At 73.0% G+C, this 57,671-nt stretch carries 43 protein-coding genes and 2 pseudogenes (2 of these 45 cut by a window edge); 13 read left to right on the forward strand and 32 right to left on the reverse strand.

Annotation, left to right across the window (positions count from 1 at the left end; genetic code table 11):
• A protein-coding gene (gene xynC / locus ACQCO7_RS43420) for a glucuronoarabinoxylan endo-1,4-beta-xylanase XynC (RefSeq protein WP_464077019.1) crosses the window boundary here: on the forward strand, positions 1-7 show its 3' portion. The gene continues 1,262 nt to the left of window position 1, outside the view; the window shows 7 of its 1,269 coding nt (coding positions 1,263-1,269); its start codon lies beyond the left edge, outside the window; the stop codon is at positions 5-7.
• A 23-nt stretch (positions 8-30) separates the two neighbouring features.
• Here xynC and ACQCO7_RS43425 read toward each other — a convergent pair.
• Positions 31-96, reverse strand: a pseudogene (locus ACQCO7_RS43425) (BBE domain-containing protein); the annotation flags it as partial.
• A gap of 452 nt (positions 97-548) precedes the next feature.
• On the opposite strand from ACQCO7_RS43425, the gene ACQCO7_RS43430 reads away from it, so the two are divergent.
• The 3 genes from ACQCO7_RS43430 (at position 549) to ACQCO7_RS43440 (ending at position 5,082) form a co-directional block, all read left to right on the forward strand.
• Complete coding sequence (locus ACQCO7_RS43430) at positions 549-2,363, forward strand: CASTOR/POLLUX-related putative ion channel (RefSeq protein ID WP_464077020.1); 1,815 nt, start codon at positions 549-551, stop codon at positions 2,361-2,363.
• 165 nt (positions 2,364-2,528) lie between these two features.
• Positions 2,529-3,866 carry a DEAD/DEAH box helicase gene (locus ACQCO7_RS43435; protein WP_464077021.1) on the forward strand — a complete coding sequence of 446 codons (1,338 nt, stop codon included), beginning with the start codon at positions 2,529-2,531 and terminating at the stop codon, positions 3,864-3,866.
• A 157-nt stretch (positions 3,867-4,023) separates the two neighbouring features.
• Positions 4,024-5,082 carry an ArsR/SmtB family transcription factor gene (locus tag ACQCO7_RS43440; RefSeq protein WP_464077022.1) on the forward strand — a complete coding sequence of 353 codons (1,059 nt, stop codon included), beginning with the start codon at positions 4,024-4,026 and terminating at the stop codon, positions 5,080-5,082.
• On the opposite strand, the gene ACQCO7_RS43445 is transcribed toward ACQCO7_RS43440, so the two are convergent.
• Entirely contained in the window at positions 5,069-5,554 is a 486-nt protein-coding gene (locus ACQCO7_RS43445; RefSeq protein ID WP_464077023.1) for a hypothetical protein, read from the reverse strand. The two genes, ACQCO7_RS43440 and ACQCO7_RS43445, sit on opposite strands and share 14 nt — an antisense overlap.
• A gap of 267 nt (positions 5,555-5,821) precedes the next feature.
• Between ACQCO7_RS43445 and ACQCO7_RS43450 the strand changes: the two genes are divergently transcribed.
• Positions 5,822-6,946: a PQQ-dependent sugar dehydrogenase gene (locus ACQCO7_RS43450; protein ID WP_464077024.1), complete on the forward strand. Its 1,125-nt coding sequence runs from the start codon at positions 5,822-5,824 to the stop codon at positions 6,944-6,946.
• Positions 6,947-7,225: 279 nt separating this feature from the next.
• On the opposite strand, the gene ACQCO7_RS43455 is transcribed toward ACQCO7_RS43450, so the two are convergent.
• The gene (locus ACQCO7_RS43455; protein ID WP_464077025.1) at positions 7,226-8,467 is read right to left on the reverse strand and encodes an MFS transporter; all 1,242 of its coding nucleotides are present in this window, start codon (positions 8,465-8,467) and stop codon (positions 7,226-7,228) included.
• A gap of 122 nt (positions 8,468-8,589) precedes the next feature.
• On the opposite strand from ACQCO7_RS43455, the gene ACQCO7_RS43460 reads away from it, so the two are divergent.
• On the forward strand, positions 8,590-9,204 hold the full coding sequence (locus ACQCO7_RS43460; RefSeq protein WP_464077026.1) for a TetR/AcrR family transcriptional regulator: 615 nt from the start codon (positions 8,590-8,592) through the stop codon (positions 9,202-9,204).
• A gap of 28 nt (positions 9,205-9,232) precedes the next feature.
• Here the strand turns inward: ACQCO7_RS43460 and ACQCO7_RS43465 are convergent, their stop codons facing one another.
• The 3 genes and pseudogenes from ACQCO7_RS43465 to ACQCO7_RS43475 all read right to left on the reverse strand — a co-directional run bounded on the left by ACQCO7_RS43465 (position 9,233) and on the right by ACQCO7_RS43475 (position 11,115).
• A complete protein-coding gene (locus ACQCO7_RS43465; RefSeq protein ID WP_464077027.1) occupies positions 9,233-9,520 on the reverse strand; it encodes a helix-turn-helix domain-containing protein in 288 nt (95 codons plus the stop codon).
• 129 nt (positions 9,521-9,649) lie between these two features.
• Positions 9,650-9,997: pseudogene (locus ACQCO7_RS43470) on the reverse strand (MBL fold metallo-hydrolase); the annotation flags it as partial.
• Positions 9,998-10,059: 62 nt separating this feature from the next.
• Complete coding sequence (locus tag ACQCO7_RS43475; RefSeq protein WP_464077028.1) at positions 10,060-11,115, reverse strand: endonuclease/exonuclease/phosphatase family protein; 1,056 nt, start codon at positions 11,113-11,115, stop codon at positions 10,060-10,062.
• A gap of 86 nt (positions 11,116-11,201) precedes the next feature.
• Between ACQCO7_RS43475 and ACQCO7_RS43480 the strand changes: the two genes are divergently transcribed.
• Complete coding sequence (locus ACQCO7_RS43480) at positions 11,202-11,873, forward strand: response regulator transcription factor (RefSeq protein ID WP_464077029.1); 672 nt, start codon at positions 11,202-11,204, stop codon at positions 11,871-11,873.
• A gap of 131 nt (positions 11,874-12,004) precedes the next feature.
• On the opposite strand, the gene ACQCO7_RS43485 is transcribed toward ACQCO7_RS43480, so the two are convergent.
• Positions 12,005-13,852 (reverse strand): amidohydrolase, encoded by a 1,848-nt coding sequence (locus ACQCO7_RS43485; protein ID WP_464077030.1) that lies wholly within the window; start codon positions 13,850-13,852, stop codon positions 12,005-12,007.
• A gap of 84 nt (positions 13,853-13,936) precedes the next feature.
• Here ACQCO7_RS43485 and ACQCO7_RS43490 point away from each other — a divergent pair, with 84 nt between their 5' ends.
• From ACQCO7_RS43490 to ACQCO7_RS43500, 3 genes are all read left to right on the forward strand, one after another.
• The gene (locus tag ACQCO7_RS43490; protein ID WP_464077031.1) at positions 13,937-14,977 is read left to right on the forward strand and encodes a LacI family DNA-binding transcriptional regulator; all 1,041 of its coding nucleotides are present in this window, start codon (positions 13,937-13,939) and stop codon (positions 14,975-14,977) included.
• A gap of 198 nt (positions 14,978-15,175) precedes the next feature.
• Positions 15,176-16,060, forward strand: a complete 885-nt coding sequence (locus ACQCO7_RS43495; RefSeq protein WP_464077032.1) for an aldo/keto reductase — start codon at positions 15,176-15,178, stop codon at positions 16,058-16,060.
• 358 nt (positions 16,061-16,418) lie between these two features.
• The gene (locus tag ACQCO7_RS43500) at positions 16,419-17,051 is read left to right on the forward strand and encodes a phosphatase PAP2 family protein (RefSeq protein ID WP_464077033.1); all 633 of its coding nucleotides are present in this window, start codon (positions 16,419-16,421) and stop codon (positions 17,049-17,051) included.
• Between the two features lie 153 nt (positions 17,052-17,204).
• Here ACQCO7_RS43500 and ACQCO7_RS43505 read toward each other — a convergent pair whose 3' ends face one another.
• The 21 genes from ACQCO7_RS43505 to ACQCO7_RS43605 are packed head-to-tail and all read right to left on the reverse strand — an operon-like array spanning position 17,205 to position 44,167.
• Positions 17,205-18,512, reverse strand: coding sequence for a glutamate-1-semialdehyde 2,1-aminomutase (locus ACQCO7_RS43505; protein ID WP_464077034.1), 1,308 nt, complete (start codon positions 18,510-18,512; stop codon positions 17,205-17,207).
• The gene (locus ACQCO7_RS43510; protein ID WP_464077035.1) at positions 18,509-19,060 is read right to left on the reverse strand and encodes a dTDP-4-dehydrorhamnose 3,5-epimerase family protein; all 552 of its coding nucleotides are present in this window, start codon (positions 19,058-19,060) and stop codon (positions 18,509-18,511) included. The genes ACQCO7_RS43505 and ACQCO7_RS43510 overlap by 4 nt, the downstream gene beginning before the upstream one ends.
• On the reverse strand, positions 19,057-20,247 hold the full coding sequence (locus ACQCO7_RS43515) for a polysaccharide pyruvyl transferase family protein (protein WP_464077036.1): 1,191 nt from the start codon (positions 20,245-20,247) through the stop codon (positions 19,057-19,059). The genes ACQCO7_RS43510 and ACQCO7_RS43515 overlap by 4 nt, the downstream gene beginning before the upstream one ends.
• Positions 20,244-21,191, reverse strand: a complete 948-nt coding sequence (locus ACQCO7_RS43520; RefSeq protein ID WP_464077037.1) for a glycosyltransferase family 2 protein — start codon at positions 21,189-21,191, stop codon at positions 20,244-20,246. Before ACQCO7_RS43520 ends, ACQCO7_RS43515 begins: the two co-directional genes overlap by 4 nt.
• Positions 21,188-22,441 carry a hypothetical protein gene (locus ACQCO7_RS43525; RefSeq protein WP_464077038.1) on the reverse strand — a complete coding sequence of 418 codons (1,254 nt, stop codon included), beginning with the start codon at positions 22,439-22,441 and terminating at the stop codon, positions 21,188-21,190. Before ACQCO7_RS43525 ends, ACQCO7_RS43520 begins: the two co-directional genes overlap by 4 nt.
• On the reverse strand, positions 22,438-23,715 hold the full coding sequence (locus ACQCO7_RS43530) for a DUF4910 domain-containing protein (RefSeq protein WP_464077039.1): 1,278 nt from the start codon (positions 23,713-23,715) through the stop codon (positions 22,438-22,440). Before ACQCO7_RS43530 ends, ACQCO7_RS43525 begins: the two co-directional genes overlap by 4 nt.
• Positions 23,703-24,728: an NAD-dependent epimerase/dehydratase family protein gene (locus tag ACQCO7_RS43535; RefSeq protein ID WP_464077040.1), complete on the reverse strand. Its 1,026-nt coding sequence runs from the start codon at positions 24,726-24,728 to the stop codon at positions 23,703-23,705. The genes ACQCO7_RS43530 and ACQCO7_RS43535 overlap by 13 nt, the downstream gene beginning before the upstream one ends.
• Before the next feature lie 2 nt (positions 24,729-24,730).
• Positions 24,731-25,378, reverse strand: a complete 648-nt coding sequence (locus ACQCO7_RS43540; RefSeq protein ID WP_464077041.1) for a PIG-L deacetylase family protein — start codon at positions 25,376-25,378, stop codon at positions 24,731-24,733.
• The gene (locus ACQCO7_RS43545) at positions 25,375-26,151 is read right to left on the reverse strand and encodes a glycosyltransferase family protein (RefSeq protein ID WP_464077042.1); all 777 of its coding nucleotides are present in this window, start codon (positions 26,149-26,151) and stop codon (positions 25,375-25,377) included. Before ACQCO7_RS43545 ends, ACQCO7_RS43540 begins: the two co-directional genes overlap by 4 nt.
• Entirely contained in the window at positions 26,148-27,383 is a 1,236-nt protein-coding gene (locus ACQCO7_RS43550; protein WP_464077043.1) for a methyltransferase domain-containing protein, read from the reverse strand. Before ACQCO7_RS43550 ends, ACQCO7_RS43545 begins: the two co-directional genes overlap by 4 nt.
• Complete coding sequence (locus tag ACQCO7_RS43555) at positions 27,384-28,583, reverse strand: glycosyltransferase (protein WP_464077044.1); 1,200 nt, start codon at positions 28,581-28,583, stop codon at positions 27,384-27,386.
• A gap of 2 nt (positions 28,584-28,585) precedes the next feature.
• The gene (locus ACQCO7_RS43560; protein ID WP_464077045.1) at positions 28,586-29,776 is read right to left on the reverse strand and encodes an O-antigen ligase family protein; all 1,191 of its coding nucleotides are present in this window, start codon (positions 29,774-29,776) and stop codon (positions 28,586-28,588) included.
• 1 nt (position 29,777) lies between these two features.
• Complete coding sequence (locus tag ACQCO7_RS43565) at positions 29,778-31,286, reverse strand: right-handed parallel beta-helix repeat-containing protein (protein ID WP_464077046.1); 1,509 nt, start codon at positions 31,284-31,286, stop codon at positions 29,778-29,780.
• A gap of 17 nt (positions 31,287-31,303) precedes the next feature.
• Positions 31,304-33,244: an alginate lyase family protein gene (locus ACQCO7_RS43570; protein WP_464077047.1), complete on the reverse strand. Its 1,941-nt coding sequence runs from the start codon at positions 33,242-33,244 to the stop codon at positions 31,304-31,306.
• Entirely contained in the window at positions 33,241-35,436 is a 2,196-nt protein-coding gene (locus ACQCO7_RS43575; protein WP_464077048.1) for a bi-domain-containing oxidoreductase, read from the reverse strand. Before ACQCO7_RS43575 ends, ACQCO7_RS43570 begins: the two co-directional genes overlap by 4 nt.
• A gap of 18 nt (positions 35,437-35,454) precedes the next feature.
• The gene (asnB, locus tag ACQCO7_RS43580; RefSeq protein ID WP_464077049.1) at positions 35,455-37,368 is read right to left on the reverse strand and encodes an asparagine synthase (glutamine-hydrolyzing); all 1,914 of its coding nucleotides are present in this window, start codon (positions 37,366-37,368) and stop codon (positions 35,455-35,457) included.
• 3 nt (positions 37,369-37,371) lie between these two features.
• On the reverse strand, positions 37,372-38,847 hold the full coding sequence (locus ACQCO7_RS43585) for a Wzz/FepE/Etk N-terminal domain-containing protein (RefSeq protein ID WP_464077050.1): 1,476 nt from the start codon (positions 38,845-38,847) through the stop codon (positions 37,372-37,374).
• Positions 38,844-40,163 (reverse strand): polysaccharide biosynthesis protein, encoded by a 1,320-nt coding sequence (locus tag ACQCO7_RS43590; protein ID WP_464077051.1) that lies wholly within the window; start codon positions 40,161-40,163, stop codon positions 38,844-38,846. The genes ACQCO7_RS43585 and ACQCO7_RS43590 overlap by 4 nt, the downstream gene beginning before the upstream one ends.
• Complete coding sequence (locus tag ACQCO7_RS43595; protein WP_464077052.1) at positions 40,160-41,365, reverse strand: glycosyltransferase family 4 protein; 1,206 nt, start codon at positions 41,363-41,365, stop codon at positions 40,160-40,162. The genes ACQCO7_RS43590 and ACQCO7_RS43595 overlap by 4 nt, the downstream gene beginning before the upstream one ends.
• A 1-nt stretch (position 41,366) precedes the next feature.
• Positions 41,367-42,677: a nucleotide sugar dehydrogenase gene (locus tag ACQCO7_RS43600; protein ID WP_464077053.1), complete on the reverse strand. Its 1,311-nt coding sequence runs from the start codon at positions 42,675-42,677 to the stop codon at positions 41,367-41,369.
• 20 nt (positions 42,678-42,697) lie between these two features.
• Complete coding sequence (locus ACQCO7_RS43605) at positions 42,698-44,167, reverse strand: sugar transferase (protein WP_464077054.1); 1,470 nt, start codon at positions 44,165-44,167, stop codon at positions 42,698-42,700.
• A gap of 1,218 nt (positions 44,168-45,385) precedes the next feature.
• Between ACQCO7_RS43605 and ACQCO7_RS43610 the strand changes: the two genes are divergently transcribed.
• Positions 45,386-47,278 (forward strand): protein-arginine deiminase domain-containing protein, encoded by a 1,893-nt coding sequence (locus ACQCO7_RS43610; protein WP_464077055.1) that lies wholly within the window; start codon positions 45,386-45,388, stop codon positions 47,276-47,278.
• 21 nt (positions 47,279-47,299) lie between these two features.
• Here the strand turns inward: ACQCO7_RS43610 and ACQCO7_RS43615 are convergent, their stop codons facing one another.
• From ACQCO7_RS43615 to ACQCO7_RS43625, 3 genes are read right to left on the reverse strand one after another with little or no spacing between them, the layout of a single operon-like run.
• Positions 47,300-48,073 carry an SDR family NAD(P)-dependent oxidoreductase gene (locus tag ACQCO7_RS43615; protein WP_464077056.1) on the reverse strand — a complete coding sequence of 258 codons (774 nt, stop codon included), beginning with the start codon at positions 48,071-48,073 and terminating at the stop codon, positions 47,300-47,302.
• Positions 48,074-48,082: 9 nt separating this feature from the next.
• Positions 48,083-53,458 (reverse strand): SDR family oxidoreductase, encoded by a 5,376-nt coding sequence (locus ACQCO7_RS43620; protein WP_464077057.1) that lies wholly within the window; start codon positions 53,456-53,458, stop codon positions 48,083-48,085.
• The gene (locus ACQCO7_RS43625; protein WP_464077058.1) at positions 53,455-54,894 is read right to left on the reverse strand and encodes an acyltransferase domain-containing protein; all 1,440 of its coding nucleotides are present in this window, start codon (positions 54,892-54,894) and stop codon (positions 53,455-53,457) included. The genes ACQCO7_RS43620 and ACQCO7_RS43625 overlap by 4 nt, the downstream gene beginning before the upstream one ends.
• Positions 54,895-55,165: 271 nt before the next feature.
• Here ACQCO7_RS43625 and ACQCO7_RS43630 point away from each other — a divergent pair, with 271 nt between their 5' ends.
• Positions 55,166-56,143, forward strand: a complete 978-nt coding sequence (locus ACQCO7_RS43630; RefSeq protein ID WP_464077059.1) for an NAD-dependent epimerase/dehydratase family protein — start codon at positions 55,166-55,168, stop codon at positions 56,141-56,143.
• Here ACQCO7_RS43630 and ACQCO7_RS43635 read toward each other — a convergent pair.
• The gene (locus tag ACQCO7_RS43635) at positions 56,129-56,869 is read right to left on the reverse strand and encodes an AraC family transcriptional regulator (RefSeq protein WP_464077060.1); all 741 of its coding nucleotides are present in this window, start codon (positions 56,867-56,869) and stop codon (positions 56,129-56,131) included. The genes ACQCO7_RS43630 and ACQCO7_RS43635 overlap by 15 nt on opposite strands.
• A 54-nt stretch (positions 56,870-56,923) precedes the next feature.
• Here ACQCO7_RS43635 and ACQCO7_RS43640 point away from each other — a divergent pair, with 54 nt between their 5' ends.
• Positions 56,924-57,671 carry the 5' portion of an MFS transporter gene (locus ACQCO7_RS43640; RefSeq protein WP_464077061.1) on the forward strand. It continues 464 nt past the right edge of the window, so only the first 748 of its 1,212 coding nucleotides appear in the window; the start codon lies at positions 56,924-56,926; its stop codon lies off the right edge, out of view.

The following is a 57,671-nucleotide window of genomic DNA, read 5'->3' on the forward strand; positions in this document are numbered from 1 at the left end:
GCGCTGAACCGGGTCCCCGGCCGGGTCGTAGCGGCGCTTGACGGCAACCAGACGGTCGTAGTCGGGGCCGTAGTAGGCGCGCCGCAAGTCGCGCAGGTCCGGGTCGGGGACGAGCGACTTGGAGGCGTACGCGTCCTTCCCGCGGCGGGGCGCACCGACGCGTAGCGCTGGTTGTCGGGGGTCGCGAGGGCCGCGTACCGGGCGTCGCCCGGGCGGTGGAGTGCGGCGCCCGGGCCGCCGCTGTCCCGCCGCCCAGCCCGATCATGCCTCCGGCGGCCACGGTGACCAGTACGCGTCGTCGGTCCATCTCCACTCCCTGCTCCCGGCCGGCAGCGCCGAGCGGTCCGGGCCCACGATGCGGCGGCGGTTCGTCCGGACGGGGCGGGCGCGACGGCCCGTCCGCCGGGGCCGCACGAAAGAGTGAAGGTCCCGGTGGAACGGCGTGTCGCGGGCAGGGGGCCGGGCACGCTTCGACTTCCGGAGACCGGCACGGCGATCAGGGAGCGGACGTGGAGCGGCGACAGGAACGAACTCCGTTACCCCACCGGATGCGTTACCTGTTCGACAGGACCCTCGCCCGCAGCACCGCCACCCTGCTCGGCTGGCTCGCCCTGAGCTGCCTCGCGGTCGTCGTCCCCGCCAGCGCCCTGCTGGTGTGGACCGACCCCGACGCCCCGCACTCCCTGTCCGGCCGGCTCCTCCAGGTGGGGCGCACCAGCGCGGAGACCCTGCGGCTCGGCGCCGCGACCGGGGCGCCGCTGCGGATGCTGCTGTCCGTGCTGCTCGGGCTGATCGCCCTGCTGGTCGTGTCGACGGTCATCGGCGTCGTCACCACCGGCCTCGGCGACCAGCTCACGGAGCTGAGGCGAGGCCGCTCCCGGGTCCTGGAGCAGGACCACACCGTGGTCCTCGGCTGGTCCGACCAGATCTTTACCCTGGTCACCGAGCTGATCGCGGCCCGCCCCGCCGGCGTCCGGCACGTCGTCACCGTCCTCGCGGACCGGGACCCGGCCGCCATGGAGAGGGCCCTCACCGGCGCCGTGGGGCAGAGAGCCGGTGTCCGCCTTGAATGCCGGTCCGGATCACCGGCCGACCCCGACGCCCTCGCCCTCGTCATGCCGGGCACCGCGCGGACGGTGACCGTGCTGCCCGCCGAGGACGCCGACGGCGACCTCACCGTCGTACGGACCCTGCTGGCCCTGCGTACCCTGCTCCCCGCCGGACGCGGGCCGCGTGTCGTGGCCGCCGTGCACGACGGGCGGCACCTGCCCGCCGCGCGGCTCGCCGCCGGGCCGCGCGGGACGGTGCTGGAGACCGACCTCACCACCGCGCGGCTGCTCCTCCAGTCCGCCAGGCGGCCCGGGATGCCGGCGGTGCTGCGGGACCTCCTGGACTTCGCCGGGGCCGAGTTCCACGTCAGCGACGCCCCGGAGGCGACGGGGCTGTCCTTCGAGGACGTGGCGCTGCGGCTGGAGACGTCCTGCGCCGTGGGGGTGCTGCGGGCGGACGGCGGACTGCTGCTCACACCGGCGCCGGAGACCGTGCTCGGGCCGGGGGACCGGCTCGTGACCGTCGCCCACGACGACAGCCCCGTACCCCTCGCCGACCACCGCGCCGACATCGACGCCTCGGCCGTCGTCCCGCCCCGGCCCTGGGCCGACCCGCCCGTACGGCTGCTGCTCCTCGGCTGGAACCGCCGCGCCCCGCTGCTGATGGACATCCTGCGCCGGACCGGCACGCATGTCGACGTCGTCGCGGACCGAGCGCCGCTGAGCGTCGTCCACCGAACCGCCGATCCCGCCGCGCCCGAGACGTACGACGACCTCGACCTTGGCGCGTACGACCGTGTCATCGCCCTCGGCGCGGACGAACGGTCCGACGACCGGACGCTGCTCACCCTGCTGATCCTGCGCTCCCTGGAGACGCGCCGGGCACTGCCCGTGGTGGCCGAGATGCGTGACCACAGCAGCCGGCGGATCGCCCCGCTCGGGCCCGCAGCCGACGTCGTCCTGAGGGGGGAACTCACCGCCCTCCTCATGGCGCAGATCGTGCACAGCCCCGAACTGGCCGCCGTGTTCGAGGAGATCTTCGCCGTGCGGGGCGGCGCGCTGGCCCTGCGCCCGGCCGATCACTACGTGCCGGCCGGGCGGGAGGCGTCCTTCGCGACCGTGGTGGCGGCGGGGCTCCGGCGGGGGGAGTGCGTGATCGGGTACCGGGCGCATGATCCGTACGCGGTCCGGCTGTGCCCCGGGAAGTCCGAGCGGCGGGTGTGGGGTGGGCAGGACGAGGTTCTGGTGCTGACGGCGGGTGCCGGGCGCCGCGTTCTGCCGGGGATGCGTTCGGCACGCGGGGAAGGGGACTGAGTACCCCTCAAGCCGACCGAGCGGTCAGGAATCCTCCGCCTCCCTCGCCCACGCGGTCCCCGCCACGGAGCCGAGCGGAGGGCCGTCGCTTTGTGCTAGCGTCCGACGTTTGCTGTGTCCCCGCCGCGCCTTCCTCGGTTCGGTCCCCCTGGAAGAAGGCTTTCTGTGAGTGACGCACCGGTCGTGAGCTTCGCCGATCTCGGACTGCCCGGCGAGATCCTGCGGGTGCTCGATGAGCACGGTGTGCGCAAACCCTTCCCCATCCAGGCGGCGGCGCTGCCGGACGCGCTCGCCGGGCGGGACGTGCTGGGGCGGGGGCGTACGGGGTCCGGGAAGACGCTCGCCTTCGGGCTGGCGATGCTGGCCCGTACGGCGGGGCGGCGCGCGCAGGGCAAGGAGCCGCTGGGGCTCGTGCTGGTGCCGACCAGGGAACTGGCGCAGCAGGTCGGCGAGGCGCTCACGCCGTACGCCGAGGCGCTGGGCCTGCGGATCGCGACCGTGCTGGGCGGGGTGTCCGTCGGACGGCAGGCCGCCGTGCTGCGGGACGGCGCCGAGATCGTCGTCGCCACCCCGGGGCGGCTGCACGACCTCGTCGGACGCAAGGGATGCCGGCTCGGACGGGTGCGCATCACCGTGCTGGACGAGGCCGACCAGATGTGCGACCTGGGGTTCCTGCCGCAGGTCACCGAACTCCTCGACCAGGTACGTCCCGACGGCCAGCGGATGCTGTTCTCGGCCACGCTCGACGGGGACGTCGACCAGCTGGTGCGCGACTACCTCCGCGACCCGGCCGAGCACTCCGTGGACCCCTCGTCGAACGCGGTCCCGGCGATCGGGCACCATCTCCTCGTCGTGCACGGCCCCGACCGGTACGCCGTGGCCACGGAGATCGCCGCCCGCGACGGCCGCGTCCTGCTGTTCCTGGACACCAAGCACAGCGTCGACCTGCTGACCAGGCACCTGCGGGGCAACGGCGTCGCCGCCGCCGCGCTGCACAGCGGGAAGTCCCAGCCCCAGCGCAGCCGCACCCTCGCCCAGTTCAAGAACGGCGAGGTCACCGCGCTGGTCGCGACGAACGTCGCCGCGCGCGGGCTGCACGTCGACGACCTCGACCTCGTCGTCAACGTCGACCCGGCCACCGACCCGAAGGACTACCTGCACCGCGCGGGACGCACCGCCCGCGCCGGCCGCTCCGGAACCGTCGTCACCCTCGCCCTGTCGGGGCAGCGCCGCGAGACGGCCCAGGTCATGACGGACGCCGGGATCACCCCCACGGTCACCAAAGTCCGTTCCGGCGAGGCGCAGTTGAGCCGGATCACCGGCGCGAAGGCCCCCTCCGGGAAGCCCCTGGACGGCGGACCGCGCCCCAAGAACACCAACGCCCCCTTCCGGGGCATCGGCACCACCAAGGACACGAAGAGCGGCAGGCCGTCCCGCAGGACGAGCGAGGCCCGCAAGCTCGCGGAGGCCCGCGAGGCGGCCCGGGTACGACGCGGGGGCTGAGCGCCCACAAGGGCGTACCCGAAGAAGCCCGGACCCACCGACCCCGCCGCCGTACCTATTCGGACAACTCCCGCCGCCCCGGAACCGCCCGCCTCCCTGGCCCGTCTGCCCCATCGGATATGTCATGGGGCGGGCGTATCACGGGGAGCGTGGGGACATGCTGCGGATCGGCTTCGGCACGGGCGACCTCGGCCGGCTGCGGGTGGCGACGGGCAGCGACTTCATGTGGGAGGTGGTCCTCAGCCTCCACCTGCTCCAGAACCGGCACGCGGCCCTGGTCTTCGACCCCTGGCGCAGACAGGTCCGCGAGGATCTCGCGCGGGCGGGGCTGACCGGGGCGACGAGGGCGCTGATCGAGGTGAACCCGTGCGCCTCCTACTTCCCGGACTTCCTCACCCCCGGCACCGGCGACTTCGGCCCGGACGCCGGACTGGACGCGGTGCTCTCCACCCCGCGCGGACGACTGCGCGACGAACTCACCCGCCTCTACCCGGACCGCCCGATGCCCCCGGGCGTCCGGCGGCTCGCGGAGGGCGGCGCCGAGACCCTGCACCGGCTGGGCCGGGCGGTACGCGCCTACCACGCGGTGGCGGTCGCCCCGTACCGGACGGTCATCGAGCGGGCCGTCGGCGCGGACCTCGCCGCACGCGCCGCGTCGGCGCTGGCGGCCGGCGCGGAAGGGCTGCTGGGCAGCTACGAGCCGGGCCTGGTGTCGTGGCGGGACGGCCGGCTCGAATGCGGCTACCCCTTCGACCGGGACCTGGAGCTGAACGGCCGCCCGCTGACCCTGATCCCGTCGTTCTTCTGCGTCCGGCAGCCGGTCGCCCTCACCGCCCGCGACCTCTCTCCCGTCCTGGTGTACCCGCTGCCGCTCGCACCGGACTGCTTCACGGCGGCCGGGCCCGGCGGCGCGCCCCGCCTCAACCGGCTGCTGGGCCCCACCCGGGCCCGCGTGCTGGAGCTGCTCGGCCGCCCGATGTCCACCAGCGGCATCGCCGCCGCCCTCCAGGTCTCCCCGGCCAACGCCAGCCGCCACGCCACGGTGCTGCGGGAGGCGGGGCTGGTGAGGTCGTTCCGGGACGGACACCGGGTGCTGCACCGGCGTACGAGGCTGGGGGAGGCGCTGCTGAACGGGCACGCGGGCGCCCGCCCCGGGCCGGCGTACGGCCATGAGGCGGGCGCTGTGCGACTCGGCGCGCGGGTCAGCAGTTCTTGATCTTCCAGACCGGGCCCCAGTCCCACCCGGTGGGGGCGACGGCGTATGCCGTCGAGCGGTGGATGACTCCGCCGTTCTGGTCGTAGAAGACGGCCACCGTGCCGGTCGTCTGGTTGTTGAAGAAGCCGCCGCCACCGTTCCAGTAGGACAGCGAGTAGGTGTGGCAGGCGTACAGGTCGAACACCGCGTACGAACCGGCGTTCGGGTCCCACACGCGGACGCAGAGGCGGCCGTACGAGCAGTCGTAGCTGCTGCCGGAGACGTGCCGGACGCGTTCGGCGGCCGGCGAGATGCCCGGCGAGTTCACCAGGGCGCCCGCCTGGGCGCGCTGCGCGGTCGCGGCGACCGCAGGGGAAGCCGAGTCCGGCGTCTGCGCGGCCTGCGCCGTCGAGACGCCCAGCAGCAGGGTGAGCAGCAGGCCCGCCACCGCGGCGAGTCCCGCCGGCTTTCTGGGTATTCGGGGTGAGTGCATGGTGTGTCCTCCGTGACGTGGTTCTGCCCGTCCGCGCCCCATGCTGGAGGGGTCGGTACCCGGCGGACGCAACATTCGACGGAGACACAATCAAGACGACCGGTTGGCCGAACTGCCGCTTTATATAAGCCCCTTGAGTCCCGATAGCCTCATGCGTACCAGTAGCGCACACCCCCCACCCCAGGTTGCGTACCGGCGTGGACGACACCCTCCCCTGTCCTGTTCCGGGTGGACTCCCCCCTGTTCGCCGCCTCCAGGAGGACCACGGTGAAAGTTCGCACCAGAAGCTCGGCGATCGTCGGCACGTTCGCCCTCGTCGCTTCCCTCGCCCTGACCACGGCATCGGCCGACGAACAGGCGGCGGCGAAGGTCGCCCTCACGGCCGTAGCCACCGCCCAGAGCCCCGTCGCCGGCACAGCGGGCCCCGGCGGCACGGTCTGGATCGCCGAACGGGCCGGAAAAGTACGGGTGCTGACCCCGGGCGGACTCGGCGCCCCCGTCCTCGACATCTCCGGCGACACCACCAACGACGGCGAACGCGGCCTGCTGGGCCTCGCGTTCGACAACGACTTCACGCACCTCTACGTCTCGTACACGAACCGTCAGGGCACCAGCACCGTCGACGAGTTCGCCGTACAGGACGGCTTGCCCCAGCCGAGCACCCGGCGCACCGTCATCACCCAGACCCAGCCCTTCGCGAACCACAACGGCGGTGACATCGCGTTCGGCCCCGACGGCTACCTGTACATCGCCCTCGGCGACGGCGGCTCGGCCGGCGACCCGCAGGGCAACGGGCAGAAGCTGAACACCCTGCTCGGCAAGCTGCTGCGGATCGACCCGAAGGGCGCGAAGCCGTACGCGATCCCGCGCGACAACCCGTTCGTCAGCACCCCCGGCGCCAGGGGCGAGATCTGGTCGTACGGGCTGCGCAACCCCTGGCGGTTCTCCTTCGACAAGGCCACCCACGACGTGCTGATCGCGGACGTCGGCCAGAACGCCTGGGAGGAGATCGACTGGGCCCCGGCGAGCAGCAAGGGCGGTGAGAACTACGGCTGGTCCCAGATGGAGGGCAACCACCCCTTCCGGGGCGGCGTCGAGCCCGCGAACCACGTCCGGCCCATCCACGAGTACGGCCGCACCGGCGGGGGCTGCTCGGTCACCGGCGGATACGTCTACCGCGGCAAGGCCGTCACCGGCCTCCAGGGCCAGTACGTCTTCAGCGACTTCTGCGACGGCACCCTGCGCACCCTGGAGATCAGCAACGGCCGGGTGACCGGCGTGAACGACCTCGGCGTCGACGGCGGCAGCGTCGTCGCCTTCGCCCAGGCGGGCGACGGCGAACTGTACGTCCTCGACCTCGCCGGCACGGTCTCGCGCATCGACCCGGCCTGACGGACACCGGTCGCGTGGACGGGCACTCGACACACCCGTCCACGCGACCGCCGAGACGACGCGCGCCATGCACAGCACGTCGCGATGTCCGGGACCTGCCGGCGGGCACACGGCGTCGGACTGACATCCGGTACGGCGATCGGCGCGGCCCCGCTCGACGCGCCGGCATCGAATCCCGGCGCCGACCACCCGGGCGTCGTACGTCTCCCCCTGACAGAGCTGCCCTCGGCCCGCGTGAGGGCGATCAGCCCGCCGGGATCGACCGCCAGGCCGTGCGCCTCAGTGCGTCACCGCATCGACCGTGCGGGCCTTGCCCGCCGAGAAGGCAGCCGTGATCTGTACGGCGCAGGCGAGGAGGAGGACGCCGAGGGGCCAGGTCCAGGTGTCCGTGGCGTCGTGTAGGGCGCCCGCGCCCAGGGGGCCCAGGACGCCGATCAGGTAGCCGATGCCCTGGCCCATCGCGGAGAGCGCGGCCGTCGTGGCCGGGTCGGGGGAGCGCAGGGCGAACAGGCTCAGCGCGAGCGCGAACCCGGCGCCCAGGCCCAGGCCGAGGACCGCGACGGACGGCCACAGGAGGACCTTCGGGCCGAGGACGACGCCCAGGAGGCCGGTCGCGGTGAGGCAGGCGACCGTCACACCGGCCGGGCGCTGGTCAGGGAGGCGCTTGCCCGCGACGGCCAGGATCCACGCGCCCACGACGCCCACGGCGTTGCACAGCGACAGGGCGAGCCCGGCGGACGTCGCGCTGAGACCGTGGTCCTGCCAGATCGTCGGGAGCCAGCCGAACACGGTGTACGACAGCAGCGCCTGCACCCCGAAGAACACGGTCACCTGCCAGGCCAGCGCACTGCGCCACAGCCCCGAGGGGCGCCCGGCACCGGCGGCCGGCGCCGGGGCGGGCGGCTCCTTGCGCAGGGCGAGCGGCACGACCACGGCCGTCAGGACGGACAGCGGGACGACGAGGATCAGCAGCGGCGTCCGCCAGGACGACCCGGTCGCGTCGGCGAGCGGCACCGCCACCGCAGGGCCGGCCGCCGCGCCGAAGGTGAGGGCGCTGGAGTAGAAGGCGGAGACGCGCGGCACGGAGCGCGGGAACCGGCGCTTGATGAGCCCGGGTATGAGGACGTTGGCGACCCCGATCGGCGCCGCGACCAGCACGGTCCCGACGAACAGCGCCACCGGCGACGTACCGCCGCGCACGAGCGCGCCGACGGTGAGCACGACGAGGGACAGCACGAGCAGGGTCCGCAGGGACCAGCGCCGGCCGAGCCCCGGGGCGACGAACGCGAACAGGCCCAGACACAGCACCGGCAGGGAGGTGAGGACCCCCACCGTCGTCTCGCTGAGGTGCAGGTCGGCCTGGAGGGGGTTGAGCAGCGGGGCGATCGAGGTGATGGGGGAGCGCAGGTTGAGCGCGAGCAGGATCAGGGCGACGAGGAGTAAGGGTTTGCCCAGGGACGGCGGTCCGGGCGCTTCACCGCGGTCCGTCTTCCGGGTGGTGGAGGGGGATTCGAGAGGCATGTCACCGGTCCGATCTGCGGGTGGGCGTCGTCAACGGGATTACGATACAAGTCGTACTGAATCATTTTCGCGGGGGCGTCCCGCCCCGGCCGCCCCGCGCACCTCACCGGAAGGCAAGTCCCGTGTCCCCCAGCCCCACCCCCCGCACGGCCGGCCGCAAGAAGGACCCGGAGATCGACCGGGCCGTCCTCGGCGCCACCCTCGACCTGCTGGAGGAGACCGGGTACACGGCGATCACCATCAGCCAGGTCGCCACCCGGGTGGGCGTCTACCGGCCCGCGATCTACCGGCGCTGGCCCTCCAAGCAGCACCTGGTCGCGGAGGCGGTGGCCTCGGCGCTGGGCCAGGAACCCACCCCCGACACCGGCGACCTGCGGGCCGACCTCCTCACCGGCGTCGGGACACTCGGCGACGCGTTCACCTCGACGAGCCTGAGCCGCGTCCTGCCCGCCCTGGTCGCCGACCTCGCCGGCCACCCCGAACTGCGCCGGGAGTTCCTCGACTCGGTCTTCCAGCCCCGCCGCGCATCCACCGCCCGCAGGCTGCGCACGTCCGCCGAGCGCGGCGACATCCGCGCCGACTTCGACATGGAGTTCGTCCTCGACGCGCTCGCCGCGCCCCTCTACTACCGGGCCCTGTTCGGCCACGGCCCGGTCACTCCGGACGTGACCGGACAGAGCGTCGATCTGGTGCTGTCGTTCCTGACTCAGCAGCCCCGGCAGGAGACCGCGCGCTGAGGAGCCGTACAGTGCCCCGCCCGCGCGGTCACGACGCCGCCCTCAGGGCCGGCAGCCGGGGCGAGGCCCCGAAGACGCCGGGCAGATCACTGCGCCCGGAGACCGACAGCTTCCGGTCGACCCGGCTGAGGTGCAGCTCGACGGTCCGCCGGGTGACGTACGACCGGTCCGCGATCTCCCGGTTCGTCAGCCCCTCGGCGGCCGGCAGAGCCGTCCGGCACTCGGCCGGAGTGAGCGCGTCCAGCCCCGTCTCCGTACCCCGCCGCAGCCGCGCGCCCGCCGACGTTCGCGCAGCCGTCCCGCCCGGTGGCAGCACGCGGCGAGCGCGGCCTCGCCGGACGCCGTACGTGGTGTCGTCACCGGGGACGACCTGCTGCCGCTGATGTGCGGGATCGCCCTCGCGGGTGAGGAATCTGTCGGCTGCCGGCCGGCTGGGCGCACTTCGTCATGCGGACGCCTTCGGGGCCGGCCAGCGGTAGCGGTCGCCGCATCGGTCGGTGAGCCAGGCGTTGACGCTGGTCAGGGCGCGGTCGTTGATCTGGGCGTCGTGGATGCCGTAGGCCCGCTCCGGGGCGATGGCGCGGACGAAGTCGATGGCTTCGGACGCCTTCAGCCATGACGCCTGCAACGGGACCAGCAGGGTTTCCACCGGGCGGTCGGGGCGGTGGAGGAAGTCTCCCGGGTGGTAGAGGCGGTCCTCCACGAGGTGGCCGAGGTTCGCGCGGTCCGGGAGGCCGCCGTACACAGGGGCGTGGCGTCCGCCCTGGGCGGTGACGCGGAAGCCCGCCGCCGTCGTGCTCCAACTGACGCAGGGATGGGTGTACTTGACGATCCGCATCCGCGTAGCCCGGACGCCTACCAGCCGATCCGGGCCGCCACCGGCAGGTGGTCGCTTCCGGTCTCCGCCAGCACCCATGAACTCCTCGCCTCCACACCCCGGACGAGGATCTGGTCGATGCGGGCGACCGGGAACGCCGCCGGCCAGGTGAAGCCGAAACCGTCTCCGGCGGCGTCCTGGGCCGAGCGCATCTGGGACGTGACGCCGTCGAGCGCGCGGTCGTCCGTGGTGCCGTTGAGGTCGCCGAGCAGGACCACCCGCCGGTCGCCTTCGGCGGCGAGGGCCTCGGCGAGGGCCTGGGCGTTCCTGTTGCGGGAGTCCGTCCAGAAACCCGCGCGGGGGGTCACGCGCACGGAGCCGAAGTGGGCGACGTACACCGCGAGCGGCCCGTGGGACGTGGCCACCGTCGTACGCAGCGCCCGGTTGGCGACCAGTTTCGACTCGGCCGACTTCGTCGCGCCCAGCGGCCCGGCGTCCTGGCGCGTGTCGACCGGCCGCGTGTCCGACAGCGGGAGTCTGCTCCACACCCCGACCGTGCCCTGGACGGAGTGGTAGGGGTAGTCCGCCGCCAGCACCCTCTCGTACGTACCCCTCGCCCGATCCGAGATCTCCTCCAGCGCCAGCACGTCCGCACCGGAGGCGGCGAGGGCGCGGGCGGTCCCGGCCGGGTCGGGATTCTCGGCGCTGACGTTGTGGCTGACGAGGGTCAGGTCGCCGCCGGGGCGGGACTTGTCGACGAGGAGGCCGCCGAAGAGGCCGAGCCACACCACGGCGGGCAACAGCAGCGCGACCACCGCGGAAGCGGAACGCCGCCACACCGCGACGCCGAGCAGCACCGGGACGAACAGGCCGAACCACGGAAGGAAGGTCTCCACGAGGGAGCCGAGGCCACCCCGGTCGGTGATCCACGCGTGCGTCAGCAGGAACAGCCCGAGGATGAGGGCCAGCGCGGCCGGCACCGGGCCACGCCTCCAGGGACCGGGCCGTGGACGCCGGGTTCCCTCCGGGGCGCTCGGCTCCCTCACCGCCGTATCCGCCTGCGTCACGAGCAGGGCGCCTGTGTTTCGCTTCATGCCGCCAGTGAAGACAGCCCACGGTTGCCCCCACGTATGCGGTTCTCGATACGCCGACGATAGGCGCGCCCTCCTAGCCTGGACCCATGCGTGTCTTGATCGTCGAGGACGAGCCCTACCTGGCGGAAGCCATCCGTGACGGCCTGCGGCTGGAGGCGATCGCGGCCGACATCGCCGGGGACGGCCACACGGCGCTGGAACTGCTCGGCGTCAACGCGTACGACATCGCCGTGCTCGACCGCGACATCCCCGGCCCGACCGGCGACGAGGTCGCCGCGCACATCGTCGCCTCCGGCAGCGGCACGCCGATCCTGATGCTGACCGCGGCGGACCGCCTCGACGACAAGGCGTCCGGGTTCGGACTCGGCGCGGACGACTACCTGACGAAACCGTTCGACCTGAGGGAACTGGTCATGCGGCTCAGGGCGCTGGACCGCAGGCGCGCGCACCACAGGCCGCCCGTGCGGGAGATCGCGGGCCTGCGGCTGGACCCGTTCCGCCGGGAGGTGTACCGGGACGGGCGGTACGTCGCGCTCACGAGGAAACAGTTCGCGGTGCTGGACGTCCTGGTCGCCGCCGAGGGCGGTGTCGTCAGCGCCGAGGAACTCCTGGAACGGGCGTGGGACGAGAACGCGGACCCGTTCACCAACGCCGTACGGATCACGGTGTCGGCGCTGCGCAAGCGGCTCGGGGAGCCGTGGCTGATCGTGACCGTGCCGGGGGTCGGGTACCGGATCGAGGGAGGGGGGCGCGGATAGGGAGCCGCTGCTCTCCCGCCGCCCGGGTCGGCAGCCGTGAGGCGGGCCGGGACGAGGTACGGCCGGCCGTCTCCCGCACCTACCCCCTCCGGGAGGCACGGCACGAGCCGGACGTACGCCGCCTGCCGGGATCAGTGACCCTGACAGCAGCCCCCCACCCGGCCCGCCCCGAGCGCGCCCAGCCGCCGGGCCGCCTCCGCCCGCGCACGCCCCGCCCCGGACCCGGCGTCGTGAACCACCCGCCCGGCGACGAGGGTGTACCGGACGGCCGTCCCCCGGATGTCGTTCACCGGCACCCGCGTGAGGTCCCGGTCGAGCACCATCAAGTCGCCCCGCAGACCCGGCCGCACCGCCCCGGAGGCGTCGTCGTGCAACTGGTACGCCGCGCCCGCGGTGTGCATGACCAGCGACTGCGTACGGGTCAGCCCCTCGGCGGCGTTCAGCGGAGGCTCGTCCCCCAGGGGATCGCTGCGGTCGATCGCGGTCGCGAGCTGCGTGAACGGGAGCAGCGGGTCCACCGGCCAGTCCGAGCCGCCCGCCAGCCGGACCCCCGCGCGGGCGAGGCTGCGGGCCGGGTACAGACGGGCGTACCGCTCCGGCCCGATGTACGGCCGCAGCGCGTCGAGGGTGAACGCGGTCGGCGCGGCCCACTGCAACTGCATGCTCGCCACGACCCCGGCGCGGGCCAGCCGGCCGTAGTCGGCGGGGTGCACGAGCTGGAGGTGGGTGATGGTGTGCCGTTTGCCGCGGCGACCGGGGCGGGCGACGGCCTCGTACGCGTTCAGGGCCGTGCGTACGGCGCGGTCGCCGATCGCGTGGGCGTGCAGCTGCCAGCCGTCCGCGTCCAGGGTGCGGACGAGCGCCCGGTAGTCCTTGTCGCCGACGTGCAGCTCGCCGCGGTGATCGGTGGGTCTGCCGTCCGCGTCCAGGTACGGGGTCAGCAGGGCGGCCGTCTGCGCGGGGAACTCCATCACGCCGTCGAGGAACACCTTCGCGGTGGTCAGGCGCGGCGCGGCCGGTCCGGCGTACCGCGTACGGAGGTCCCGCAGGTACTCGGCCGCCTCGTGGGGCTTCCTGGCGAGGCCGGCGTCGAGCACCAGGGCGGGGGTGATGCGCTGCGGGAGCAGGCCCTTGGCCATGAGGGCGGCGTACGTCCGGATACTGTCCTCGTCGCTCGACGCGTCCATGAACGACGTGATCCCGGCGGCCAGCAGCGCGTCCGCCATCCTGGCCCGGGCCGCTTCGAGGCGGTCCGCGCTCGGGGGCGGGATCACGCGGGAGACCAGGGCCTGCGCGTCGTCCTTGAACAGGCCGGTCGGCTCGCCGGCACGGTCGCGGACGATCTGGCCGCCCGGCGGGTCCGGGGTGGTGCGATCGACGCCCGCGAGAGCCAGCGCCCTGGTGTTGACGAGGCTGTTGTGGAAGTCCGAGCCCTGGAGGTGGATCGGGCGCCGCGTGTTCAGCGCGTCGAGCAGCGTCCGGTCCGCGACCGTGCCGGCGGGCAGCAGGCCGACCGGGTTCCAGTCGGTCACCTGGAGCCAGCCGTCCGGCTCCTGCGCCGCCGTCGCGTCCAGCATCTCCTGGAGCCTGGCCCGGAACTGGGGGACGGTCAGGCTCTCGTTGCGCAGCGAGGGGTTGAGTGACTGGGCGGCGGCCCCGAGGGGGTGCATGTGCCCGTCCTGGATGCCCGGCATGACGGTGCCGCCGCGGGCGTCGACGACCACCGTACGGGGGCCGATACGGCGGCGGATCTCCGCGTCGGAGCCCACCGCGAGGATCTTTCCGTCGCCGCCGACGGCCACCGCCTGCGCACAGGGGCCGGACCCGGTGAACACCCTGCCGTTCACGACGGCGGTCGCGACCCGGACGCCGGCCGCCCGCGCCGGCGTGGCCACCGCGAGCGCACCCGCACCGGCCGAGGCCAGGAACGTACGCCGTCGCAGGGGGCCGTACGCGGGTTTCCCGAAGGCATCTGACATGTCATCACTCCTCAGCCGGCAGCCGGTGTCGCCGGTAGGCTGAGTGATTAACTTCTTAACCACAAGTGGTAGCCGGGGGAGCGGATGGCGAGTTCACGCGCCTGGCGGCGCCCCACGCTCGGCGCCGTCGCCGTACGCGCCGGGGTGTCCACGGCCACGGTGTCCAACGCCCTCAACGGCACCGGCCGCCTCTCCGAGGAGACCCGGCGCCGCGTCCTGGCAGCCGCCCGCGAACTCGGGTACGCCCCGGCCGGCACGGCCCGCGCCCTCGCGCGCGGGGACACCGGGGTGCTCGGCCTGACCATGACCACGTACGGCGACCTCCCCGTCCCGTACACCGCGATCCCGTACTACGCGCACCTGACCCTGGGCGCCATGGCCGCCGCGCACGAACGCGGCTACCTGCTCCTCGCCCTGCCCAGCTCCATGTCGCCGTGGATGTGGCTCACCACCCCCATGGACGGTGTCATCCACGTCGAACCCCGCGCCGACGACCCCGTCCGCGCGATCCTCCGCGAGCGCGGCATCCCCATGGTCAGCGAGGGACGCCCGCCCGTACCCCACCACGGCGACGCGTGGGTCGACGCCGACAGCGCGACGGGCCTGCGCCTCCTGCTGGACCACCTCGCCCACGCCGGCGCCCGGCGCATCGGGCTCGCGCTGCCCCTCCACGACGACGCGTACCCGCAGCTGGCGGCGGAGGCGTACCGGTCCTGGTGCGCGCAGCACCACGCACCCGCCCTGATCGAGGAGTTCACGCCGCGGCGCTACCCCGCGGGGGAACAGGAAGCGGTCGAGCGCCTGCTCCACCACACCCCGGACGCCGTGATCGGCCTCTACTCCGACTCCGGCCACACGATCCTGTCCGCCGCCCACCGCCACGGCCTCCGCGTCCCCCAGGATCTCCTCGCGGCCTGCGTCAGCGAGGACCCCGGGTACGCCACGACCACCCCACCCGTCACCACCCTCACCCTGCGCCCCGACTTGCTGGGTGCCGAAGCGGTGGATCTCCTGATCGCGGTGATCAACGCCCGCGGCGGGGTGGACCGCCACCGGCTCGTCGAGCCGGTGCTGATACCTCGCCGGTCCACACGGCGGGGGGTCGGTCCAGCACCAGGCACATGATCGTCAGGGGCCGGCGGACCCGCCCGCCCGGGGGTCCCTGCCAGTACCCCTCACAGCGGTGACTCCCACGGGCCGGCGAGCCTCGGTTGGATACGAGGTGACCTTCGGCGGCGAACTCTGCGTACGGCACAGGACGGAGGCTCCGATGACCGACCAGGAAAGCGACCGCACACCCCCCTACCGACCTACGGTGGAGTCATGACCAGTCTTCAGCTGAACAACGGCGTCATCATGCCCGCCCTCGGCCTGGGCGTCTTCCAGTCCGCCCCCGAGGAAACCACCGCGGCCGTGGAGGCCGCCCTGGCGACGGGCTACCGCCACATCGACACGGCCGCCGCCTACGGCAACGAACGCGAGGTCGGCGAGGGCATCCGCCGCTCCGGCCTGGACCGCTCCGAGGTGTTCATCGAGACCAAGGTCTGGGTGAGCGACTACGGGTACGACGAGACCCTGCACGCCTACGACAAGTCCGCGCGGAAACTCGGCGTCGACCGGATCGACCTCCTGATCCTGCACCAGCCCGCCCCCAAGGACTTCGACCGCACGGTCGCCGCCTACCGGGCCCTGGAGAAACTCCTGGCCGACGGCAAGGTCCGCGCCATCGGCATCAGCAACTTCATGCCGGGCCACCTCGCGGAACTCCTCGACCGCACCGACGTCGTACCGGCCGTCAACCAGATCGAGCTGCACCCCTACTTCGCCCAGCCCGAGGTCCAGAAGGCGGACGCCGAGCACGGCATCCTCACCCAGGCGTGGTCCCCGATCGGCGGCATCACCTTCTACCCGGGCTGGGGCGAGCACCGCAGGAGCGTCCTCACCGACCCCGTTCTCCGCGAACTCGCCGACACCCACGCGAGGACCCCGGCCCAGATCATGCTCCGCTGGCACCTCCAGCAGGGCCGCTCCGCCATCCCCAAATCCACGAACCCCACCCGCATCGCCGAGAACTTCGCCGTCTCCGACTTCACCCTCTCCACGGCCGACCTCACCCGCATCGACACACTCGACACGGGCGTACGCAACGGCCCGGACCCCGACGAACGGGACCCGCTGAGTTTGGGGCTCACGATTCCCGAGGCGTGAGCGGGACCCGCCTGCACGGACCTGGTCAGCAGACCCTGGGTCGTCGCGGCCGGGGGCGATGTTCTCGACCAGCCCTTCTATGCCGACGGCACGATCGCCACGGCCGGCGGTTGCCTCGCCTCGCACTACCTCGCCGGGTGGATCATCGCGCGCCTCAAGGGGCACGAGGCCGCCGAGAGCGCGCTGCGCCATGTCGCGCCGGTCGGGGAGAAGGAGGAGTACGTCGAGCGGGCGTGGCGCAATATCACGCCGTATCTCCCGACTCCGGCACTGACGGGACGACCCCCGCGTTAGGGTGACGAGGGGATACGACGAGGGGGGCTCCAGTGTCAGTGGTCCGACGGCGGAGCGGTGACCTGTGACCCCGGCCCTCCCCCCTCCCTTACGCCGCTGGCTCGGGCTGACCGCGATCCTCGCGGCGCTGGTGGTCGTCGTCCTCGCGATCCTGTACGCCGGTGACAGCGAACCCGGCGGCGCGGACGCCCCGATCTCGACGGCACTGGAGAAGGCGGGCCCGGGCTGGCGGGACGTCGCCCTGGCCGTCGACTTCCTGGGCGAACCCCTCGGCTCCGCGCTGCTGGTCGGCGCCGTCCTGACGGGCTGTCTGCTGCTGCGGCTGCCCCGCGCCGCGCTGCTCGTCGCCCTGGCCGTCGGCGTCAGCGTGGTGACGGCGACACTGCTCAAGCACGTGGTGGGCCGCACGATCCACGGCCCCGGCAACCTGTCCTACCCGAGCGGCCACACCGCGTTCCTCACGTCGCTCGCGCTGGCGGCGGGGCTGATCGCGGCAGGCCGACTCGGGCTGGGCAAGGCGGCGGGCCTGGCGCTGGTCCTGGGCGCCGCGCTGGTCGCGGGCGCCGTCATGGGCTGGGCGCAGGTCACGCTGGGCGCGCACTACCCGACGGACGTCCTCGGCGGCTGGTGCACGGCACTGACGGCGACACCGGCGACGGCGTGGACACTGGACACGGCCCGCCACGGACGCCGCTGAGGGCACGGGGGAGGGAGCACGGCCGGGGCAGAGCGGCCGGGACCACCCTCACACCCGCGACCCGGCCTCCGACGCCGCTCACCTCACACCCGTTACCCGGCCTCCGACGCCGCACCCCTCACACCCACGCCCCAGCCCCCGGCACCTCTCACCTCACACCCGCCTCCGAAACACCGGCTTCACCGCCCGACCCCCCATCCACGGCTCCGGATCCCCCGCGTCCAGCGCCTTCCGGTACACCGCACATGCCTGCCCCACCACCTCCACCGTGCAATCCACGTCCCCCTCGGTCAACGCGCTGCTCACCACGAACGACGGTGCCAGCACCCCGCCCGCGAGCAGGCACCGCAGGAACAGCGTCCGGTACTCCTGCGAGGGCCGCCCCTCCGTGTCGAGCGTCGCGAAGACCAGGTTGCTGGCCCGCCCCCGGACGAGGACGTGCTCCCCGACGCCCATCCCGGCGGCGGCCTCCCGCACCCCTGCGGCCAGGCGTTCCCCGAGCGCGTGCAGCCGGGCCGTGATGCCCTCCTCGACGTACACGCTCTGCACGGCCATCGCGGCGGCCAGCGCATGCGTCTCCGCCCCGTGCGTGGTCGACAGCAGGAACACCCGGTCGCCGGAGCCCCGCAGCCCGCCCAGCTCCATCAGCTCCCGGCGCCCGGCGAGCGCGGAGACGGCGAAGCCGTTGCCGAGGGCCTTGCCGAACGTCGAGAGGTCGGGGACGACCCCGTACAGCCCCTGCGCCCCCGCCTCGGACCACCGGAACCCGGTGATCATCTCGTCGAAGACGAGCACGCACCCGTACCGGTCGGCGAGGTCCCGCAGACCGGCGAGGTACCCGGGCGGCGGCTCCGTGTGGGTGGCCGGTTCGAGGACCAGGCAGGCGATGTCGCCGTCGCGGGCGAGAAGCGCCTCCGTGGCGGCGAGGTCGCCGTACGGGAACGACACCGTGAGGTCGTTCGACGGGATGCCGGCGGACATCGGTGTGGTCGTGATGAACCAGTCGTCGGCGGAGAAGAAGGGGTGGTCGGCGCAGAGGGCGACCCGGGACCGGCCGGTGGCGGCGCGGGCGAGGCGTACGGCGGCGGTCGTCGCGTCGGAGCCGTTCTTCGCGAACTTGACCATCTCGGCGGTCGGCACGGTCGCGAGGAACCGTTCGGCGGCCTCGACCTCGACGATGGACGGCCGCACGAACCCCGCACCCCGGTCGAGCTGGTGACGTACCGCCTCGGTGACACGCGGGTGCGCGTGGCCGAGGCTGACGGAGCGCAGCCCGGAGCCGTACTCGACGTACCGGTTGCCGTCGACGTCCCACACGTGGGCCCCGCGCCCGTGGCTGATGACCGGCGCCAGGTTCTCGGGGTACTGGTCGTCGCCCTTGGCGTAGGTGTGCGCGCCGCCGGGGATCAGGGTGTGCAGCCGCTCGTTGGCCTGCCGCGACTTCTCGGTGCCCACGGTCATCCCTCCAGCCGCTTGAGGACCTCGGCGAGCCCGGGCGCCTCCCGGTCCCGGGGGGACATCGAGGTGGCGGGCAGTGGCCAAGGTATCCCCAACTCCGGGTCGTCGAAAGCGATCGTGACGTCCTCGGCGGGATCGTGCGGGCGGTCGATGCGGTACGACGTGTCGGCGGTTTCGGTGAGCGCCTGGAAGCCGTGCGCGCACCCCGCCGGGATGTACAGGCTCGCCTGGGTCTCGCCGGACAGCTCGAAGAAGGCCCGGTTCAGGTACGTCGGCGAGGACGCCCGCAGGTCCACGACGACGTCGAAGACCCGCCCGGACGAGCACCGCACCAGCTTGGCCTCGCCCGCGCCCGCCCGCAGATGCAGGCCGCGCAGCACCCCGCGCACCGACCGCGACAGACTGTCCTGCACGAAGGCGTCCGGGTCGATGCCCACCGACCGGACGACGTCGGCGTCGAAGGTGCGGCAGAAGAAGCCGCGTTCGTCGGCGTACGGCGTCGGTTCGAACAGGTACGCGCCGGTGATCTCGGGGACTGCGGTCGCTTTCAAGGAGCCTCCTGGCTGGACGGGTACAGGACGGTGGTCAGGGCGGCGAACTGGTGCTCCAGGCGCCGGGAGGCTTCGAGGTTGCTGTCGGCGAGCGTCCGCCGCACCTCCGCGGAGCGCTTCTCCAGCTCCCGGAACTGTTCGAGGAGCCGGTCGGCGTCGACGGCGCGCGCCGGATGGCAGTACGGGCCGAGCCCCATCGACGCCATGAGCGCCTCGCTCTTCGCGGCATAGCTGAGCGCGAGGACCGGCGTACCGGTCTTCAGGGCGCAGATCAGATTGTGGTACCGGACGGCGACGACGGTGTCGGCCGCCGCCATCTCCGTCATCAGGTCGGCCAGCGAGGCCGGTTCGGCGGCGCTGACCAGCGGCGAGTTGACCGCGCCGAGGATCGCGGCGACCACCGACGCGTCGCACGTGTCGCCGGTCAGCAGCCGCACCGGCCGCCCTTCCCCGACGAGCACCCGCACGAACCGGATCGTCCCGTCGAGATACCGGCCGTGGATCTCGTCGGCCCGCGCGCGGTCGTCGTTGCCGCCGTGGAAGTCCATGACCCCGACGCACACCGTCCCCGAGGACGCCGCCGCCACCGGCACCGGCAGCGAGAACGCGAGGTCCGGGTAGACCTCGTCCCGGGAGGTGTCGACCCCCATCGCCCGCATCGCGTCGCGCGCCCTGCCGTCCCGGTACGAGCGGTACGCCGCGAGCCGCGCCGACCACCGCACCAGCGCCCGCGTCGGCCGGTTCCCGATCTCGGCGGCGCCGACGCAGACCAGCGCGACCCGCGTCCCCAGCAGCCGCCCGCTCGCGCAGAGCAGGAACAGCGCGTACGGGAACCCCCACGGCCGCAGCGGCAGCGTCGCTTCCAGGACGCCCATCCCCGGCACGATCACCACGTCGTGCCGCCGCACCCAGGCGGCCGTACGGAAGATGTCGACGGCCTTCCCGAACCCCTTCCCGGCGATCGCCCCCACCCGGGACGCCGTCCGGTACTCGCCCCGGTACCAGTGCAGCCGGGTCGCGGGGATGCCGAACCTCGCCGTCACCGCCTCGGGACCGCCGCACAGCGCGTCCACGGTCACCGACGGATGCCGGTCCCGCAGATACGCGAGGACGGCCTCCAGCGACCCGTCGTTGCCGAGGTTCCCGGAGCCGAGCAGCCCGAACACCCCGACGCGCACCGGCTTCACGCCCGCCGCCCCTCACGCCCGGCGACCAGGTCGTCCACGGAGACGGACAGCTCCGACGGGTCGACCGGCGCCCGGTCCTCGACCCGCTCACCGCCGCCCGTCCGCGCCCGGCTCGTCATCCACGCCGCGAGATGCCCGAAGCACGCCCGCCGGTCCGCCGACGACAGCGGCGCCCGCCGGATCGCGGAGGCGAACCCCCACACGTACTCGGCGAGCAGCCGGGGCGTCGGGTGCAGCGGCCCCGCCCGGCGCGGGTCCAGGTTCACGCACCGCGCCCGCTTCGACGGGTTCGCGCGCTCGGCGCGGGTCGGGTGGTCGCGGCGGAAGTACAGCAGCTCCGGCACCTGGTGGAAGCGTCCGTGCAGTGCGATCTCGGCGACGAACGTGCGGTCCGCGTGGTGGTAGCTGTCCATCGGCTTCACCCGCCGCAGCGCCTCCGCCCGGATCACCCCGTAGAAGTCGTCCCCGCCGGGCTCGAACAGCATGCTGCGAAACCGCTTCGGCGCGTCCGGCGACGCGGTGTCCAGGGTGTATGTGTACGGCACCTTCACCTGGCCGTCCTCGTCGATGACCGCTTGGTCGGCGTGGGCGAGGATGACGTCAGGGCGCTCGTCCAGCGCCTCCACGCAGCGCTTGAGCAGGTCACGGGCGTACAGGTCGTCGTGCGAGGCCCACTTGAACAGCTCGCCCCGGGACTCCGCGAAGACGTGGTTGTGGTTCGGCGTCGCCCCGATGTTCCGGGGGAGGCGCAGATAGCGGATGCGGGAGTCCTGCGCGGCGTACTTGCGGCAGATGTCCTGCGTCCCGTCGGCCGAGGCGTTGTCGGAGACGATCAGTTCGAAGTCCTCGTAGGTCTGGCCGAGCAGGGCGTCGAAGGACTCGGCGAGGTACTCCTCGCCGTTGTACACGGGCAGGCCGATGCTCAGCCTCGGGCGGGCGGTCATGGCGTCCTCACTTCGGGAATCGGATCGGGACGGCGCTCGCGCAGGGCGGTCCGCAGGTGCAGCCACCACACGGCCGAGCTGGTGACGGTCGCGGCGGCGACCCCCCAGGCCGAGCCGACCGTGCCGGCCAGGGCGGCGCCGCCGAGGCCGCCGCCGACGTAGCAGGCGGAGGCGAAGAGCTGGGCGCGCAGGCTGCGCCGGGCCGCGCCGAGCGCGCGCAGCCCGGCCGCCGCGCCCGTGCCGAGGCCGGCGCCCGCGACGCCGAGGGTGATCGCCGCGATGAGCCCGGACGCGGAGTGCCACACGTCGCCGAGCGCCACCTCGCCCAGTCGGCCCGGCATCAGCAGCAGCGCACCGCCCCACAGCAGCGCGCCGACGGCCTGCCCGCCGCCCAGCAGGAGACAGAACGACCTGAGCCGGTGCGGGGCCTGCCGCAGCACCCGCGCCGCCTCCGGCACGGTCACCAGCGACAGCCCCATCAGCACGGCGAGGAACGGCCCCATCAGCAGCTCCGCCCCCCGCACCGCGCCCACCGCACCGACCCCGGCGATCGCGCCGAGGCCGTACGCGCGCAGCTGGCTCGCCCCGCTGAGGCTGACGTTCTCGACCAGGTACCGGTAACCGAGGTCGCGTTGCTCACGCAGCCAGCCGCGTGCCAGGGTCACCCGGGGAAGGATGCCGGACTGGAGGTAGCCGTACCCGGCGGCCACCGTGGCCGACGCGCCCCAGGCCAGCACGAACGCGGCCACGCTCCCCACCCGGGCCGCGACCAGCAGGGCCGGGACCAGCGCGACACCCCACACGACGTCGTTGACGAACGCCTTGCGCCCGGCGCCCGCCGCGAAGAACGCGTACCGCCACGCGTCCTGGAGCAGCAGCCCCGGCAGCATCACGCCGAGACACGCGAACGCGGGCCCCACGCCGCCGCCGAGCGCGAGCCCGGCGACCACCGACACCGCGCCGAGCGCCGCGCCGACGCCGAGCGCCGTCCCCGTCGACCGGGCCACCGCGCCCCGCCACGACCACTCCGGCCCACCGCTGAACCGCACGACCAGCGGATCGGTCGCAAGGCCCCGCGAGACGTTGAGGACCACGCCGTACGTCACCCACGCGAGGCTGAACACGCCGAACGCGGTCACCCCCAGCGAGCGCGCCACGTACAGGCCCACCGCGAAGTTGCTGATGCTGGAGGCCGCCTGGTCGGCGAGCCCCCAGGACAGCCGCTTCACGAACCCCCGGGCCGGCGTCATGCCTTGATCAGACCCGCGTCGCGCAGCGCGTCCGCCGCCGCGACGACGGCGGCGAACTCCAGCCCGGCCCGCTCGGCGACGTCCAGCAGCGAGTGCTCCCCGTCGGAGAGGCTCAGCACCCACAGCATCGCCATTTGCGCCTGCTGCGCGTCACTGCGCCCGCCGAGCGAGTCGTACAGCCCCCGGCGCCCCAACTGCGGTTCCCCGTACGGGCTGAGGTTCACGTACCGCCGGTTGCGGTCCAGGACCCCGAACGCCTCCCGGCACACGGCGAGGGTGTCCTCCATCGCCGCCGGGGACACGAAGTCCAGGTCGTCCGCCGAGGTGTGGTACTCGGGGTACCCGGCGTACGGGGTCCGGCTGAGCGAGCCCACACCGAGGTCGAAGCCGGGGGAGCAGTACTGGCGCTCGTCGTAGCCGTACGGGGTGAACTCCTTGATCAGATGCGGGCGTTGCGACAGCACGTGCCGCATCACCCGGTCGATCTCGGCGTCCCCGCGCCGGCTCTTCTTGTACGTCAGCCGCCCCGAGTCCCCGGCGCAGGCCAGCACCAGCCCGTGCTTGACCCGGTCGATCCGTTCCGCGTTGCGGGCCAGCCACGTGATCGCCCCGATCGTGCCGGGCGCGTAGATGAACCGGTAGGTGTAGTACGGCTGTTGCTCGGCCAGCGCCTTCGCCAGGTACGTCGCGACCGCGATGCCGGCGAGGTTGTCGTTGGCCAGCGAGGGGTGGCAGACGTGCGAGGAGACGATCACCTCGTCGGACACCTGGCCGGGGATCACGTGTTCCGCGTAGGTGAGGTGGCCGTCGGCGAGCGTGGAGTCGATCCGCACCTCGTAATCGCCGTCGGGGAGCGCGTCCAGGGTGTCCTGGGCGAGGCAGAAACCCCAGGTCGGCTTGTAGTAGCTGGTGCGGTACGGCACCCACGACGGGTGCTCCGGCAGGGTGTGCAGGTGCTCGCGGAGTTCCGCCAGCGGCATGGTCCGCGCCACCGGCACGCTGTAGCCCAGCACATGGAGGCTGGACGCGGCGAAGTCGACGACCCGTCTGCCGGTGGCGTCGGCGACGTAAGCGTCCCGGATGTTCCACTCCTGCGGCACCGTCCAGTCCAGGACCTGCGTGCCCGTCGGCACCTCGTGGACCTCCAGCGGCACGTGCTCGCCGACGATGTCCAGCGTCGCGCGCACCCCGTCGCCGGTGATGCTCCGGCACAGCGGGTACAGCCGCTCCACCAGCGCGTACATCTCCTCGCCGGGCGCGCTCACCGGCGCCACCGCAGAGTGTCGTCGACCGTGCCCGCCTCGGACGCCGCGCGCAGCACCGCGAGCCGGGTGAAGCGCTCCTCGAAAGCCTCCCGGGTCAGGCCGTACCGGCGGTAGGCGTCGGCGAGTTCGAGCGCGCCGCGCTTCACCGACCACTCGTAGCCGAAGCCGGGGATCGCGGCACGGAACCGGGAGAAGTCCACCCGGTACGAGCGCGGGTCGGCGCCGGTCTCGCCGGTGATCCGCACCTTCGACCCGGCCACCGCCTCGGCGACCTGCCCGGCGATATCGGCGACGGTGACGTTGTTGGCCTCGCTGCCGATGTTGAACGCCCGGTCGTGCACCGCCTCCTGAGGTGCCGTCAGCGCGGCCGTGAACGCGCGGGCGATGTCCGCCGCGTGCACCAGCGGACGCCAGGGCGTCCCGTCCGACAGCACCAGCACCTCGCCGGACAGCAGCGCGTGCCCCACCAGGTTGTTCAGCACGATGTCCGCGCGCAGCCGGGGCGAGAACCCGAACGCGGTCGCGTTGCGCATGTACACCGGGCTGAAGCCGGAGTCGGCCAGCGTGTGGAGGTCGTCCTCGACGCGCACCTTGGACTCCGCGTACGGCGTCACCGGGCGCAGCGGCGCGTCCTCGGCCACCAGGTCGTCGCCGCCCGCCGCGCCGTACACGGAACACGTCGACGCGTACAGGAACCGCCGTACCCCCGCGTCGCGGGCGAGGCGGGCCAGGTGGACGGAGGCGTGGTGGTTGATGTCGTAGGTGAGCTGGGGCGCCAGCGAGCCCAGCGGGTCGTTGGAGAGAGCGGCCAGGTGGATCACGGCGTCGAAGCCGGCGACGTGGCCGGCGGTGACGTCGCGCAGGTCCACGCGGTGGCCCGGCGGGTCGGCGGGCGCCGGGCCCAGCACGCAGTCGGCGAACAGGCCCGAGTCCAGGCCGGTGACCTCGTGCCCGGCGGCCGTGAGGACCGGGGCCATGACGGTGCCCAGGTAGCCCTGGTGCCCGGTCAGCAGTACACGCACGTTCAATCCCCCAGGTCGAGAGTGAGTTTGGTGACCGCGAACGCCTCGGCGTAGCGGGCGTGGCATTCGATGCCGCGGATCCTCGCGAGGCCGAGGAACGCCTCGCGGTCGTACCAGGGCCGGTGGCGCTGCGAGGCGTAGTGCGCCTGGAGGAGGCGCACCTTCTCCTCGGCGACCTCTACCGGCAGTGGCTGGTAGGCGTTCGGGCGGCCGAGGTCGCCGTCCCACTTGACGATCTCGTAGCCGAGGACGAGATGGTCGCGGAATGCCGTGGTCATCAGCCGCGCGAGCCCCCGGTGGTCCTGGTGGGCGTCGTCGGTGCGCGGCGCCAGCACGAGGTCCGGGTCGGTGCGCTCGCGCAGCTCCTCGACGGCCGCCTTGGCCTCCTCCCAGTGCGCCGGGAAGCGGCCGTCGGGCAGCTTCAGCACCGTCAGCCGCAGGTCGGCGCCCGGACAGAACGCGGCGAGCGCGTCGCGCTCCTCCTGCTCGCGCCCGGTGCCGGCGCCGGACAGCACCAGCGCGTCCACCCGGACACCCGGGTGCGCCCGGCACAGCGCCAGGAGGGTGCCGCCCGCGCCGATCGCGATGTCGTCGCAGTGCGCCCCCACGGCGGCGACCCGCTCCAGGCGTCCGGCGCTGAGGCGGATCACACCCGCTCCCACACGGCCCACGGACGCTCACCGCGCGCGTACGCCTCGTCGAGCGCGGCCCGCTCCTTCACGGTGTCCGTCGGCTTCCAGAACCCCCGGTGCCGGTGTGCCACCAGCCGTCCCCGCTTGGCGAGTTCGGCGCAGCCGTCGGCGACCAGGTCCCCGTTCTCCGGGATGTGGTCGAAGACCTCCTGCCGCAGCACGAAGTAGCCGCCGTTCTCCCACAGCGGCAGATCGCTCACCGGCGTGATGCCCCCCACCAGCCCGTCGTCCCCGAGGTCCACGCAGTGGAACGACGACTGCGGCGGCACCACCATCATCGACGCCCCCGCGTCCCGCCGGGAGAACCGGTCGATCATCTCCGGCAGCGGGGCGTCGGTCAGCACGTCCGCGTAGTTCGCGAGGAACATCTCGTCCCCGTCCAGGTGCTCGCGCACCCGCCGCAGCCGCTCCCCGATCGGCGACTCCACGCCGGTCTGCACGAACGTGATCGTCCAGTCCGCTATGTCCGTGGACAGCAGCTCGGTCTGGCCGCGTCTGAGCACGAAGTCGTTGGACGTCGTCTCCTCGTAGGTGAGGAAGAAGTTCTTGATGTGGTCGGCGCCGTACCCGAGGCACAGGATGAACTCCGTGTGCCCGAAGTACGCGTAGTAGCGCATGACATGCCAGATCAGCGGGCGCGGACCGACCATCGCCATCGGCTTGGGGACGTCGTCGGAGGAACCGCTGCGCATCCGCAGCCCGTAACCGCCGCAGAACAGGACGACCTTCACGACTTCACCTCGACAATGCTCAGTTCCGGGACGGGGAAGACCAGCCGGCCGCCCCACTCGTGCACGAAGGCCAGCTGCTCGGTGAGCTCGGCCCGCAGGTTCCACGGCAGGACCAGCACGTAGTCCGGCCGGTCGGCGCTGATCTGCTCGGGCGCCAGGATCGGGATGCGGGTGCCCGGCGTGAACCGGCCGTGCTTGTAGGGGTTGCGGTCGACCGTGTACGGCAGCAGGTCGGGGCGGATGCCGCAGTGGTTCAGCAGCGTGTTGCCCTTGCCGGGCGCCCCGTACCCGACGACCGTCTCGCCGCGCTCGGCGGCCTCGACGAGGAACCGCAGCAGGTCCCGCCGTACGGTCGCCACCCGGGCGGAGAACTCCGTGTACCCGGACAGCTCCTGGAGCCCGGCCGCCTTCTCCCGGTCCAGGACGTCCGTCACCCGCTGGGACGGCTCGCCCGCGACCTCCGCCGGACGCGCCCACAGGCGGATCGAGCCGCCGTGCGTCGGCAGCAGCTCGACATCCACCAGCGCGAGCCCGCCGCTGGCCAGCGCGCGGATCGCGGCGGCGACCGAGTAGTACTGGAAGTGCTCGTGGTAGATCGTGTCGTACTGGTTCTCCTCGATCAGCGTCAGCAGGTGCTGCACCTCGATCGACACCCAGCCGTCGTCGGCGACCAGGGCGCGCAGGCCCCGGGTGAAGCCGACCACGTCGGGGATGTGCGCGTACACGTTGTTGGCGACCACCAGGTCCGCCGGACCGTGGTCGGCGCGGACCTCGGCGCCGGTGTCCGGGTCGAGGAACCGGGTGATCGTCGGCACCCCCGCCTCCCGCGCCGCCGCCCCCACGTTCACCGACGGCTCGATGCCCAGGCAGCGCATCCCCCGGTCCACCACGTGCTTCAGCAGGTAGCCGTCGTTGCTGGCGACCTCCACCACGAACGCGTCGGGCCCGAGCCCCAGGCGCTCGACGGCGCCCGCGACGAACGTGCGCGCGTGGTCCACCCACGACGTCGAGTAGGACGAGAAGTACGCGTACTGCGTGAACGTCTCCTCCGGCGTGATCAGCGGCGGGATCTGCGCGAGCCAGCACTCCGTGCACACCCGCAGGTGCAGCGGGTACGTCTGCTCCGGCAGGTCCAGCTGGTCGGCGGCGAGGAAGCTCTCGCACGGCGGTGTCGCCCCCAGGTCGACCACGCTCGCGAGCGCTTGTGAGCCGCAGAGTCGGCATCGTGTCATCTAGTGGTTCCCCCCACTCGGCTGTGTCCGCCCCGCGATCGCGGAGCGGTACCCCTCCAGCAGGCGCTCAAGACCGACGGCCGGACTGAACCCCTGCTCGTAACGGCGCCTGGCCGCACGCCCCATCTCCTGGTCGGCGCCGGTGATCCGGCGCAGGCAGGACGCCAGCGAGGCCGGGTCGCCCGGCCGGTGCAGCAGCCCGCTCACCCCGTCCTCGACGAGTTCGGTGAACGCCCCGTGCCCGGCGGCGACCACCGGCACCCCGGCCGCCATCGCCTCCACGGCGACCAGGCCGAACGCCTCCTGCCACGTCGACGGGGCGACCACGGCGACCGACCGCGCGACGACCTCCCGGCACTGGTCCGTGTCGTACAGGCCCACGTACCGCACGTCGCCGCGCCCGGCGGCCCAGGCGGTCACCTCCGCCTCCAGCGGCCCCGTCCCGGCGATCACCAGCGGCACCCCCACACCGCCGCCGGCCGCGACCTCGTCCCACGCGGCCATCAGCAGCCGCACGCCCTTGGCCTCGGCGAGGCGGCCCAGGAAGAGGAGGTGCTCGCCGGGGCCGGTGCGGCCGATGCCCGGTTCGGGGACGAAGTTGTGCTTCACCGCCAGCAGTCCGGCCGGCATCCCGGCCCGCACGAGGATCTCGCGCTGGGCGGCGGAGATGCAGAAGAACCGCTCCACGCCGGACCACCAGCGCCGCCGGTTCACCGACAGACTCAGCGCGAGCGGCACCGTGGCCAGCCGCGAGCCCCGGTAGCAGCCGTGCCGTACGGCGGGCAGCGGCGCCCTCCCGACGCACGCCGAGCACGGCCGGCCGTCGCGCCGGAGCGTGCCCGGCGGGCAGACCTGCGTGTAGTTGTGCAGGGTCGCCACAGCGGGCACCCCCGCGTCGGCGCAGGCCGCCAGCACCGCCGGGGACAGCAGCGGGAACACGTTGTGGACGTGCACCACGTCGGGCCGCTCGGCCCGCAGCCGCGCCGCCAGCTCCCGGCGCACGCCCGGGTTCCACGGCACCAGCAGCGGCAGCGCGGCCTTCGACGGCAGGGAGCGGGCGGCGATGTCGTCGCTGCGCCGCTCGAACACCCCGACCCGGTGGCCCGCCTCCCGCAGGAGCGCCACCTCCTGGTCGACGACCTTGTTCTCACCGCTCGGCTGCGCCGAGGCGTAGCGGTTGTGCACCACGAGGACATGCACGGTCAGTTCACCTCCGACGGCAGACGGGGCAGCTCGGGAGCCGTCCGCACCGGCGCCGCCAGCAGCGAGGCGGCGACCGCCAGATGCAGCAGATACGGCGAGGCGTCCCCGAGACCGGCCTCCGTGTACGACGCGATCGCGCAGTAGCTGATCAGGAAGATCGCGCAGGCCCGCGCGAGGGACGGCGGCCTCAGCAGTGCGACGGCGGCCAGCACGACGAGGAACGCCGCGACCAGTCCGACCCCGGCGAAGCCCTGCTCGTTGTAGACGGCCAGCCAGCTGTTGTCGATCGGCAGGCCCGCGAACGACTTGTCGCCCAGGCCCACCCCGAAGAGCTCCTCCGCCGGCGACCGGGGCGCCGAGAGCAGCGCGTCCCACACCTTCGCCCGCCCGGTGAGGCTCGTGAAGTTCTCCTGGCTCTGCCCGCGCAGGAACCACGCCTGGAGCAGCGAGCTGAACCCCACGGCCGCCACGGTCGCCATCAGCACCGACCAGGAGAAGAACCGGCGCGCGGACGAACTCGTCAGCACCAGCGACACGATCGCCAGCGTCAGCCCGACCAGCAGCCCGAGCGTCGCCGTCCGGGTGTGGGTCAGCGCGAGCAGCACCAGCGACGGCACGACGACCAGCGCCGCACTGCCCCGGTCGGTCCGCCCGCCCAGCAGGAGCAGCACCGAAAGACCGATGATCACCGCCGCGTACTGCCCGATCTGCGGCGGCGTCAGCGGCCACAGCGCCCCGACCAGCCGCCCCCCGTACAGCTCCGGCAGCGCGGCGCCCGGCGACACCACCAGGCCCGCCGCCACCGACATCAGCACCGCGAAGTAGATCCGGATGTGATGCCGTACGAACGTGTCGCCGCCGTCCCACCAGCGGGTCAGCAGCCACAGCGTGCCCACGAAGAGCGCGAGGCGGGCGCACCGGAACAGCGCCCCGAACCCGGACTCCAGGTGCACGCTGGACAGGACGCTCACCACCACCAGCAGGCTGAGCAGCAGCAGATAGGCGCTGCCCCGGACCTTCAGCCGCAGGTTCAGCGCGAGCGCCAGTGTGAACGCGGCCACCAGCGCGCCCATCGTCACCATCTGGATCAGCGACCGGGGGATCGGCACGACGGTCTTCGCCCCGGCCGAGCCCAGCGTGTTGAGGATCAGCAGCCCCCACACCGTCCCGACGAGCCTCGGCGCCCCCATCTCAGCCGCCTTCCCGCGCGCGGAAGGTGCTGCCCGCGTCCTGCCGGTACGGCGCGCTGCGCCACTGCCCGGCGTCGAGCGTGCGGCTCGGGTCGTGGACGACGAACGTCCACGGGCCGGCGTACTCGTTGTGGTACCAGCGGTTGCCCTGCTTCAGGGTGATCGCGTCGGCGACCCCGTCGCCCTGGTACGGCGACCAGTCGGGGTAGGTGCCGTAGTTCGCCAGCACCGCCATCCGGTCGCACAGCGTCGTGCAGCCGACGGCCGCCTTGTCCAGCACGAACCGGTTGTCGTGGATCTCCACGCGCTGCGTCTTCCACCGGCAGTCCGCGTACAGCGGCGCCTTCGTGATGCCCGGGCGCGCACAGCGCCGGGTGTCCTTCACCAGGAGCGTGCAGTCGCCGGACGACGTGTTCGCCGGGCTGTTGCAGAACCGGTCGGCGTTCTCCCACAGGGTGATCCCGGACCAGTTGTTCTCCAGGACGTTGCGGTAGACCTCGATCTTGTCCGTGCGCGCCCGCACGCGCGGTTCGCCGCCCGACTCGGACAGATAGACCGTCGCGAGCGGGAAGGAGTCGCCGCGGTCCGCGTACCGGCGGCCCTCGACCTTGTTGTTCCCCCGGATCGTGTTGCCCCGGATCACCGCGTTGTAGCTGGTCTCGTAGATCAGCGCGGCCCCGTCGTTGTCCTCCAGGACGTTGTCCTCGATCAGGAAGTCGTTGTTGTTGGTGTCCGCCCACAGCCCGGTGCCCCGGTTGCCGTGCACCCAGTTGCCCCGTACGTCGGCCCCGTCGACCGCCCAGAACTTGACGCCCCCCGTGCAGCCGCAGCCGGGCTGCTTGCGCTCCCAGTCGCCGGTGTTGTTCCCGGTGATCTCGTTCCCCTCGACCACCAGACCACTGATCCGGCCCGACTTGTACGCGTTGATGCCGTACTGCCCGTTGCCGCGCAGGCAGTTGGCGCGCACCTGCTGCCGCGCCCCGGCCATCAGCCCGGCCCCCGAGTTGTTCTGGATCGTCGCGTGCTCGATCACCCACCCGTCGGCCGAGTCGTGGTTGACGACCCCCTCGTCGTGCGGCGCGACGAAGTTCTGCACGGTCAGATAGCGCACGGACACATCGCGGGCGGGCCCGCCGAACGCGTACTGGTTGACCTTCCGGCCGTCCAGCACCGCACCCGGCGCGCCCACATAGCGGTCACCGTCCTTGGGGATGACCTGGGCGTACCGGTCCGCTTCGAGCCGGTGCGTGCCCGGACGCAGCCAGAACGTCGTGCGCGGGGGGCTGCTCTTCGTCTTCTCCGCCAGATCGCCGGGCACGGCCGGGTCGACGCTCACCGCACCCTTGGGCGCCGACGCCGGACCGGCCGCGGGCTTGGCGCACACCCGGGCCACCGACGCCGACACGGACGTGGCCGGCGTGGAGGTCGGCTCAGGCTTCGCGTCCGGCGCGCTGTCGCAGCCGGCCACCGCCAGCAGGGCGAGCGACGCCGCCCAGTACCGCCATTTCATGCCCACCCTCCGCCCCCTCAGCCGTGGAACCTGAGCACGGTGACGAACCCCTCGACGCTCCCGGTGGAACCGGTGCCGACCAGCGTCGTCGCGGGCTCCTTGCGCCCGAAGCCGGGGGAGTACCAGCCCAGCGGCGGATCGCTCTCGCCCCGGTGCGCCCGCCAGTCGAGCCGCCCCGGCAGATCGAGCGTCGCGGACCGCTCCTCGCCGTCCCGCGCCCACGTCAGCAGCGCCCGGTTCTCCTCCAGGCGCGCGGTGACCGCGGGGCCGAGGTGGAACGCGAGCCGTACGGCACGCCGCTCGCCGGACACCTCGTCGACGATCCGCACCTCCCGGTCCGCCGACGTCAGTTCGACCCACCGCCGGTGCGCGGAAGGCCCGTACCCGTCGTGCTCGGCACCCCAGCGGGCCACCCCCGCCTCGGAGGTGTCGGCGACCAGGACCCGGCTGCGCGCGTGCCGGGTCCACAGGAACGGGCCCCCGGACACGGACTGGTCCTCGCCGTCGACCTGGAGCGTGTTGTGGCCGAGCGTCGAGCGGAAGTACCGCCGCCACGCGGGCTGGCCGTGGTAGCAGTACGTCCCCGGGTCGGCGAGCACGTCCACCCCGTCGTGGCGCACCTCCACGGACAGCGCGTCCGCGTGCGCGTGCGCGGCGATCGACAGGAACCCGTGCGGGCCCCCGTCGCACCGGCACCAGATCTCCCCCGGCCCGCGCAGGACGGTCAGCCCCGCGTCCGCGAAGTGCGCGGGGCGGCTCGCGGGACGGTCGCCCCGTTGATACGGCTCGACGAGCGCGGCCAGCAGCGGAGTGCGGACGTCGGTGCCGGTGACCTTCGGCCACCAGTCGAGGCGCCCGAACAGCGCGTCCCCCGTGGCCAGCAGCGACGCCCAGCGGTCCGTGCCCGCGCCGTCGACGACCAGGCCGTACCCGTCGTCCGCGTCACCCTGCCGGGGCGGGCGCAGCCGGCTGTCCACGACGGCCGCGAGCGCGTCGGTCATCCGCAGCAGCACCAGCCGGACCGACGGCGGGACCGGAACACCCGCCGTATCCGCCTCGGCCAGTGCCGCGAGCCCCAGTTCGAGGACCAGCCCGTGGTACTCGGTGGCCAGTTCGCGGTTGAGGCCGGACGGGAAGGTGTTCCGGCGCAGGTGCCGCTCCAGGGACCGCAGGGCGTCGCCGCGCCAGCGCTCCGAGGCCGGGAACCAGTCGAACGCGCAGGCCGCGGCGAACTGTCCGGCGGCCTCGGCGACGATGTGGTTGTTCGCCGACGAACCCCGGCTCGGGAAGGCGGCCAGCCAGCGCTGGTGGTGCCAGATCTGGCGCACCGCCACCGGGTTGCCCTCGAACAGACCGGCCACCTCCGGCCACTCGTCGAGCAGCCTGCGGATCCACACCCAGGACAGCAGCCGGATGCCCAGCTCGATGCCGCTCGTCCAGTGCACCCCGCGCAAGGGCGCGTTGGCCGACCACCACGACCGCAGATGCGCGGCGACCCGCTCGGCGTACCGCTCGTCGCCGGTGACCGCGTAGGCGGCGGCGAGCACGGTCAGGTACTGGTGCCGGGACGGCTCCCAGATCTGCTTGATGTCCCCGACGGTCTCCTCGTCCCGGTACGGCACGTCGAAGGCGTACCCCCAGGGCGCGCGCCGCCCGGTCTTCGGGTCGTACCACCAGTCCGGGGCGTCCAGGTCGTCGCGGACCACCCCGAAGAACTCGCCGTACCCCGCCATCAGCCGGTCCGCCTCCGCCACCAGCCGCTTCACCGCGTCCGGCGGCACGCAGGCGAGCGCCCCCGGCGGCAGGACGGCGGTGAACCGGGCGCCGGTCACGTCCGGGCAGACGGGCCGCGCCGACCGCCACCGCCGCCTGCGCACCACGTCCCCGGCCCGCCCGGCGACCTCCATCGGACCCATCCGCGACAGCCGCCGCAGGTACCACCCCGCGTCCAGGCTCATCGCGCCCCCGCCAGCGTCACCGGCACCCCGCCGGCCACAGAAGCCCGCACGGCGAGGGTCGCCGCCGTGGTGGCGGCCAGCGACTCCAGCGGCACCGGCATCGGGCCGCCGGTCCGCACCGCCTTCACGAACGCGGCGAGTTCGGCGTTCTGGCCCTTGTCGCGGGCCTTCGGCAGCCGGGAACTCACCCACCGCTTGCGGTCGTAGACCGAGGCGCGCACGAAGTCGTCGAGCCGCAGCACCTTGCCGTCGGCGACCAGGTCCAGCGTCTCCTTCGGGAAGCCTGCCGCGCCCGTCGTGACGTAGCTGATCGTCGCGGTGGAGTCGTCCGGGTAGCGCAGGACGACCTGGAGATCCTCCTGATCCGGTGAGGCGACCGCGTACACCGAGACCGGGTCGGCGTCGAGCAGCCAGCTCGCCGTGTCGACGAAGTGCCCGCCCTCACCGGCGAACCGGGAGCCCTCGGTGCCCTGCCGGAGGTACCAGCTGCCGTGCGCCAGCCGGCCCGCGTTGACCAGATAGCGCAGGGACGCCGGGCCGCTCCTGGCGCCGAACCGCTCCTTCGCCTCCCGCAGCAGGGGCGCGAACCGGCGGTTGAACCCCACCTGGATCCGGTCGTTGCCGGACTCCTCGACCGCCGAGAGCACCCCGGCCAGCTCCTCCTCGCTGAGCGCGAGGGGCTTCTCCACGAACACCGCCTTGCCCGCGAGCAGCGCCCTGCGGGTCAGGTCGGCGTGCGAGCTGTGGCGGGTGACGACGAACACCGCGTCGATCGCCTTGTCGCCGAGGACCGCGTCGAGATCGGTGGTCGCCTCGGCGAAGCCGAACTTGCGCTGCGCGTTGGCGGCGGAGAGGGCGGTCGTGGTGACGACCGTGGCGAGTTCGACGCCGTCACGGCCGGTGAGGTGGGGGAGGAGCATTGAGGTCGCGTAGTTGCCGGCGCCCACGAAGGCGAGACGCACGGGGGACGACGTGGCCTTGGCGGTCCGGGGCGCGGGCGTGACGCGCACGGCGGGCACGGTCACCGTCGGCGCCTCGGCCACGGCCGTGCTCTCGGCGTTCCCGGGGCTCTGGGGGTACCGGAACAGCACGGCCACGGCCTTGAGGTCGCCGTCCTTCAGGCTCCGGTACGTCTCCACCGCGTCGTCGAAGTCCGCGACGTGGGACACCAGCGGCTCCACATCGACCCGGCCGCGCGCGGCGAGGTCCAGGAAGCACGCCAGGTTCCGGCGCTCCGTCCAGCGGACGTACCCGATCGGGTAGTCCCGGCCGTCGAGCTCGTACTCAGGGTCGTAGCGGCCGGGCCCGTAGCTGCGGGAGAAGCGGACGTCCAGCTCCTTCTCGTAGTACGCGTTCCACGGCAGGTCGAGGCGGCACTTGCCGATGTCGACGACCCGGCCCCGGTCCCGGCTCAGCCGCGCGGCCAGCTCGACGGGCTGATTGCTGCCGCCGCCGGCCGCCAGATACACCTGGTCCACGCCGTGGCCGTCGGTCAGGTCCACCACCGCGGACTCCACGGCCGGGGACGCCGGGTCACCGCAGGCCACCGCGCCCAGCCGCGCGGCGAGTTCGCAGCGCGCCGGGTCGGGGTCGGCGCCGACGACGCGCACCCCCGAGGCGGCCAGCAACTGCACCACGAGCTGTCCGATCAGCCCGAGGCCGATCACCAGCGCGACCTCACCGAGCCGGGACTCGCCCTGCCGGACCCCCTGCAACGCGATCGACCCGACCGTCCCGAACGCGGCGTGCCGGGGCGCGAGGCCGTCCGGCACCGGGGCGTACAGGTTCTTCGGCACCCAGTTCAGCTCGGCGTGCAGCGCGTGCTCGTTGCCCGCGCACGCCACCAGGTCGCCGGCCTTCACGTCGTCGATCCCGTCGCCGACCTGCTCGACGACCCCGCACAGCGAATAGCCCAGCGGCGTGTACGAGTCCAGCTTGCCCATCACCTTGCGGTAGGTCGCGGGCACCCCGTTCACGGCCACGCTCTGCACGACCTTCGCGACCTGGTCGGGGCGCGAACGGGCCTTGCCCAGCATCGACATGCCGGCCTCGGAGACCTTCATCAGCTCGGTGCCGGTGGAGATCAGCGAGTAGGCGGTGCGCACCAGCACCCCGCCCGGCTTGCACCCCGGCACCGGCACGTCGAGGAGAGCCAGCTCGCCGCTCTTGTAGTTCTGTACGACCTGTTTCACCGAAGCCTCTTCGTTTCTCTACGCCGTCAGGGGAGCGGACCCGGAGGTCGCGCCGCGATACCAGTACTCGAGGGTCAGGACGTGCCACAGATGCTTGGAGAAGTCGTGCTGCCCGGCGGCGTCCTCGGCGACCATCCGCGCCAGCGCCTCCCGCCGCAGGAACCCCGACCGCACGAGCACCCCGTCGTGCACCACCTCTTGGACCAGCGGCGCGAGGTCCCGGCTCATCCAGGCCCGCAGCGGCGCGCTGAACAGGCCCTTGGGCCGGTACACGATCTCCCGGGGCAGCACGGAGAGGGCCGCCTCCTTCAGCACGGCCTTGCCCTGCCGCCCGACGATCTTTTGGTCGCCGGGCACCGCGAACGCCGCCTTCACGACCTCGACGTCCACGTACGGCACCCGCACCTCGGTCGACGCGGCCATGCTGGAGCGGTCGGTGTAGGCGAGGTTGAGGCCCGGCAGGAACATCCGGGCGTCGCCCAGGCACATGCGGTTCACGAAGTCGTCGAGGTCGTTGTCCTCGTAGGTGTCCGCGTGCTCGGTGAGCACGTCGTCGACCGTCCCCGCCAGGTCCGGGTCGATCAGGCCGAGGAGTTCGGCCCGGTCGTACAGGGTGTAGCTGCGCCGGAACGCGGTCTCCTCCGGCAGGTCCGCGAAGGACAGGAACCGCTTCGCGAACCGCACCGACCGGTACCCCCGGCGGGCGGACGCGACCGGCAGCCGGTCCACGACCCCGGACAGCCCGCGCCGCAGCGGACGCGGCACGCGCTGGTAGCGCAGCGCGAGGAGGTTCGCGAGGTGCTTGCGGTACCCGGCGAACAGCTCGTCCGCGCCCATCCCCGACAGCATCACCTTGACCCCGGCCTCCCGGGCGGCCGTACAGATCAGGAACGTGTTGATCGCGGCCGGGTCGCCGATCGGCTCGTCCAGGTGGTACGTCATCCGGGGCAGCAGGTCCAGGACGTCGGGCGCGATCTCGATCTCGTGCAGGTCGACCCCGAACCGCTCCGCGACCTGCCGGGCGTAGCGCAGGTCGTCCGGCATCGCCTCGAACCTGGAGTCCTCGGCGCGGAACCCGATCGTGTAGGCGGAGATCCCCGGCCGGTCCCGGGCCGCGAGCGCGGTCAGGTAACTGGAGTCGAGCCCCCCGGACAGGAACGTCGCCACGGGGACGTCGGACAGGAGGTGACGCCGCGTCGACTCCTCGACGACGGCCGCGATGTCCGGCAGCTCCCCGTACCGGGCCTCGGCGGCGACGTCCCGCAGGTTCCAGTAGCGCCCGCGCTCCACCCGCCCGTCGGGCCGGATCAGCAGCCAGCTCCCCGGCGGCAGCTTCTCCGCCTCGCGGAACGCGCACCGCGAGTCCGGCACCCAGTAGTAGAGGAGCGAGGCCACCAGCGCCGCGTGGTCCACCTCCAGCGAACCGCCCGTCACGGCGGCCAGCGCCTTCAGCTCGGAGGCGAACACCAGGCCCTCGCCGCGCCGGATCAGGAACAGCGGCTTGATGCCGAGCTGGTCGCGGGCGAGGACCAGCTCACCGGTGCGCTCGTCGAAGACGCCGAACGCGAACATGCCGCGCAGCCGGGGCAGACAGTCCGTGCCCCAGCGCCGCCACGCCTCCAGCAGGACCTCGGTGTCGGAGGTGCCCCGGAACCGCGCCCCGGCTCCTTCGAGCTCGGCGCGCAGTTCGGGCGCGTTGTACAGCTCGCCGTTGTAGGTGAGGACGAGACCGTCCTTCGCCATCGGCTGGGCGCCGGTCTCCGAGAGGTCGATGATGGCCAGCCTGCGGTGCCCGAGGTGCACCTCGCCGTCACCGGCGGGGTGGCCGTAATGACCGGACCCGTCCGGGCCCCGGTGGGCGAGGACGCCGGTCAGCCGGTCCGTGACGGCCTTCCCGTCCGGCCAGCGGTACGTGCCTGCGATGCCACACATGTCCTACCGCGCTTCCTGGTCGCTGTCCGGGACCCGCGTCGCCCACTTCGGCAGCCGCTCCACCCCGTTCTTCCGTAACAGCCGGGGCGGCGCCGGGGGCCGTTCGGCCCACAGCGTGCCGTCGGTCCGGTCGCGCGGATCGGGGTCGATCAGCACCACGCCGACCACCTCGACCCGCTGGTCCGCGAGCTGCCGCGCCACCGTGTGCAGCCACGCCGCGCTGCCGTGCCCGGCCCGCACCACGAGGACGGTCTTCGTGCCGAGGTACCGCAGGTCGGTCCAGGCGGTGCCGGGCGCCACCGAGCCGACGCCGATCCGGCGTTCCGCCGGGGATGCCGGGGCGGCCGGGGCCGTGGTGACGACGGTCGGGTCTCCCGGCTGCGGCTTGCGCTTGGTGAGCCGCGATCCCGGCAGCGCGTCCACGACGGTCACCGGACCCTCCGCCACCAGGGCGCGGGCCAGGTCCAGGGCGATCACCCCGGTGCCCCGCGCGCACCCCAGCGCCAGCAGCGACACCGGCTCCGCCGAGGCGCGCACCGTGCGGGCCAGCGACGCGGTGAGGCGTTCACGGGCCGCCCGGTTGCGGCGCCGCCCCCACAACCGGGGGGAGCGAAGGGGCAGTTCGGCGATGACCGAGGCGTTCAGGTTCGCCGCGATCTCCCGGCGCAGGACGGGACGGTCCGCGACCACCGTGCCCACGGCGGCCACCGCGAGCCCGAGGACGAACCCGAGGACCAGGCCGATCACCCCGTCCGTGGCGGCGGCCTTCGGCAGGGAGTGGCTCAGCGCGCGCGGCGCGTCCACGATCTGCGTGCCGGCCACCAGCCGGGGCGTGCCGATCCGCGCCTCCGCCGCGCGCTGCCCGAAGTCGGTGATCCGCGCGGTGAGTTCGGCCCGGCGGGCGAACAGCGACTCCAGGTCCGCCGACGCCTTCGGCCCGGTCTGCCCCGAGCCGTCGGTGATCGCCTGGTCGACGCGGGCGAGGTCGGCCTCCAGCCGGTCCCGCTGGTCGAGGAGCCCCTTCGCCTCGGCGTCCGCCGCCTGCTGGATGCGCCGGACGTGGTCGGCGACGAACGCGTCCGCGAGCGCCTTGGCACGGGCCACCGCCTGGGCGTCACTGGCACCCGTCACCGTGATCTGGAGCAGGTTGTTGGTCAGGCCGAGACCGCTGTAGTCCGCCATGAAGTCCTCCGGCCGGTCCGGGGACCTGAGGGCCTTCAGCGCGGCGTCGGCGATGCGTGTGGTGCTCAGCAGGGCGACGTCCGTACGGATCAGGGTGCCGGGGTCGTTCGGCTGGTCCGCCTGGTGGGCGACCAGCACCTTGGCCACCGCCGTCGGCGCGGGCGGCAGCAGCACCGGCACCGAGGCGCCGGCCGTCAGCCCCAGCACGGCCGTCGCACACCACAGGCGCCGGCGCCGGCGCACCGCGACCACCAGCGCCTGGAGGTCGAGCAGGGGAGCGGACTGCGGTGTCGTCACCCGGCGCCTCCCGTCGCGAGGGCCTTCTGGCGGCGGTTGCCCGCACGGGCCGTCCGAGTCGTGACGGGCGCGGAGAGGACGACACCGACGACCGTGTGCCCCGCGTCGGCGCACGCCTCGGCGATGCCGGTCAGCTCCACGGCGGTCCACTCGCCCGGGCTCAGCACGACCAGGGCGCCGGACTCCGCGTCGCGGTCCGGGACGACCGGCCGCTGCACCGAGACCCCGGCCACGGCGAGGAGGGGATCGCTGTCCGACTCGGCGACCAGGTGGTCCGCCGCACTGCGGGCGGTGTCGTCGCCGTCCGGGACGAGCACCAGCAGACTGTGCGGGAACGGGAGGCGCTCGCGGATACGGGCGCACACCCGCCGGTAGCGGATCTGCCGGTCGGCCTCGTCACCGGACGGCTGCGGGGGCGGCACGTCCCAGCGGACGTCCGTCCCCAGGAGCCGGCGCAGCCCACGGCCACGCGACCGGCGCCCGGCGGGCACGTCGACCGTACCGAGGAGCGGCGAGCCCAGCGCCCCCGCGATCTCCGTCTCCGTGCGCAGCCTGCGGCTCATGCGGGCGGCGGTGAGATGGCCGATCACCGCGAGGAGGAAGAACAACAGGCCCCCGCCGACGGTGAGCTGCGTCCGCGTCGGCGGCGCCTCGCCGGTCGGCCGGGGAGCCGGGCCCATGACGACCATGGCCGCCTTCCCGGAGGCCGGACCCGCCTGGTTCAGCTTGGTGACGGCCTCCTGCAACGCCGTACGCAGCTTCGTCAGCTCCGTACGGGTCTGCACGCTCTCCACGGACTCCCCCGTACCGGCCGCGTCCGCCAGCTCCGAGATCCGGCGCCCCGTCTGCGTCACGAGCTGACGCAGCTCCTCCGGACCCGAGGCCGCGTCCTGGCCGGTGCTCGCGCCCGAGACCCGCGCCGCGAACGCGACGAACTGCCGCGCCACCTCGTCGGCGATCTGCTGCGCCCCCTTGGGAGTCTCGTCCGTGGCGGAGATCTTGACGATGTTCCCGTCGGCGGCCGTCGCGCTCACCCGGTCCTTGAGGGCGCCGCCGTCGACGCCGGGCCGGTCGAGCGTGGCGGCGGCCCGGTCGATCACCACCGAACTGGTCGCGATCTGCGCCTGCGTCAGCAGCTCGCGCTCCTCCCACGCCCCCGGCAGCAGCACCGACGCGGACGTCGTGTACTGCGCCGGGAACACCAGCCAGGCGCCGTAGCCGACGAGCGCGCCCACCACGGCGAGCAGCACGAGCAGCCGCCCGCGCCGGCGCAGGATCCGTCCGACCGTGACCAGCCGTATGGTGTCGTCGCTCAACGGTGCTGCCTCTTTCCCGTGCTCCTGGAGGCGGCGTCGTACGCGGCGAGCAGCGCCGTCTGCGAGTTGCGCCAGGCCAGCGGACCGCCGATCCGCTCCCGGCCCACCTCGCCCATCCGGGCCCGCCGCTCGGGGTCGTCCAGCAGCTCCACGATCAGCTTCGCGAACGCCGACTCGTCGTTGGCGGGCGCGTAGACGGCGGCGTCCCCGGCGGAGACCCGCGCCTCGCGCAGCTCGAACGAGACGATCGGCCGGCCCATGACCATGTACTCCAGGACCTTGTTCATCGTCGACACGTCGTTGAGCGGGTTGTGCGGGTCGGGGGAGAGGCACACGTCCGCCGACGACAGGTAGCGCGCGAGGTCGGCGTCCGGGATACGGCCCGTGAACTCGACCTGGCCGGTGAGTCCGAGGGTGCGGGACAGCTCCACCATCGCGTCGAAGGTGTCCCCGCCGCCCACGAACACCGCGTGCCAGTCGTCGCGCCCGCACTCGTCCCGCAGCTTCGCCAGCGCCCGCAGCGCGTAGTCCACGCCGTCCTGCGGGCCCATCACCCCGAGGTAGCACAGCAGATGCGGCTTGCCGCGCTTCAACTCCGGCTCCGGCTCCACCGGATGGAACCGGTCGACGTCCGGCGCACTGCGCACGACGAACACGTCCTGCGGCCTGCGCCCGCCCCGGCGTACGGCGACGGCCTTGTAGCTCTCGTTCGTCGCGAGGACCACGTCCGCGACCCGGTAGGTCAGCCGCTCCAGCGCGCACACGCCCCGGTAGAGGAGGTCCTCGCCCCGGCCGAACCGCGACAGGTACAGCTCCGGTACGAGGTCGTGCTGGTCGAACACGAACCGGGCGCCGCGCCGCTTCAGCCACAGCGCGGGCAGGAACAGCAGGTCGGGCGGGTTGCAGGCGTGCACGACGTCCACCGGGCCCACCTTCCGGGCCAGCCGGAACGTGTGCCACAGCGCCGAGCCGTACTCGCGCAGATAGCCGGCCGGACCGCCGGTCGCCGCGTGCAGCGGGTAGCGGTGGATGCGGATCCCGTCGATCACCGCCTCCGGCTCCGTGTCCCGCTTGCCGCCCTGCGGGCAGATGACGTCGACCTGCCAGCCCGCGTCGCGCAGCGTCGCGCACTCCTGCCACACACGCCGGTCGAAGGGCACGGACAGGTTCTCCACCAGCACCAGCGCGCGCCGCGCGCCCACGTCACCAGGCAAGGCCCACGTACCCCGGTCCGGCCCGGCGCGCGTCGGCGTCGGGGAGGTGGACGAGGTCGACGATCACCGGTGTCCCGCCGTGCGGGAGCGCCGCGAGGACCTCCGGGTCGCGGGTGCCGACCAGGCACACCTCGGCGTGGTCGAGGACCTCCTCCACGGAGTCCGCGAGCAGTTGCGCGAGGTGCGGCAGGCGGGTCTCGATGTACTCGCGGTTCGCGCCGAGGAGCCGCGACAGGCTCACGTTGGCGTCGTAGATCTTCAGGTCGTACCCCTTGCCGAAGAGACGTTCCGCCAATTCGACGAGGGGACTCTCGCGCAGGTCGTCGGTGCCGGGCTTGAAGGACAGCCCGAAGATCCCCGCCCGCCGTTTGCCGGTGCGCTCCACCAGCTCCACCGCCCGCTGGAGGTGGTCGGAGTTGGACGGCAGCACGTGGGACAGGATCGGCACCGACACGTCGGCCCGCTGCGCCGCGTGGACCAGGCTGCGCAGGTCCTTCGGCAGGCAGGAGCCGCCGAACGCGAACCCGGGCCGCAGATAGGCCGGGCTGATGTTCAGCTTGCGGTCGGCGAGGAACACGTCCATCACCTGGTGCGAGTCCACCCCGAGCGCCTGGTAGACCGCGCCCAGCTCGTTCGCGAAACCGATCTTGAGGCCGTGGAACGCGTTGTCCGCGTACTTGATCGCCTCGGCCGTCGGCACCGACACCCGGAACACCTCGCCCGGCAGCCCCTCGTACAGCGCGGCCACCACGTCGCCGCTCGCCGCGTCGAGTTCGCCGATCACGGTCTTCGGCGGGTCGAAGAAGTCCCGCACACTCGTGCCCTCGCGCAGGAACTCCGGGTTGACCGCGACCCCCACGTCCACCCCGGCGCCCGCGTGCTTCTCCAGGATCGGCACCAGCAGGTTCAGACAGGTCCCCGGGAGCATCGTGGAGCGGAACACGACCGTGTGCCGCCCGCCCCGCTCCGCGAGCGCCGCGCCGATCTCCTCGGTGACGCGCTCCAGGTACGTCGTGCACAGGCTGCCGTTGGGCTCCGACGGCGTCCCCACGCAGACCAGCGACACCTCGCTGCCCTCGATCGCCTCGCGGACGCCGGTGGTGGCCCTCAAGGTCCCCTTGCCCACGACGTCGGCGATCAGCTCGCCGATCCGCTCCTCGACGACCGGGGCCCGGCCCGCGTTCACCAGGTCGACCTTGACCTGGTTGACGTCGACCCCGATCACCTCGTGCCCCATGCCGGCCAGGCACGCGGCCGACACGCAGCCCACGTAGCCGAGCCCGAACACGCTGACTCTCATGCCCCGTTCCTCCCCCTGCATCAGTAGGCCCCCTGTCCGTGCAGCACCGCGCGCAGCGTCTTCCACAAGATCACCGTGTCCAGCGCGAGCGACCAGTCCTCCACGTATCTGAGGTCGAGCCGCACCGCCTCCTCCCAGGACAGGTCGCTGCGCCCGCTGATCTGCCACAGACCCGTGAGCCCCGGTTTGACCAGCAGCCGCCGCCGGATGTCCGGGCCGTACACGGCGGACTCCTCCGGCAGCGGGGGACGCGGACCGACGAGCGACATCGATCCGGTCAGAACGTTGAACAGCTGCGGGAGTTCGTCGATCGAGTACCGCCGCAGCAGCGTCCCCACTCGGGTCACCCGAGGGTCCCGGCGGAGCTTGAACATCGGTCCCGCACCCTCGTTGAGGGCGGCGAGCGCGGCCTTGGCGCGGTCGGCCCCGGCGACCATGGTGCGGAACTTGACCATGGTGAACTCGTGGCCGTCCTTGCCGACCCTGAGCTGCCGGTAGAACACCCCGCCCCGGCTGTCCAGCGCCACCAGCAGCGCCACGGACACCATCAGCGGCGCGAGCAGCACCAGCAGGAGCGCCGCGCCCAGCCGGTCGACGATCCCCTTGACGACCCGGCGGCCCCCGGTGAACGCCGGCATGCTGACCCGCAGCAGCGGGATGCCGAGCACCGCGTCCACGTGCAGCCGCGGTCCCGCCACCTCCATCAGCACCGGCGCCACGACCATCTCGGCGTCGCTGCCTTCGAGGTTCCACGCCAGGCGCTGCAACCGGTCCGGGGACCAGTGCGGGTCCGGGGTGACCGCGACGACCCGGTAGCCGTCGCGGTGGACATGACCGGCGACGTCCGCGAGCCGGCCCACCACCGGGACGCCGTCCAGATGGCCGCCGTCCGCGCCGGTCGTGCACACCGCCTCCACCCGCCAGCCGATGTGCGGGAACTTACGGGTCCTGGTGATCAGGTCCCGGACGGTCGCCGGGCTTCCGGCCGCGAGCACCGGTCTCAGGCACCGGCCCTCCTTGCGCCGCCGGTGCAGCCACAGCCGCAGCACGTAGCGCGCGGTCATCGTGGTGAGCGCGATCGCCGGGATCGCCACGAAGATCCACAGTTTGATGTTGCGCGAGGTCAGGGCGATTCCGCCGAGCGCCAGCACGACGGTCGCCGCGAACAGCGAGCGCCCCAGCCGGCGGAACTCCTCGGCGCCCTGGCCGAGGACGGCCGGCACCCACGCCCGGCCCACCGCGAGCGCCCCCAGCACCAGCACCTCGGTGCCGAACGCCAGGATCCCCCACTTCTCGTGCCAGTTGGCCGCGTCGCGGGCCCCGAACAGATTGCCGATGGCCGCCACCACGAAGGCGGTCGCCACCGTGTCGCTGATGATGACGGTACGTCGGTACCGCTGCTCCCAGTCGCTCTCGGGCTGATGGAACGTCCCGTCCGCCAGACGCCTGCGCGTCGGCATGAACGGGCCGACTGCTCCCCCTTGTTGCACAGAACCCCCCCGGGTCCCCAATGGTTCTTCGACGTGTATGCCTCACACCGTTGCTCCCCCTCGGGAGGCCCCCGCCTCCCGTGCTGTTCCTCCCCTTCGCGCACGACAACCCGGCTCTTGCAGAGGTGCTTGAGCAACTTGCTCGCGGAAACCCGCCGAAACCCTGGACGCTCCCCGCGCCCAAGGCCCCCCGGGCTCCAGGGCTTTCCGGGGCAAGGGGCCGATTGATCTTTTGGCCGCCTCGTTCCGGAACGCCTGAAGCACGGTCAATCTAGACCATCGGCGGCGGAATGAAGAGAAGTTGTGTGGAATTTGTGCTCTGGTTTTGAGACTGAATCGGCCGATCAGCGAGTGCTTGCGGGGGCGAGAGGTGGGCGGGGGCATCGAATCGGCGGGCGAAACGTTCGACACCCTCCCCGAAATGTGGATTCGACCTGGCGGTTTACCTGCTCTTGACGGTGAATTGCCGTGAATTCTGACGGACCGTCAGGTGTGTCGTCCGCTCGGCGACCGCATGAAGACACGGCGTCGCGGCGGCGTCACCGTGCGCGTTCGAGGGGTGTACGGGCGCCCCAGGAAGGCCGGAAAGTGCGTACCGGCACCCCCTCGGCCGGGCCGCGCGCAGAAGCAAAGAAGAAACAAAGTCCCCCTCCCGGAGGCGCTCCGTCCGCTGTGAGCCCGCCCGCGCACCTGCCGAACCAGGCGCCCCACGCGGCACACCTTCACCACCGCGGGCGTGCGGCAGGGCGTGTTTTGGATCGGTGGCGTGGCCGATGAATTCAGGCTGTGGCGCCGGGCAAAGCACTTCCCTCAAGAAAGCCGATGCCGGTGGCCGACCGGCCTTTTCCGTACGGGTATTCCGGGGCGGCCTGCGATGTCGCGGAATACCGCACCGAAGGGAATGCGCATGGAGGCGGCGGGCGGCCGGTCGTCCCGCCGCACCCCTCTCCGGCAGCGCCGAGAGCTGGCCCCACCAGCAGTTGGTGTTCGCTCACAGGGGCTTCCGCGTGTGGCGCGGCGCCCGCCGTTCGGCGGCCGGGAACCGGGACGAGACCGACACCGAACCCGGGGACTTGCGAACTCCCGCCGACTTCGCTCCGTTCGTCCCCTTTCGAGGAAATGCCCGCCGAATTCCGGGAATCCGCCTCCCACAGGCAACTCACAGGCACCTTTTCACCTCTTTGTGGGGAGACACCCCCCGACTGAGAGGAACTCACCGTGCGTCGTACGCGGATACGCCCCGCAGGGTCACTCGTGCTCGCCCTCGCCGCCGCCGGATCCGTGCTCGCGGTCCCGGTCGCGGTCGGCGTGGAGCAGATACCGCGGGCCGATCTGAGGGCGGACGTGAACCGGGACGGGCAGGTCGACGTCACCGGGGCCAAGGACACGGCCGGCGAGGACACCTGGACCGTCGCGCGCGGCGCGCTCTCCTTGCCGAACCTCGACGACGACTCCCGGCGCTGCCCCCGCACCGGCACCGACGCCCAGCTCGCCGCCTGCGACGACGCCTCCGACACGAAGGTCAACGGCGACGCGGACGCCGCCGACCTCGCCCGCGTCCGCACGGTCCCCCTCCCGAACGCGAAGCCCGGCACCGGAGCCCGCCTCACGGTCACCACCGGCGCCAAGTACACGCACCTCTTCCTCAAGCGCGCCGGCAGATGGACCCTCGTCACCCCGCGCACCCTCCTCACCACCGCCGAACTGCGCACCGGCGTCGAACTCGGCGTCGAGGCCACCGACATCATCCGCGACAAGGCCGCCTGGGACGGCCGCACGGTGATCCGTCTGACCGTCACCACCCCGAAGGGCTCCACCACCGACTCCGTCACCCTGCGTGTCGCCCCCCTCCTGACCCACCACCACCTCCAGAAGGCCCAGCAGGTGATGGTCACGAAGATCAGCGGGGACGACGACGACCTCTACGGCCAGGAACAGGCGAAGTTCGTCAAGAACCTGGCCGGCGAGGTCAAGCGGGCCGGCATCACCGCGCCCCTGATCACCTTCACCAAGTACAACGACCCCTGGGCCCAGGACTTCGTCGAACCGGCCTACGTCAGCATGACCGGCCCCGGCGGCAAGCGGCAGGCGATGCGCGTCATGCTGCGCTCGGCCCAGCCCGACCGCGAGGCGGGCCGCGAACTCTTCGAGAAACTGCGCGGCCGGGACATCGGCGCCGTCCAGATCGCCAGGCCCGACACCCCGGTGGACTGGTCGCTCAACTCCTTCGGAAACCTGGAGACCATCCCGCCGTACACGTACCAGGGCCGCGCCTACCCGGCGGGCCGGATCATCATGGGCGAGCGCAAGGACAGCGGGGTCCGCCCCTCGCAGAAGATGCGGACGCTCCTCGCCTCGCAGGGACTCCAGGACCCGCTGCTCCTCGACACCTCGTGGCTCGGCGTCGGACACGTCGACGAGTTCGTGCAGTTCCTGCCCGCCGACACCCCGCGCGGCTGGCGCATCGGCCTCGCCGACCCCGACGCGGGCCTGCGGCTGCTGCGCGACGCCCAGCAGGCCGGGCACGGCGCGACGAAGATGTTCTCCGTCCCCGTCAAGTCCGGCGCGCAGGCCCCGAAGGCGACCATCGCCCAGACCCTCGCCTCCCGCGACCTCGTCGCCGACAACAGGCTGGCCGCCCAGCGGATCGCCGCGAACCTCGCGGTCCTCAAGCGCGAGACGGGGATCACGGACGCCGAGGTCGTCCGCGTCCCCGCCCTGTACCTGCGCGAGTACCAGCCGACCGGCCTGCGCGCCCCGCGCCTGACCCGCGTCGGCCCCGACCTCACCGAACGGCTCCAGGAACACGGCCAGCAGAAGTGGCTGACGTCCGCCAGGGCCGCCGAGACGGTGACGACCAGCGCGTACGTCCCCGGCGCGGTCAACGGGGTCGTCCTGTCCCGCACCCGCTACCTCGCTCCCCGGCAGTGGGGTCCCGTCATCGGCGGCAAGGACATCTTCACCGAGGCCGTCACCGCCGCGTACCGCGGTGCGGGGATGACCGTGTCGTACATCGACGACTACTACACGTACCACCTGGGAATGGGCGAGGTGCACTGCGGGACGAACACCCTGCGGGACACGTCGGCGGCCTGGTGGGCGCGCGGATAGCCTTTATGGCAAAGGGAGTTGTCAGACCGTGGCGCCGCCGTCCACCGGAATGGACGCGGCTGTCACCCCCGCCCCGGACGGCGACGCCAGCCACAGCACCGCCGCCGCGACCTCGTCCGGCAGGGTGAGCCGTCCGGTCAGGGTGCGCCCGGTGAAGTGCCCGATCAGGCCGTCGTAGTCGGTGCCCAGCACCTCGGCGGCCACCGGGCCCCTCTCCCGCACCCAGTCGGTGAGCACCGCCCCCGGGCAGACGCAGTTGGCCGTGATGCCGTGGGCGGCGACCTCCTTGGCCAGGACCCGGGTGAACCCGATCAGCGCGTGCTTGGCGGTCGCGTAGGCGCACAGGCCGGGGTCCGGGTCCCGGCCCTCCATCGACGCGATGTTGACGATCCGCCCGGACCGCTGCCGGATCATCGGGCCCAGCGCCCTGCGCGTGGTGTAGAGCGCCGGGTCGAGATTCAGCGACAGGGTCCGGTGCCACACCTCGTCGCTGATCTCGGCGACCGTCGCGAACTCCGAGGCCCCGCCGACGTTGTTGACGACGACGTCGAGGCGCCCGAACCGCTCCAGCACGGTGTCCACGGCCCGCTCGGCGTCCGCGCGGGACGTCGCGTCCCCGGTACACAGCACGGCGTCGTCCCCCGCGTCCAGTCGAGCGAGCGCCTTGCGCCCGGTCTCCTCGTCCCGGCCGCTGACCACGACCTGGGCGCCCGCCGCGAGGAGCCGGTGGGCGATGGCGAGACCGATGCCGCGCGTGCCGCCGGTGACGAGGGCGGTCTGTCCGGTGAGTTCCATGAAGGCCCTTCACTTCGAGGCGAGTTCGGTGCCGCTGAGGCCGGTGATCTGGGCGAGGACCCGACCGTCGGCGGTCCGCGCGGTGGAGACGCCGGTCGCGGCGCAGTGGGCGAGGACGAGGCCCCCGGGATGGGCGAGGGCGAGGGAGGTGTCGTCCGCGTCCGTGTGCAGGGTGATCCGCGCGGCGTGGTGCGGTACGGCCACGGTCCTTGCCAGCCACCGCGTCCGCGCGAGGCTGTCGAGCAGGACGCACGGCGTGCCCAGCCGGGGGAGCCCGGCGCCGGGGCGCCAGCGGCAGGAGCTTCCGCCGGGGCCGGCGCGCCAGTCCTCGGTGGCCCGGAACACGCCGGTGAGGAGGGCGGGCGAGGTGTCGTCGTAGTACGGATCGGCGACGGGAGCCCAGGCCGCGTCGGGCTCGCCGGTCGGCACGGGCAGGGGTGCGGGGCCGCCGAGCCGTACGACCGCCCGGAAGTGCTCGCGGTCACGGGCGAGGACCCGGCCGTCGGGCGCGACGATGTCGGAACGGACGAGGACGGCGACGGCTCGCGTGCCGGCGGTGCCGGTGGCCCTGGCCGTCACCCGGTAGGCCACCGGGGTGCCGTCGGCACGTGCCCGCACCCATGCCGAGAACACGAGGTTCTCGACCGCGCGCACGGGCAGTCCCGGAGCGAGGGAGCGTGCCGCCTGGACGGCGAGGCCCGCCAGCATCATGCCGGGGAGCGTGGGACGGCCGTCGATCATGTGGTCCAGGAGGAAGGGATGCGTGCGGATATCGAGGGAGAGCGGCCAGCGACCCGGTTCGCACGGCTCGCCCAGCAGGCCCGGGGAGTCCGGTAGGCCGGGGGTGGGCGGTAGCTCGGGGGCGGCCCGCAGGCCGGGAGAACCCGGTAGGCCGAGGGCGGGCCGCGGACTGGGGGAACTCGGCAGACCGGGGGAGGGCCGCAGGCCAGGGGAGCCCGGTAGGCCGGGGGTGGGCGGTAGCCCGAGGGGGGACGGCAGGTCGGGCGAGGCACGCAGGCCGGGGAACTGTCGGTCGAACGAGGCGTGTTCCGCCTTTCCGACGAACGTGACGAGCCGGTCGCGCCGGGGCCGTGCCAGCTCTTCGAGGAAGTGCGCCACCCCCTCCGCCGTCGTCATCCGGCTGAGCCGGGCGGTCCGCGCGGTGTACGACTGGACGACGCTGCCCGAACCGAGCCCGGTCTCGTCCCAGATCGTCCACGCGATCGTGAACTCCCCCTGCTCCTCGGCGACTTCGGCGGCCCCCGCGAGGAAGTCGTTCGCCGGGGAGTAGTCGCTCTCCCCGGGCAGCCCCGCAAGCCCGGTCACCGACCCGAAGTTGCACCACAGCCGGGGAGCCGACACCCCGCTGAACGCGTCCCGCAGATGGTGATACCCGGCCAGCTTCACGTCCCGCACCCGCCGCATCCCCGGCAGATCCTTCCGCGTGATGTCCCCGGGATGATGCACCCCGGCCCCGTTGACCAGCAGATCCACGCGCCCGACCCGCTCGGCCACCCGCCGCACCGCCGCCGCGTCGGTCACGTCGGCGGTGTGGAAGCGGACGTTCCCTACGCCGCACAACTCCCGCAGCCGGGCCAGGTTGAGCCGCGACTCCCGCGCGTTCAGCAGCCGCTCGAACCGCTGGTTGATCTCCCGCACCGACACCCCGGGCCGCGCGAGCCGCTCGGCGGCGATGAACTCGGCCCGCAGCCCCGCCAGTTCACCGTCCCCGGCGGCCAACAGCTCCTCCGGCACGTCCTCCACACGGCTGGATCCGATCAAGTGCAGCCGCACCGGCACCTGTTGAGCCAGCCCGATCATGCACGCGGCCGTGATACCCCGCGCACCCCCGGTCGCCACCACGACCGCCCCCGGCGCCAACGGAACAGGCCCGACCGGTACATCGTCCTCGCGGAGCCGCTGGACGAGCCGCACCCCGTCCCGGTGCATGACCACCGGCAACCCCTCCCGCGCCCGCCCCAACTCCCTCTCCAGTGCGGCGAGTCCAGCCTCGGGAGAGTCGGCGTCGGTCAGCAGAGCGAGAGGCGTGCACCCGGTCAGCTCCCACGCGAGACTCTTCACGAACCCGGTGAACAGATGGGCGTGCGGCGAAGTGACCGACCCGGTGAGGACCGCCACTCCGAGCGTCCCGGCGTCCACCAGCGAGTCGCGCAGCTCCCGGGTGGCGAGGAACGCCGCTTCCTGCACGGCGAGAAGGCCCTCGGAGGGAGGCGCGGGCCAGGCCGGAGCCGTACGCAGGTCGGTGAGGACCCGGAGGTGGCGGAACCCCTGGGGGTTCTCGGCGAGGATCTTCTCGACGGACGCCTGGATGTCGTCCCCGGGGCGCAGGGTCAACAGGCGGGAGGTGGAGGGGAGTTCGGGGACGGTGGAGTCGGAGAGGACGAGGGTGTCCGGGGCGAGGCGTGTCGTAGGGGCCGGTACGCCCCCGGAGCGAACCCAGGCGACTGTGTGACGGCGGGTCAGCCTCGTTTCGTCAAGGGGCAGTTGCCGTATCGCGTCGATCAGGTCGTCCGCCGCCAGATAGGTGCGGTCCGTGGCGAAGCCCTGCCGGTCCGGGAGGTTCGACAGCAGGTCGTCCAGCGGGGACAGGACGGCCCAGCCCCGGGAGCGGGCGATCGACGCGCGAGTGAGGACGAGCGCGAAAGCGCCCTCGGCGGGGGCGGGTCCGGGCAGACCGTGGAGGCGGGCGAAGAGGGGAGTGCTCCCGCCGTTGGCGCCGAGGACGAGCGCCAGGTCCAGCTCCCCCCTGCTCAAGTACTTCTGCGCGGTCCTCAGCGCGGTACGCCCCGAAGTGGGCCCGGTGTCCACGGTCATCGTCAGCCCGTGCAGGTCGTGAGCGGAGGCCACCCGGGCGGGGATCACGTTCGGCATCAACCCCGCGAGCGTGTCCTCGCCCGCGGCCGGCGTACGCTCCATCACGGTCTCGACGAACCCCTTCACAGGCTCGCTGCCGAGGGACCGCGCATAACAACGCACGCTCATGTCGGCCGAGTTGACCGGCACCCCGGTGTGCGCGGTGATCACCCCGGTGGTCTCCGTCAGCCCCTCCCAGAAGGCCGCGAGCCGCGCCGCGACCTGCAACGCCATCAACTGGGCCGGATCGATCGCGGCGGCGGTACGCGGCGGCATCCGCACCTCGCCGACCGGCGGCACCGGGTACGGCGTCCCGAACGACCGCCCCGCCAAGGGGAGTCCGGCCGCCAGACGCCGTAAGACCTCCGCCTCGTCCGGCGCGCCGGGCAGATGCGCGGACCAGCCGACGACGACCACCGGGTCCCCGTCGAGCACCGGCGGCTGCGAGCGGGGCGTGGACTCGTCCTGGAGGAGGAGGTGCGCGTTGGTGCCGCCGAACCCGAACGACGAGACGCCCACCGTCCGGGGCCGGTCCGGCTGCCGGGGGAGCGGCGTCGCGTGCGCCGGGATGCGCAGCGCGGACGGGGCGATCCCGTCGCAGGGGACCTGCGCGGGCACCGTCGAGTGCGCGAGGCCCTGGAGCGCGTGGACGACGGACAGCACCCCGGCGGCCCAACCGGTGTGCCCCACCACCGACTTGTTCGAGGTGCACAGGACGCCCGGGCTCGCCTCCTCCAGCACCGCACGCTCCACCGCGTCCCCCACCGGCGTGCCGGTCGCGTGTGCCACCACCCAGTCGAGCTGCCCCGCAGGCACCGCGTTCACGGCACGCGCCCGCCGCAACGCCCGTTCCTGGCCGGTGCGGTTGGGCGCGTGGACGGCCTTGCCCCGCCCGTCCGACGCCGCTCCGAACCCGGCGAGCACCGCCAGCACCCGGTCCCCGTCGGCCCGCGCCCGGTCCAGCCGCTTGAGGGCGACCAGACCCGCGCCGTCGGAGAAGAGCACGCCGTCCGCGTCCGCGCCGAACGCCCGCACCCGGCCCGACCGGCTCAACCCGTTCAGCTGGGCGAACAGGACGTTGTAGCGCGGACCTTGGGAGAAGGCGCCGCCGCAGTACGCGATGTCGCAGTCGCCGTCCAGGACACTCTTCGCACCGAGGTCGATCGCGTACAGGGACGAGGAGCAGGCGGTGTCGACGATCTGCACGGGCGTCCCGGCGGGGAGGATGCCCTCCAGAGCCGCGCGGGCCGCCGCGTGGGGGAGGTGGTCGGCGAGGACACCGGCGTACGGATAGCGCCGGCGCAACATCGAGCGGACCTCCTCGGAGCCGGTGCCCTCGGCCACGGCCTCGACCAGGACGCTCTCCTCGACGTGCTGGCTGCCCTCGTTCCACGCGCCGACGAAGCACGCCGCCCGGAGACCGGTCGGTGGCCCGCACTGGAGGAGCGCGGCGCGCAACCAGGCGGTGAGGAAGTCCCCGGTGCCGTGCGCGTAACCCGCAACTCGACTGTAGGTCCGGTCGGTTGCCCCGCGTTCGGCGGACCAGAAGTCCCCCAGCGCGAAGCGTTCCCCCGGCTCCGAGAACACCGGGCGGCCCTCGACGAGCCGCTCCCACAGGGCGTCCGGGCCGTCGACCCCGGGTGCCACGACACCCATGCCGACGACGGCGACCGTCTCCTCCTCCCCGGGCGCCTCGACCGAAGCGGCGTCGACGCGTGGCGTGAGCATCGCCCGCCCCACCGACAGACCGCCGTCCGCCAGGAACGACTGTCCCGACACCCACCCCGACTGCGGTGACGCCAGGAACGCCACCAGCCGCGCCAACTCCTCCTCCCTACCCACCCGCCCCAGCGGCGCCGCCCCCGCGTACACCCGCCGCAACGCCTCGGCCTGCGGGAACAGCGTGGCCGTGGAGTTGTCCAGCAGCCCCGCCGACGCGGTGTTCACCCGGATCCCCAACGGCCCCAGATCCGCCGCGAGATACCGCGTCATCGCCTCCAGCGCCGCCTTGCACACACCGACCAGGAAGTAGTTGTCCATCGCCAGACCCGCGCCGATGGACGACACGTTGACGATGGTTCCGCCGCCGCGCCGCTCCAGGAGCGGGACCGCGCCCAGGGCGCACCAGCGGGCGCCGTGCACGTTCGTGTCCAGCGCGCGCTGCCACTCGCGGTCGGTCAGCTCGTCGTACCGGGCGAAGACGCCCCGCGCCGCGTTGTTGACCAGGACGTCCAGGCCGCCGTGCGTGTCCGCGACCGCGTCGAACATCTCCGCGACCGCCTCCGGCTTGGCGACGGTCGCCCGCAGCGCCTCGGCCGAGCCGCCCGCCGCGCGGATCGCCGCGACCGTATCCTCCGCCGGGCCGGGGGAGTGGAAGCAGTTCACGATCACATGGGCGCCGTGCCGGGCCAGTTCACGGCTGATCGCCGCGCCGACGCCCTTGCCGCCGCCGGTCACCAGCGCGACGCGTCCCGCCAGGTCGCGGGCGGCCGGGATCTCCGCGTACGTCATCGGCCCGCCGCCGTGGGCAGGTCGAGCAGCAGGGTCGCCAGGTCGTCGAGGGTGGTGTAGCTGGTCAGGCGGCTGCCGTCCGGGGGGAGGCGGCGGCCGTAGCGCTCCAGGACCTGGGAGAAGAGCTCGACCTGTTTGATGGAGTCGATACCGAGGTCGGCTTCCAGGTCGGCGCCGGGGGTGAGGACGTCCGGGGGGTAGCCGAGGGCCTGGGCGTACAAGTCCCGGAGTACGCCGACGAGTTCGGCGTGGCCGGGCAGGGAGGCCGGGGCGGCTGAGGGCTCGGTCCGGGAGTCTCTCGCGGGCCCGTTCGGTGCTGGTTGCTTCAGCACTGACCCATCCGGAGCCACCCTCTCCGCCGAGGGCCCGTTCGGTGCTGCTGGCTTCGGCACCGACCTCTCCGGCGTCACCCCCTCCGACGCGAGCCCGCCCGGTGCTGCTCGCTCCGACACGGCCCCCCTCGGCGCTGGTTGCTTCGGCACCAGCCCACCCAACGTCCCCACGAACTCCCGCACCCCCACCCGCCTCCGCAGCGGCGCCACCGCCCGCACCCCCGGCACGATCCCCGTCACCAGATCACTCAGCACCCCCTTGGCCCCGCACTCCACGAACACCTCCGCCCCCTCCGCGTGCAACGCCCGCACCGCGTCCGCGAACCGGGTGGGCCGTACGAGATGCCCCGCGACCAGCGTGGAATGCGCGTCGTCCCCGAAGTACCGCCCCAAGATCGCCGAGTACAACCGGTACCGCAGCGGACGCGGCGCCAACTCCCCGACCCGCACGGCGAATTCGTGCGCGACCCCGGCGAGCCCGTGACTGTGGAACGGGTACGGCACCCGCAGCTCCGTCGCCGAGATCCCCACCGCCTCCGCCGCCTTGCGTACCCTCCCCACCGCCTCCTTGGGCCCGGACACCACACACTGCCGGGGTCCGTTGTCCGCCGCCACGCAGACCTCCCCTTCCGCGAGCGCCGCCAGCAGATGCCCGGCCCGCCCCGCCGAGACCTCCAGCGCCACCATCCCCCCGGCCTCCGGCGGACACGCCGCGAACGCCTCGTCCCGCGCCGCCACCAGCGCGACCCCGCGCTCCAGATCGTGCGCACCGGCCGCGACGAGCGCCACCAGCTCCCCGAAGCTGTGCCCGAGCAGCACGTCGGGCCGTACCCCCAGCCGCTCGGTGAGCAGCCGGAACAACGCCATCTCGGACGCGAAGATCGCCAGATGGAGGTCCTGCGGCGCACTCGCCACGAGTTCCCCCAGCGTGGGCGCCCCCGTGTCCACGAGTAACCGCGACACGGGCCGGTGCCCCAGCCCGGCAGCCGCCCGGTCGACCTCCGCCAGCACCTCGCCCACCACGGGCTCCGCCTCGGCCAGAGCGCTCAACGCCCCCGGCACATAAGCCCCTTGACCAGGGAACAGCACGACACACGCAGACATGGACACCCCTCGGCAGACACGGGAAGGGGCGCACGCCGGACACGCCGCCCGCTGAAGATCCTGGGAACCGGTTGTCATGCTCCGTGCCGCCTGTGGGGTGCGTGTAGGGCGCCTTCACCGGAGCGCGATTCACCGCACGAGGCGTACGCACCGAAGGGCTGACACCATGACCCCGGCGCCCTCGGACCCATCAGGTTGTGCGCCGGAGTGGACGGGAAGGTTCCGGCAGGACCACCCAGCCACTTCCCGCGTGGCAATGAAGGGGAGACGTATGCGAGTCGTCGTCATCGGCGGAAGCGGCCACATCGGCACCTTCCTCGTACCCCGGCTGGTGCGGGCCGGCCACGAGGTCATCAACATCAGCCGGGGCACCAGCACCGCCTACGCGGACGCTCCCGAGTGGCGGCAGGTACGGCAGGTCGTCGCCGACCGGCAGCGGGAGGACGCCGAGGGCACCTTCGGCGACCGGGTCGCCGCCCTCGCGCCGGACGCCGTCGTCGATCTCGTCTGCTTCACCCTGGACTCGGCGACCGCCCTGGTCGAGCGGCTGCGCGGCGCGACCGGACACCTCCTGCACTGCGGCACCCTGTGGCGCTACGGCCCGAGCGACAAGCTCCCGGTCTCCGAGGCCAGCGGCACACCCCCGGTGGGGGAGTACGGCATCCAGAAGGACCGCATCGCCCGGATGCTGAAGGCGGAGACAGCGAACGGCGGCCTCGTCACCACCTCCCTGCACCCCGGCCACATCGTCGGCCCCGGCTGGGAACCCGTCAACACGCTCGGCAACCTCGACCCCGCCGTCTGGTACACCCTCTCCGCCGGACACCCCCTGAAGATCCCCGGCATCGGCGCCGAGTCGATGCACCACGTCCACGCCGACGACGTCGCCCAGTCCTTCGAACGGGCCATCGACCGCCGGAACGCGGCGGCGGGCGAGGACTTCAACGTCGTAGCCCCCACCGCGCTGACCGTACGCGGCTACGCGGACATCGCGGCCGGCTGGTTCGGCCAGAAGGCGACGCTGGAGCCGGTGACCTGGGAGGAATTCCGCACGACCACCACCCCGGACCACGCCCGGAACAGCTGGGACCACCTCCACCGCAACCACTGCCTCACCATCGAGAAGGCCAGGACCCTCATCGACTACACCCCACGCTACGAACCGGAGACCGCCATCCTCGAATCCGTGCGCTGGCTCCTCACCCACGACCGCCTGAAGACCGCCGGCCCGCTCCTACCCACCGTGTGAGCCCGGCGTGTGACCGAACGTACGCCGGAAGACGTCGATAAACGCGCTGGCGGAGGACCAGCCGCACCGATGCGCGACCGCCGTCACCGGAACCCGCTCGGTCAGCAGGACCAGCGCGTGATGCAGCCGCAGTTGGGTGCGCCACTGCGGAAAGGTCATCCCGAGGTCGGCGCGGAAGAGCCGGGACAGCGTCCGGTCGCTCGCACCGACCTCACGGCCCAGCTCGGCGAGGGTACGGCTGTCGCCGGGGTCCGCTTGGAGGATGCCGCACAGACTGCGCAGCAGGGGAGCCGTGGGCGCCGGAAGGTGCAGCGGCTGCTGCGGCGAGGCACGGAGCCGGTCAAGAAGGACGGCACGCAGCCGGGCCCGCTCGGGGCTGCCGTCGGCCTCGGCGCCGGTGTAGGCGACGATCAGCTCCCGCAGCAGCGGACCGACGGCCAGGACGGTCGGCACGTCGAGGCCGAGCGGGTTCTCGGCGGCGGGCAACCCCACCAGATGCAGGTCGAGTTCGCCGTACGCCCGATGCGCGTGCACCGTCCCGGCGGGCACCCAGATCGCGCGCGTACCCGGGGCGACCCAGGAACCCGCGCCGGTCGTGACGGCCAGCACGCCACGGCCCGCGTAGACGATCTGGTGGTCGTCGTGCCGGTGCGCGTCGATCGCCGTGCCGGACGCCAGCCACTGGGTGCGGGTCGGGGCCACCGGATCGTGGCGGATTTCCGTCATCACCTGGCAGCTTATCGAAAGCGCGACAGAGGGCCCGGCCCGGAGCATGACGGCATGCGAAGGAACACCTCGATCGTCCTGCTGTCCGTGGGCCATGCCTGCATCGACATCTACCAAGGCGCGGTGGCCGCCCTGGTGCCGTTCTTCATCGCCGAGCGCTCCTACACGTACGCCGTCGCCTCGGGCATCGTCCTCGCCGCCTCCCTGCTGTCCTCGGTCGCCCAGCCGGTGTTCGGCGCTCTCACCGACCGCCGGTCGATGCCCTGGCTGCTTCCCGTGAGTACTCTCCTCGGCGGCCTCGGCATCGCGCTCAGCGGGCTGACCGGCTCCTACCCGCTCACCCTCGCGTCCGTCGCCCTGTCGGGCATCGGCGTCGCCGCCTACCACCCGGAGTCCGCCCGCGTCGCCCGTCTCGCCGCCGACGGCAGTCACCGCGCGATGGGCTGGTTCTCCACCGGCGGCACCATCGGCTTCGCCCTCGCCCCCTCCATGGTCACTGCCGTGATCGCCACCGGCGGACTGCGCTGGACACCCCTCCTCGTCCTCCCGGCCCTCGCCGGAACCGCTCTGTGCCTGCCCGTGGTTCACGCCCTCCAGCAGCGGACCGCCGGACCCGGTACGGCGTTCCCGCCCGGCCACGACGACACCGCCTCCTTCGTGAAACTGTCCCTCGCCGTGGTCTTCCGGTCGGTCACCTTCGTCGGCCTGAGCACCTTCATCGCCCTGTACGCCCGCCAGCGCCTGGACGGCAGCACGGTCGCCGGCACCGCCGCCCTGACCGTCCTCTACCTTGGCGGCGCCG

Source organism: Streptomyces saintjeani, assembly GCF_055409605.1.

Coding starts and splice junctions, on each gene's coding strand:
- ACQCO7_RS43430 (WP_464077020.1), top strand. CDS start 549: ATGCGTTACCTGTTCGACAGGACCCTCGCCCGCAGCACCGCCACCCTG.
- ACQCO7_RS43440 (WP_464077022.1), top strand. CDS start 4,024: ATGCTGCGGATCGGCTTCGGCACGGGCGACCTCGGCCGGCTGCGGGTG.
- ACQCO7_RS43445 (WP_464077023.1), bottom strand. CDS start 5,554: ATGCACTCACCCCGAATACCCAGAAAGCCGGCGGGACTCGCCGCGGTG.
- ACQCO7_RS43455 (WP_464077025.1), bottom strand. CDS start 8,467: ATGCCTCTCGAATCCCCCTCCACCACCCGGAAGACGGACCGCGGTGAA.
- ACQCO7_RS43475 (WP_464077028.1), bottom strand. CDS start 11,115: ATGAAGCGAAACACAGGCGCCCTGCTCGTGACGCAGGCGGATACGGCG.
- ACQCO7_RS43480 (WP_464077029.1), top strand. CDS start 11,202: ATGCGTGTCTTGATCGTCGAGGACGAGCCCTACCTGGCGGAAGCCATC.
- ACQCO7_RS43485 (WP_464077030.1), bottom strand. CDS start 13,852: ATGTCAGATGCCTTCGGGAAACCCGCGTACGGCCCCCTGCGACGGCGT.
- ACQCO7_RS43490 (WP_464077031.1), top strand. CDS start 13,937: ATGGCGAGTTCACGCGCCTGGCGGCGCCCCACGCTCGGCGCCGTCGCC.
- ACQCO7_RS43495 (WP_464077032.1), top strand. CDS start 15,176: ATGACCAGTCTTCAGCTGAACAACGGCGTCATCATGCCCGCCCTCGGC.
- ACQCO7_RS43505 (WP_464077034.1), bottom strand. CDS start 18,512: ATGACCGTGGGCACCGAGAAGTCGCGGCAGGCCAACGAGCGGCTGCAC.
- ACQCO7_RS43520 (WP_464077037.1), bottom strand. CDS start 21,191: ATGACCGCCCGCCCGAGGCTGAGCATCGGCCTGCCCGTGTACAACGGC.
- ACQCO7_RS43525 (WP_464077038.1), bottom strand. CDS start 22,441: ATGACGCCGGCCCGGGGGTTCGTGAAGCGGCTGTCCTGGGGGCTCGCC.
- ACQCO7_RS43550 (WP_464077043.1), bottom strand. CDS start 27,383: ATGACACGATGCCGACTCTGCGGCTCACAAGCGCTCGCGAGCGTGGTC.
- ACQCO7_RS43560 (WP_464077045.1), bottom strand. CDS start 29,776: ATGGGGGCGCCGAGGCTCGTCGGGACGGTGTGGGGGCTGCTGATCCTC.
- ACQCO7_RS43565 (WP_464077046.1), bottom strand. CDS start 31,286: ATGAAATGGCGGTACTGGGCGGCGTCGCTCGCCCTGCTGGCGGTGGCC.
- ACQCO7_RS43570 (WP_464077047.1), bottom strand. CDS start 33,244: ATGAGCCTGGACGCGGGGTGGTACCTGCGGCGGCTGTCGCGGATGGGT.
- asnB (WP_464077049.1), bottom strand. CDS start 37,368: ATGTGTGGCATCGCAGGCACGTACCGCTGGCCGGACGGGAAGGCCGTC.
- ACQCO7_RS43600 (WP_464077053.1), bottom strand. CDS start 42,677: ATGAGAGTCAGCGTGTTCGGGCTCGGCTACGTGGGCTGCGTGTCGGCC.
- ACQCO7_RS43615 (WP_464077056.1), bottom strand. CDS start 48,073: ATGGAACTCACCGGACAGACCGCCCTCGTCACCGGCGGCACGCGCGGC.
- ACQCO7_RS43620 (WP_464077057.1), bottom strand. CDS start 53,458: ATGACGTACGCGGAGATCCCGGCCGCCCGCGACCTGGCGGGACGCGTC.
- ACQCO7_RS43625 (WP_464077058.1), bottom strand. CDS start 54,894: ATGTCTGCGTGTGTCGTGCTGTTCCCTGGTCAAGGGGCTTATGTGCCG.
- ACQCO7_RS43630 (WP_464077059.1), top strand. CDS start 55,166: ATGCGAGTCGTCGTCATCGGCGGAAGCGGCCACATCGGCACCTTCCTC.
- ACQCO7_RS43635 (WP_464077060.1), bottom strand. CDS start 56,869: ATGACGGAAATCCGCCACGATCCGGTGGCCCCGACCCGCACCCAGTGG.